Annotated in this window: 45 protein-coding genes and 5 pseudogenes (2 of these 50 cut by a window edge); 20 read left to right on the top strand and 30 right to left on the bottom strand. The window is 41.1% G+C overall.

Features of this window, described 5'->3' with window-relative positions; genetic code table 11:
• The 4 genes from aepY to V7K89_RS15445 all read right to left on the bottom strand — a co-directional run.
• Positions 1–1141, bottom strand: the 5' portion of a protein-coding gene (gene aepY, locus V7K89_RS15460) for a phosphonopyruvate decarboxylase (protein ID WP_335188501.1). It extends 260 nt beyond the left edge of the window; 1141 of the gene's 1401 nt are visible here — the first part of the coding sequence; it begins with the start codon at positions 1139–1141; its stop codon lies beyond the left edge, outside the window.
• A 47-nt stretch (positions 1142–1188) separates the two neighbouring features.
• Positions 1189–2844 carry a phosphoenolpyruvate mutase gene (gene aepX / locus V7K89_RS15455; protein WP_335188499.1) on the bottom strand — a complete coding sequence of 552 codons (1656 nt, stop codon included), beginning with the start codon at positions 2842–2844 and terminating at the stop codon, positions 1189–1191.
• A 258-nt stretch (positions 2845–3102) separates the two neighbouring features.
• Positions 3103–3858 carry a phosphocholine cytidylyltransferase family protein gene (locus tag V7K89_RS15450; protein WP_335188497.1) on the bottom strand — a complete coding sequence of 252 codons (756 nt, stop codon included), beginning with the start codon at positions 3856–3858 and terminating at the stop codon, positions 3103–3105.
• Between the two features lie 274 nt (positions 3859–4132).
• Entirely contained in the window at positions 4133–4846 is a 714-nt protein-coding gene (locus tag V7K89_RS15445) for a 2OG-Fe(II) oxygenase (protein WP_335188495.1), read from the bottom strand.
• A gap of 477 nt (positions 4847–5323) precedes the next feature.
• On the opposite strand from V7K89_RS15445, the gene V7K89_RS15440 reads away from it, so the two are divergent.
• On the top strand, positions 5324–6256 hold the full coding sequence (locus V7K89_RS15440; RefSeq protein ID WP_335188493.1) for a hypothetical protein: 933 nt from the start codon (positions 5324–5326) through the stop codon (positions 6254–6256).
• A gap of 65 nt (positions 6257–6321) precedes the next feature.
• Here the strand turns inward: V7K89_RS15440 and V7K89_RS15435 are convergent, their stop codons facing one another.
• From V7K89_RS15435 to V7K89_RS15405, 7 genes and pseudogenes are all read right to left on the bottom strand, one after another.
• A complete protein-coding gene (locus V7K89_RS15435; protein WP_335188491.1) occupies positions 6322–6927 on the bottom strand; it encodes a CDP-alcohol phosphatidyltransferase family protein in 606 nt (201 codons plus the stop codon).
• A gap of 95 nt (positions 6928–7022) precedes the next feature.
• Positions 7023–7505 carry a glycosyltransferase gene (locus V7K89_RS15430; protein WP_335188518.1) on the bottom strand — a complete coding sequence of 161 codons (483 nt, stop codon included), beginning with the start codon at positions 7503–7505 and terminating at the stop codon, positions 7023–7025.
• A pseudogene (locus V7K89_RS15425) lies at positions 7494–7715 on the bottom strand (hopanoid biosynthesis associated radical SAM protein HpnJ); the annotation flags it as partial. The pseudogene V7K89_RS15425 and the gene V7K89_RS15430, both read right to left, overlap by 12 nt.
• Positions 7716–7909: 194 nt before the next feature.
• Positions 7910–9082 carry a PepSY-associated TM helix domain-containing protein gene (locus V7K89_RS15420; protein ID WP_335188489.1) on the bottom strand — a complete coding sequence of 391 codons (1173 nt, stop codon included), beginning with the start codon at positions 9080–9082 and terminating at the stop codon, positions 7910–7912.
• Positions 9083–9257: 175 nt separating this feature from the next.
• Positions 9258–9464: an AMIN domain-containing protein gene (locus tag V7K89_RS15415; protein WP_335188487.1), complete on the bottom strand. Its 207-nt coding sequence runs from the start codon at positions 9462–9464 to the stop codon at positions 9258–9260.
• Positions 9465–9507: 43 nt separating this feature from the next.
• Complete coding sequence (locus tag V7K89_RS15410; protein ID WP_335188485.1) at positions 9508–12147, bottom strand: TonB-dependent siderophore receptor; 2640 nt, start codon at positions 12145–12147, stop codon at positions 9508–9510.
• A gap of 280 nt (positions 12148–12427) precedes the next feature.
• Complete coding sequence (locus V7K89_RS15405) at positions 12428–13453, bottom strand: helix-turn-helix transcriptional regulator (RefSeq protein ID WP_335188483.1); 1026 nt, start codon at positions 13451–13453, stop codon at positions 12428–12430.
• A gap of 205 nt (positions 13454–13658) precedes the next feature.
• Here V7K89_RS15405 and V7K89_RS15400 point away from each other — a divergent pair.
• Positions 13659–13805 (top strand): annotated as a pseudogene (locus tag V7K89_RS15400) (IS5/IS1182 family transposase); the annotation flags it as partial.
• A 134-nt stretch (positions 13806–13939) separates the two neighbouring features.
• Here V7K89_RS15400 and V7K89_RS15395 read toward each other — a convergent pair.
• On the bottom strand, positions 13940–15595 hold the full coding sequence (locus tag V7K89_RS15395; protein ID WP_335188482.1) for a B12-binding domain-containing radical SAM protein: 1656 nt from the start codon (positions 15593–15595) through the stop codon (positions 13940–13942).
• A 336-nt stretch (positions 15596–15931) separates the two neighbouring features.
• On the opposite strand from V7K89_RS15395, the gene V7K89_RS15390 reads away from it, so the two are divergent.
• The 3 genes from V7K89_RS15390 to V7K89_RS15380 all read left to right on the top strand — a co-directional run bounded on the left by V7K89_RS15390 (position 15932) and on the right by V7K89_RS15380 (position 19532).
• Positions 15932–17551 carry a cyclic peptide export ABC transporter gene (locus V7K89_RS15390; RefSeq protein WP_335188480.1) on the top strand — a complete coding sequence of 540 codons (1620 nt, stop codon included), beginning with the start codon at positions 15932–15934 and terminating at the stop codon, positions 17549–17551.
• A gap of 59 nt (positions 17552–17610) precedes the next feature.
• Positions 17611–17841, top strand: a complete 231-nt coding sequence (locus V7K89_RS15385; protein ID WP_335188479.1) for a DUF6737 family protein — start codon at positions 17611–17613, stop codon at positions 17839–17841.
• A 479-nt stretch (positions 17842–18320) separates the two neighbouring features.
• Positions 18321–19532, top strand: coding sequence for a sensor domain-containing diguanylate cyclase (locus V7K89_RS15380; protein ID WP_335188477.1), 1212 nt, complete (start codon positions 18321–18323; stop codon positions 19530–19532).
• 47 nt (positions 19533–19579) lie between these two features.
• Here the strand turns inward: V7K89_RS15380 and V7K89_RS15375 are convergent, their stop codons facing one another.
• A complete protein-coding gene (locus tag V7K89_RS15375) occupies positions 19580–19729 on the bottom strand; it encodes a hypothetical protein (protein WP_335188475.1) in 150 nt (49 codons plus the stop codon).
• A 59-nt stretch (positions 19730–19788) separates the two neighbouring features.
• Between V7K89_RS15375 and V7K89_RS15370 the strand changes: the two genes are divergently transcribed.
• Positions 19789–19944 carry a hypothetical protein gene (locus tag V7K89_RS15370; RefSeq protein ID WP_335188473.1) on the top strand — a complete coding sequence of 52 codons (156 nt, stop codon included), beginning with the start codon at positions 19789–19791 and terminating at the stop codon, positions 19942–19944.
• Positions 19945–20308: 364 nt separating this feature from the next.
• Here the strand turns inward: V7K89_RS15370 and V7K89_RS15365 are convergent, their stop codons facing one another.
• Together V7K89_RS15365 and V7K89_RS15360 are read right to left on the bottom strand one after the other, a co-directional pair.
• Complete coding sequence (locus tag V7K89_RS15365; protein ID WP_335188471.1) at positions 20309–21157, bottom strand: cyanophycinase; 849 nt, start codon at positions 21155–21157, stop codon at positions 20309–20311.
• 362 nt (positions 21158–21519) lie between these two features.
• Entirely contained in the window at positions 21520–21723 is a 204-nt protein-coding gene (locus V7K89_RS15360) for a hypothetical protein (protein ID WP_335188469.1), read from the bottom strand.
• A gap of 330 nt (positions 21724–22053) precedes the next feature.
• Between V7K89_RS15360 and V7K89_RS15355 the strand changes: the two genes are divergently transcribed.
• From V7K89_RS15355 to V7K89_RS15345, 3 genes and pseudogenes are all read left to right on the top strand, one after another.
• Positions 22054–23964 (top strand): ATP-binding protein, encoded by a 1911-nt coding sequence (locus V7K89_RS15355; protein ID WP_335188467.1) that lies wholly within the window; start codon positions 22054–22056, stop codon positions 23962–23964.
• Between the two features lie 228 nt (positions 23965–24192).
• Positions 24193–24783, top strand: coding sequence for a thioredoxin family protein (locus tag V7K89_RS15350; protein ID WP_335188465.1), 591 nt, complete (start codon positions 24193–24195; stop codon positions 24781–24783).
• Positions 24784–24893: 110 nt separating this feature from the next.
• Positions 24894–25201: pseudogene (locus V7K89_RS15345) on the top strand (IS1/IS1595 family N-terminal zinc-binding domain-containing protein); the annotation flags it as partial.
• Positions 25202–25210: 9 nt separating this feature from the next.
• Here V7K89_RS15345 and V7K89_RS15340 read toward each other — a convergent pair.
• Positions 25211–26125, bottom strand: coding sequence for a M23 family metallopeptidase (locus V7K89_RS15340; protein WP_335188463.1), 915 nt, complete (start codon positions 26123–26125; stop codon positions 25211–25213).
• A 353-nt stretch (positions 26126–26478) separates the two neighbouring features.
• Here V7K89_RS15340 and V7K89_RS15335 point away from each other — a divergent pair.
• Positions 26479–26559 (top strand): annotated as a pseudogene (locus tag V7K89_RS15335) (IS1 family transposase); the annotation flags it as partial.
• A gap of 289 nt (positions 26560–26848) precedes the next feature.
• Here the strand turns inward: V7K89_RS15335 and V7K89_RS15330 are convergent.
• The 8 genes from V7K89_RS15330 to V7K89_RS15295 all read right to left on the bottom strand — a co-directional run bounded on the left by V7K89_RS15330 (position 26849) and on the right by V7K89_RS15295 (position 33948).
• Positions 26849–27289: a hypothetical protein gene (locus V7K89_RS15330; protein ID WP_335188461.1), complete on the bottom strand. Its 441-nt coding sequence runs from the start codon at positions 27287–27289 to the stop codon at positions 26849–26851.
• A gap of 364 nt (positions 27290–27653) precedes the next feature.
• Positions 27654–28661, bottom strand: coding sequence for a phycobilisome rod-core linker polypeptide (locus tag V7K89_RS15325; protein WP_335188459.1), 1008 nt, complete (start codon positions 28659–28661; stop codon positions 27654–27656).
• 346 nt (positions 28662–29007) lie between these two features.
• Positions 29008–29346, bottom strand: coding sequence for a CpeR family transcriptional regulator (locus V7K89_RS15320; protein ID WP_335188457.1), 339 nt, complete (start codon positions 29344–29346; stop codon positions 29008–29010).
• Positions 29340–29969, bottom strand: a complete 630-nt coding sequence (locus V7K89_RS15315) for a chromophore lyase CpcT/CpeT (protein ID WP_335188455.1) — start codon at positions 29967–29969, stop codon at positions 29340–29342. The genes V7K89_RS15320 and V7K89_RS15315 overlap by 7 nt, the downstream gene beginning before the upstream one ends.
• Positions 29970–30067: 98 nt before the next feature.
• Positions 30068–30604 (bottom strand): phycobiliprotein lyase, encoded by a 537-nt coding sequence (locus tag V7K89_RS15310; protein WP_335188453.1) that lies wholly within the window; start codon positions 30602–30604, stop codon positions 30068–30070.
• Between the two features lie 220 nt (positions 30605–30824).
• On the bottom strand, positions 30825–31583 hold the full coding sequence (locus V7K89_RS15305; protein WP_335188451.1) for a phycobilisome rod-core linker polypeptide: 759 nt from the start codon (positions 31581–31583) through the stop codon (positions 30825–30827).
• Between the two features lie 476 nt (positions 31584–32059).
• The gene (locus V7K89_RS15300) at positions 32060–32923 is read right to left on the bottom strand and encodes a phycobilisome linker polypeptide (protein WP_335188449.1); all 864 of its coding nucleotides are present in this window, start codon (positions 32921–32923) and stop codon (positions 32060–32062) included.
• A 443-nt stretch (positions 32924–33366) separates the two neighbouring features.
• The gene (locus tag V7K89_RS15295) at positions 33367–33948 is read right to left on the bottom strand and encodes a phycobilisome protein (RefSeq protein WP_335188447.1); all 582 of its coding nucleotides are present in this window, start codon (positions 33946–33948) and stop codon (positions 33367–33369) included.
• A 189-nt stretch (positions 33949–34137) separates the two neighbouring features.
• Here V7K89_RS15295 and V7K89_RS15290 point away from each other — a divergent pair, with 189 nt between their 5' ends.
• Both V7K89_RS15290 and V7K89_RS15285 read left to right on the top strand, forming a co-directional pair.
• Positions 34138–34800 (top strand): HEAT repeat domain-containing protein, encoded by a 663-nt coding sequence (locus V7K89_RS15290; RefSeq protein WP_335188445.1) that lies wholly within the window; start codon positions 34138–34140, stop codon positions 34798–34800.
• A gap of 159 nt (positions 34801–34959) precedes the next feature.
• Entirely contained in the window at positions 34960–35160 is a 201-nt protein-coding gene (locus tag V7K89_RS15285; RefSeq protein ID WP_335188443.1) for a hypothetical protein, read from the top strand.
• A gap of 248 nt (positions 35161–35408) precedes the next feature.
• Here the strand turns inward: V7K89_RS15285 and V7K89_RS15280 are convergent, their stop codons facing one another.
• Positions 35409–36257, bottom strand: coding sequence for a pentapeptide repeat-containing protein (locus tag V7K89_RS15280; RefSeq protein WP_335188441.1), 849 nt, complete (start codon positions 36255–36257; stop codon positions 35409–35411).
• 114 nt (positions 36258–36371) lie between these two features.
• On the opposite strand from V7K89_RS15280, the gene V7K89_RS15275 reads away from it, so the two are divergent.
• The 5 genes from V7K89_RS15275 to V7K89_RS15255 all read left to right on the top strand — a co-directional run bounded on the left by V7K89_RS15275 (position 36372) and on the right by V7K89_RS15255 (position 42182).
• On the top strand, positions 36372–36947 hold the full coding sequence (locus V7K89_RS15275; protein ID WP_335188439.1) for a phycobiliprotein lyase: 576 nt from the start codon (positions 36372–36374) through the stop codon (positions 36945–36947).
• 160 nt (positions 36948–37107) lie between these two features.
• Positions 37108–37842: a 15,16-dihydrobiliverdin:ferredoxin oxidoreductase gene (locus V7K89_RS15270; protein ID WP_335188437.1), complete on the top strand. Its 735-nt coding sequence runs from the start codon at positions 37108–37110 to the stop codon at positions 37840–37842.
• A gap of 37 nt (positions 37843–37879) precedes the next feature.
• Positions 37880–38647, top strand: coding sequence for a phycoerythrobilin:ferredoxin oxidoreductase (locus V7K89_RS15265; RefSeq protein ID WP_335188435.1), 768 nt, complete (start codon positions 37880–37882; stop codon positions 38645–38647).
• A gap of 239 nt (positions 38648–38886) precedes the next feature.
• On the top strand, positions 38887–40110 hold the full coding sequence (locus tag V7K89_RS15260) for a M20 family metallopeptidase (protein WP_335188433.1): 1224 nt from the start codon (positions 38887–38889) through the stop codon (positions 40108–40110).
• A gap of 530 nt (positions 40111–40640) precedes the next feature.
• The gene (locus tag V7K89_RS15255; RefSeq protein ID WP_335188431.1) at positions 40641–42182 is read left to right on the top strand and encodes a hypothetical protein; all 1542 of its coding nucleotides are present in this window, start codon (positions 40641–40643) and stop codon (positions 42180–42182) included.
• A gap of 191 nt (positions 42183–42373) precedes the next feature.
• On the opposite strand, the gene V7K89_RS15250 is transcribed toward V7K89_RS15255, so the two are convergent.
• Both V7K89_RS15250 and V7K89_RS15245 read right to left on the bottom strand, forming a co-directional pair.
• Entirely contained in the window at positions 42374–43933 is a 1560-nt protein-coding gene (locus V7K89_RS15250) for a sensor histidine kinase (RefSeq protein WP_335188429.1), read from the bottom strand.
• A 197-nt stretch (positions 43934–44130) separates the two neighbouring features.
• Positions 44131–44343 carry a hypothetical protein gene (locus V7K89_RS15245; RefSeq protein ID WP_335188427.1) on the bottom strand — a complete coding sequence of 71 codons (213 nt, stop codon included), beginning with the start codon at positions 44341–44343 and terminating at the stop codon, positions 44131–44133.
• A 275-nt stretch (positions 44344–44618) separates the two neighbouring features.
• On the opposite strand from V7K89_RS15245, the gene V7K89_RS15240 reads away from it, so the two are divergent.
• The 3 genes from V7K89_RS15240 (at position 44619) to V7K89_RS15230 (ending at position 48702) form a co-directional block, all read left to right on the top strand.
• Positions 44619–45440 (top strand): SDR family oxidoreductase, encoded by an 822-nt coding sequence (locus tag V7K89_RS15240; protein WP_335188425.1) that lies wholly within the window; start codon positions 44619–44621, stop codon positions 45438–45440.
• A gap of 562 nt (positions 45441–46002) precedes the next feature.
• Positions 46003–47931, top strand: coding sequence for a molecular chaperone DnaK (dnaK, locus tag V7K89_RS15235; protein ID WP_335188423.1), 1929 nt, complete (start codon positions 46003–46005; stop codon positions 47929–47931).
• A 135-nt stretch (positions 47932–48066) separates the two neighbouring features.
• Complete coding sequence (locus tag V7K89_RS15230) at positions 48067–48702, top strand: acetoacetate decarboxylase family protein (protein WP_335188421.1); 636 nt, start codon at positions 48067–48069, stop codon at positions 48700–48702.
• 635 nt (positions 48703–49337) lie between these two features.
• Here the strand turns inward: V7K89_RS15230 and V7K89_RS15225 are convergent.
• The 3 genes and pseudogenes from V7K89_RS15225 to V7K89_RS15215 form a co-directional block, all read right to left on the bottom strand.
• Positions 49338–55349, bottom strand: coding sequence for an nSTAND1 domain-containing NTPase (locus V7K89_RS15225; protein WP_335188419.1), 6012 nt, complete (start codon positions 55347–55349; stop codon positions 49338–49340).
• Between the two features lie 215 nt (positions 55350–55564).
• Positions 55565–55858, bottom strand: a pseudogene (locus tag V7K89_RS15220) (ATP-binding protein); the annotation flags it as partial.
• A 110-nt stretch (positions 55859–55968) separates the two neighbouring features.
• On the bottom strand, positions 55969–57671 hold the 3' portion of the coding sequence (locus V7K89_RS15215) for an ABC transporter ATP-binding protein (protein ID WP_335188416.1). The gene runs 178 nt beyond the window's last position; the window shows 1703 of its 1881 coding nt (coding positions 179–1881); the start codon falls outside the window, past its right edge; the stop codon is at positions 55969–55971.

Raw genomic sequence — 57671 nt, 5'->3', positions numbered from 1 at the left:
CACCTGTGGAATCGTGGACTTCATTATCTAAAAGAATATGGGTTAAGTTAGCACCGCCATAAGTGCCGATGGTAGCAAAATTACCCATTCGCATCAAAGCTGCTCCATCCCCATCAATTACTACTACCTTCAGGTCTGGACGTGCTAAAGATAGTCCCAATGCCATTGAGGAAGCACAGCCCATCGAGCCGACCATGTAAAGATGATTGGCGCTGTCTTTACTAGCGAAGAGTTCGCGTCCCGTGTATCCGGTGGTGGCAATTACTACAGTGTTTTCTGGATCGATGAGTTCCACAATCCGAGCCAATGCTTCGCTGCGAGAAATGCGTTGTTCTTTGTGATCCCGAAAAAAGCTTTGCTGAATATGAGCGCTAACACTATTTTTTCGTTCGGGGATAGAAGAACGGGTGAGTGCATGGGGGGCAATCGCTCCTTTACGCATAATTAAAGCATAAGGACAGCGTTTTTGTTGCATATAGGCTGTGGCTCTTTGTAGAACGGGTTCTATTTCTGCTGCCTCTGTGGGAAAAAATTCCCAAGGTATAGTCATTGTTTGCAGCAACTTATCTGTGATTTGCCCCATTAATTGATGTTGCGGTTCATCTTGCAACAAGCGATCGCCTCGCAAGGTACAAATCAGCAGCAGTGGAATCCGAAAGATGTAAGTGAGGGAGGTTAGCGGGTTAACTGCATTACCCAAACCAGAGTTTTGCATCATCACCACGGCTGGTTTACCAGCAATTGCGGCTCCGGCGGCGATCGCTACAGCATCTCCCTCATTGGCTGCGGAGATATATTTAAGTTGAACGTCATTGATGACGTAGTTAATAAAAGGCGTGAGAAAAGAACAGGGTACGCCAGTGTACCACCCAAAGCCAAGATTACGCGCAGCTTCTACAAATTCTTCTGCCTGGATCATATTAAGAGATGGGGAGTAGGGAGTAGGGAGTGAGGAAGGGGAATTGGGGACTGGAAAGTTGAGAGGAAATATTATTACTTCGACTTCTGAACTCGGAACTTCGACTTCTGAACTCAAACCTTCGACTTCTGAACTTGGAACTTTGACTTTTGAACTCAAAACTTTAACTTCTGAACTCAAACCTTCGACTTCTGAACGCAAACCTTCGACCTCTGAACTCAAAACTTTAATCTCACAATTCCTTATGCCCAATGCCTAATACCCCACTCCTATTGTTTTAATTGAAAAGCAAGGTCAAGATCATCCAAAGAATTAACATCTAACCAGTTACCACGAATATAAAGCACCTTGATCGGTTTGCCTTGCTCGATTAAATAATTGCATAATTCTGGCAAACCCAGACTATTGAATTCCGGCCGTTTTTGCAACTCATTGAGTGCTTCACTCACCCACTCTCTACCTTGACTTCGTAAGCGCAACATCCCAATCCAGCGTCCGCTAGACTTTCCGAATTGTGTTTGTGTTGTTTTAGAAACGTTCAACAGGTTAACATCTTGTCCAAACAGAGAAAGATCGTCTGGAATTGAGCAATAAGCGTAGTCAGGTGAACCACTAACAGACTTGCTGTTGACCACAGAATCAACTACAGCCACAATTTCTCCGGGACATTCTAATAAATCTCGTAGGATATAGCTTCTAAATAGTAAATCCCCATAAAGTACCAGCATCTCATCGCCAAAACTAGTTTGAGCTACGGCTAAGGATACTAATTCTCCCGTTGTTTCATAATCTGGGTTGCGGATAACTTTAGTCCCCGCAACATTGATAGTTTCTGCTTTGTAACCGGCGACAACGGTAATATCATTGATGGCAAGTTTCTTGAATTTGTCCACCAACAACCTGAGTAGAGGTTTACCTCCAAGGGGTAACATTACTTTTGGTTTATCTTGCGTCAATCCTGCTAATTCTTGACCTCTGCTAGCAGCCAGAACGATCGCTTGGGTATTTTGTCGTCCGTTGTTAAAGTAGCGTTTTTCAGCTTCTTGGAGTTCATCCGCACCCTGTAGCCGGAAAATTTCTTTTACAGGAGCAATATCATCTTCAATGTTGATTAAAGTTTCGCTGGCTTTCACTTCACGGGCGATGGCTTGCATACTAGCAACAGCAGCTCGAATCAGATGGTTTGCCCAGATGACCAAATTAACTTCAGCTTTGCGAAAAACATCAGTAGGCGTGCTGTAATATTTGGTCGGTATAATCACTAACGGAGAACGACCCGCCCATTCTTTAGCAAAGGCTAGCACTTGGTCAGGACGCGATGATTTACTGTGAATCAGAATGGCGTTTGCTCCGGCAGCGTGGTAAGCTTCAGCTCGGCGCATTGCTTCAGAGAGATCCCACCCGGCTATCAAAGCTTCGAGTCGGGCGACAATGCAAAAATCTGGGTCTGTCTGACTATCTTTACCTGCCTTAATTTTGCCGCAGAATTCATCAATATCAGCCAAGGCTTGGCGACTACCGTTGATGAAACTATTGGTTTTGGGAAAAAGCTTATCTTCAATACAGACTCCAGCAATACCTCGCTGTTCTAACTTTTTGACCAGGCGGCGCATATTATTAAAGTTGCCATAACCAGTATCCCCGTCTAACAAAATCGGGATGCTGGTAACATCAGACATGAACTCCAGCATTTCCACAACTTGAGTCCAACTGGCTTCATTATTATCCCGAACGCCATATTGAGCCGAAAGGGCTAATCCACTCGCCCAAATTCCTTTAAATCCAGCCTCTTCCACAATCCGGGCGCTAATCCCATTGTGAGCTTCCATGATGAAGTCGAGTTGAGGCGATTCTAGTAATAACCGTAATTGGGCACTTTTATTTAATTTTGCAGCGGTATCAATGGGTGCAAATATTTGATGCATTTATTCTGCTTTTCTCAACCTATATAATATGGCTAGCGATTTTCAATTGCATGGAATACAGACCTCACCCTAACCCTCTCCTAAGAGGAGCTACGATGTACACACAAGTCCTTCTGACCCCCTCTAACTCCCCCTTGGCAAGGGGGGTAAATCCAGGGTTTGGGCTTCATTACCAAGATGTGTGTACACTGTAGCCTTTTAGGAAAGAGGTCAAATTGTAATGCATCCAAACCAAAACTGCTATAAATGAAGATATTTTCAGACATTTTCTGCGACTTCTATCTGAGGTAAAATATCATTTTGGGCACGTTGAATATCCTGGGGAAAATCGATTTCGATCCAAGGTAAGCCAGTGATGTCTTCGTAGCCAAATGTTTCTGGAGTTTTTAAGAGCAGATCCCGAATGGCTTCTTCATAAGGTTCATGATCGCGTCTGTCTGCAACATACTGTTCTGTGCGAGTAGCAAGATGATGAGCAACAGCACTTCCAAAACGAAAGAATCCTACTGACTCACCCGCAAAATCATAAGCTAAACCAGGAGCTACTTGTTTGCGAAACTCCACTAGATAATTATTTCTAACACAAAGCTTCACGGGTTCATCTCCCGGTTCAAAATCCCGATCGAGTAAAAAGCTGTTGGGGATATTTGTCTTTACCAGTCGTTCAATGATGCGGTGATCGCACAACACATCTGCATCCATTAATAATATGTCATCGCCAGCAACTAAATGCTGACGTACAGTCCAGAGGCTGATTGTGCTGCCTTTGGTGTAGTCAGGATTATAAATTGTACTGACCCAATTTTCGGCTCTTAATGCTTTGATTTCATCCTGAATTCTTTGTGCTTGATAACCCACAGCAATCACTACTTCATCAATTTTGTAATGATGGAGATTGTTCAAATGGCGCTCTAATAAAGATTTGCCGTTAAATTTCAGTAAGCATTTGGGTTGGATTTGCCCGTCTTTACCTAAGCGTCGTCCAACGCCAGCAGCTAAGATAATTGCCTTCATCGTCAAGTCACCAACAGTAGCTTAGACACCAGGAAATCTGGAACTTTTCCCAGTATTTAATAATGACTGTTTTTTGCCCAAGACAATATTTGTTAATTAATTCTTAACATGGAGGAGGCAGGAGGCAGGAGGCAGGAGCTAGTAAGTCAAAAGCTAAAAGTAAAAAGAAAAGAATTAAGACTTCATCAGTTCTATGTTTGCCCTTTAACTTTTGACTTTTAACTTCATCTTGGGGGTAGAGGGCTGAAGGTAGGAGGGATGTAAGATGGTGGTGCTAAGAGCGAAACACTTGGCGAAAACCAAAATAGGCGATCGCATCTTTCATATTCGAGACAAAACGTTTTAGCATACCCATGCCGGTGTCAGTGACATACTCTAAAGTCAAGACAATGCGCTGTTCATTTTCACCCAAAGGAGTAACTCTGTGGTAAAGTTTGTCACCATTAAATAAGACTAGAGTACCAGGGGTTATAGAGAGCGATCGCGTTTGCGTTTCCCGTTCTGGAATATCTTTGTAGAGTTGATATTCTAACTTACTGGATGAATTATCAACCAAACCAAGCAACACTGTATAGCGTTTACCGTGATAGTAAGAAGTATCGTAATGATACTGGATATGATCTCCAGGCTCAGTATAATAGTACAGCGCGTAAGTATGGGGATCAGTATCAGGACAGGGAAGGAGTTTTTCTGCCGTAATTTGGTTGAGGAAGTCAAAAAAGGCACTGAGTTGATAAAACTCTCCAAAAATTGGAGCAAAGTTATCTAAGCTATAGCGGCTGATACTACCACCCTTTTTATGATTTGGAATATAGTTACGGTTGATAGCAGGTTCCAAAGACGGCAACAGCGCCAAGAACTGCTCGATGATGGAGTTAGGTACAAAGTTCTCCACTACCAAAAATTCATTTTGAGCTTGAAACTCAGCTTGAAGTTTCTGGTAATCAACAGCTGCTATAGCTTTATCAATTTCAGTTTGAAGCTCCATTGATAATTTGATACTAATAGAGGATTGCAAAAATAAACATACCATTCACTCTAGTAATTGTAGAACTTTAAAAAAAATCTTTCGCTTCCTGAAATTTTGCAACGTATAGCATGAGCCACAGTGTACGGACTTAGGATATCACTCATCTTCCTTGCAGTATTTTCCACAAACGCCGTGAGATGCAAGTTTTGCTGCCTTTGTATTGCTTTGATCCATTGGTCAAAATCTCCATTTCGTCATACTTACGCTACCAAGTATTGAGTTAAGTCAAGAGAGATAATACTCTCCCTCGACCTAACTCAACCTTTAAATCAGGGTTATAGAAATACTTGTAAAAATAATGATATGCTTGTTATTTATACTAGTGTTTCAAAAATGCTGAAATTAGGTATTCTGTCACTCGGATTGGGATTTGCATCTCATTGGTTTGCAGTTTGGTTTGGCATCAATGTCAGAAACATTCCCTATCTTGAAGAAATGATGAATACTGCGATCGCACTGAGCTTATACATCAATGTTTTAGCTATTGATAAAACTTTATTTAAAAGTAATCTCGGATTAATTGGTAGGGTTTTAGTTTTCGGAGTCCCAATAAAAATCATCCTACCTGGTTTTCTTTTAGCTCTTTTTTCACCTAGTATTGCTCCCATCGCTTACTTATGTGCAACAGTGATTGCTCAAATGGATCCAATTGCCGCAGCTAAATCTCTTGATAACAGCAAAATTAGCAGAAAATCGGAGACTATCTTGAGGGCTTGGACTAGTTTTGATGACCCAATTACTGTACTATTTGCTTTTTACATTTTTCTACCACTGCTAGTCTCAACTAATTTAAGTGTTAGTCAATATTTTGTGCGGATTGCTGCTGATATTGTTGGCTGTCTTACAGTTTATTACTTGAGTAAGTGGTTAAATACAATACATACAGATACTAAAAAGTATTTAGAAATAATCTTTATAGTAATAATTATTATTTACAGTGTTTTATCTGATTCATTTGTTTTGCCAGCATTTTCAGGTATATTCCTAAGACCGATTGCATCGGAAAAATTAGAAGTAATCATTACTCCTATTTTTTATTTGAGTGTGATTGTTATTGGTTTATTGTCTACCAATCTCAGCTTAGATTGGTTATCTGGCGGAATTTTGGCGTTTTCCACATTCTTCTTAGGACAAGTTATTGTCACTTTATTGTTTATAAAGGAGTCAATAGCAAACAAGGCAAGAGTTATGTTTGGTCATCAGAATGGGATGACTGCAATTCTGCTAACTGTTGCTATTGAAGTATCTGGTTCAGAAAAAACAAGAAATATGTTATCGGTAACATTACCAGCAATCATCTTAATTGCTTTGTTTTACTTTAGTACTAATTATCTTTTAGACCGAACTTTACCACGCCCCCAAACTTAAGTGGAGGGATGGGTAAAGCTGAAAAGCCTATTTTATATTAGCTTTCTACCCAATGCCCCGTTATATTAGTTTGATTCAAGCTGCGGGAGTGCCCGAAATTGCCAAATTACCCATACTGCAAAAGTTGGCGCACCAATTGTCGCTGCCATTAGCAACGGTTCTAGTCCATTCAGTAAGGGAACTATGGGAAACAAATACAGCACGTCTTCAATGTCAAACCCGGCAAAATTTGGTTGACGGCTGGCGTCTTTACCTAAACGCTGTTCCATTTGGTTTCGCAAATGAAAGATGCAAGCAACAGACACCCCAGATACTATCCCCATCAGCAACGCCCACCAACCAAATTTTCCCTCCCTAAGACCATATCCAATACACACAAATAAAAGAATGTGGATGATAGCGTCACTAGCAAGGTCATATTGATGTCCCCATTTGCTGCTTTTCCCACTCAAACGAGCTAATTCACCGTCTGTATGATCGAGAAAGTTAGATAAAGCAAATAGCCATGCACCAATGTTAACCCAAATGGTATCACCAACTGCAAGTGCGACAGCCGCCGCCAACCCTGTCAAAAGTCGCACTGTAGTAAGATGATTAGGGTTTATCCAACTATCTTTTAGAGGTTTAATTAGCCAGTAAGCAAGTTGAGCATCCCAAGGCTTTGTGGTCATAGATGAACTTAAATTTGATGTGGTCTTGGAATATATATATAGCGGTTCTCATTTGGATGCAACACGCGCTAGGTGCTGTTATGCGCCCCTATCAGTCAAAACCTTAATTGATAATTCATAACTTTTGTCTTCCCTTGAGTTAAGGATCGATACATACAGGTAACTACACCCATGTTTCCGTCTTGCAACGGCTGGATAACTCTTTGCAAATAGTCTGTTCCAACTCGGATGTCACTATCAGCAAGGACTAGAATTTCGTATTTAGCTTTGGCTGCGGTATTGGCCAAATTGCTAACTTTGAGGTTTGTACCGATGACGCGATCGCTTACAATCAGCAAAATATCCAAATCTGAAAAATTGTGGATGATTTTCTCTACAACCTCTATGCAAGGGTCTTGAGAATTTCGCACAGCAAAAATGATTTGATATTTTGGATAGTCCTGCTGACAAAATGAGGCTAGGTTTTCATAAGCATTACTATCAAGCCCACAAATGGGTTTGAGGATACTAACAGGTGGATGAAACTCTCGATTAATTGCCTGGGAAGCAGCAAAAAAAGTTATTTGACAATTTTCCATAAACTTCCACGCTACTTTTAGCCTGATGCCTTCCTTAATCCCATCCAAAATCTGTTGATTGCCAGATTCAAATCCCACTAATAGTAGGCACAAGCCATTATCGCATAGTTGTTTGAGGGTGTCATAGTCCAAATTGGCACGGGCGTTGCAACTCCAAGTCAGTTTGAATCGCCACAGATGTTTACTAATTGCGATCGCTTGCTGTTCATTCTGTAAGACTCTTCAGAGCTGATTCGTAAATAAAATCTGGCGTTGCTGAATTTGAATATGAAATTCAAAAATCAACTCTTCTCAACTCTTACTCTCTGCGACTCTGCGCCTCTGCGTGAAGTAAATTCATATTTGGAATCAGCAACGCCCAATAATATTTATCAGTTAATTACGGCGTGACTGTGATATTTCTATTAGGCGTTCCTGCTTCTCCTGTCGGAGACGCTACACGAACGGGTTGCCGTAGGCATCGCTATTGGTAGTTTTGCCCGATAACGATATCGCCACATCACAAAGCCAGTGATCAACAAAATTAATGGTGCAAGTCCAACAAATACGTAGAAAATTCGGGATGGCAGTCCCCAGAAAGTACCATAGTGCAGAGGGACAAAGGAATTGATGATGCGATCGCCTAACGACACCTTCAAAGAACTATCCACTCGCAAAACTTTACCACTATATTGGTCGAGGTAAACACTGCTTTGACCATAGTCCTCAGTTTCTTGGGGAAGTTTAAAGCTAACCGTTAAGACTTCTTCTGGTTTACTTGGAAAATAAATACTCCTGAGCGCTGCATCCGGTAAAGCAGCAATAGCCGTTTTTAATTGTTCTTTTAGTCCGAGCGCAGACTTACCAGCAATCGGAACAGATACCGGAGTCGGTTGCTGTTTGGAAAAAGTCACAGCATAGATCATCGGGTTGATGAACTCACCGAAGCTCCAGCAAAATCCTGTAAAGAATGCAAATATCAGAAATACTGCTGTCACAACGCCAGCAACTTTATGAACATCAAAGTTAACCCGTTTGGGATGAGCATTCCACTTAATTTTGAAGCCAGAAATCAACCTGCGCCAACCGGGCCAAAGGATAATGCCTGTAATGCTCATGAAGGACATCAGTAAACCAATAATGCCTACAAACTTATAGCCAATATCACCTCCTAAAAGAGCATAGTGAAGTGGGTAGGCGATTTCATAAAACTTATTCACAAAACTTGGCTTTAAGTTATTGCCGAGAATCGCTCCTGTGTATGGGTTAACGTAGTTTTCTGTCCAGTCCTTTTCCTTGGTTTTCAGGACAACATTCATCGGCTCATTTGGCTTCGAGGGCAGGTAAATCGCCTGGAGAGTTGCATCTGGTTGATTGCTATATATCTTTTTCACAGTGTTCAGGACAACCTCAATTGGCAGTTGTTCACCTTGAGGAGTAATGGTGCCAATTTGGTGCTGCTGATCGAAGCTGCTAATTTCTGAGTGGAAAATCAATAGACTACCAGTCAAGCCGACGATAATTGCAATCATTCCTACTGCTAAACCAATGTAGCGGTGTAGGGTAAATACTAGGTCGCGGATTTTTTTAGAGTTCATGGCGGACGATCCTTGGTTTAGTTTTGTTACCGCCCTTAAAAGACTTGTGTATACACAGTAGCCTTTTCAGGGGGCTAGGGAAGATCAGAACTCCTACGATTTCGTGGCTTGCACGGTGAACGGCTCACCCGGAAAAACACGCAGGTCGTTAAAGGCAGTGTCAAAGTAGTCCACATCAAATAGTTTTTTGAAATTGACCTGCGTGCGTATGGCTAAATTTGTTACCTGATAGCAGAAACAATTGAGCATTTTTAATATCAGCAATAAAGTTATTACCTTGACTTTTGATATCTATTTGCAATTTGTCGGATGCAGTTGTTTCTAAAATCATGTCAATTCCTTTATTTGTGGTGTTCACCTTGACTTGAGTGATTTTAACCACTAAATTATTCTCTATATTTTGAGATAATAAGTCTAAGGTAGGATCATAGCTCCCACGAAATTGTACCTTGCACAGTAAACGGATCGCCTAGTAGACCCCCAGACTCAAAATAGTACAAGTCAAACAAGTTTTTGAAATTTAGTGCGGCACGGAACCTGTCTCGTTTGTAAAAAATCGCGGCATCAGTGGTGACATAGCTGGGTAATATATATTGCGAATCATTAGGCAATAATGCTTGTCTTTCACCAACATAAAATACTCCGACCCCGAAGCTTAATCCTTGCAAACTACCAGATTGAATTTCGTATTTTGTCCATAAGCTAGCAGAATGTTTTGGTACGTTACGAAGCTCGTCACCAATAGGATAGTCGTTGTCTTTTGTGATTCTTGAATCTGTAAAAGCATAGTTAGCAATAATGTTCCATCCCGGTAAAATTTCACCGGACACGTCAAATTCAATACCCCGGCTGCGCTGTTCGCCAATTTGAACTTGAAATCCTAAATTGCGACGGGCTTCATCGGGATCGCTGGTAAGGATATTGGAACGGGTCAAATCATACAAAGCCAGGGTTGCAGACAGCTTGTCATTCAAATCTACTTTCACACCCACTTCATACTGTGTGCCACGTTCAGGTTGAAACAAGTTACCATCAAAATCTTGTCCACCCTGTGGGGTAAATGAGCGACTGTAGCTAGCGTAGAGCGAAACTGGCTCTATTGGTTGATAGACGATCCCAACTCTTGGGCTAAAGGCTTCCTGTTGTGGGGATTCGGTCAAGTCCTCACCAATATTCCCTCCTTTTGAATTTGCAATATCGTAGCGTCCCCCCAAAACCAGTTTTAAATTTTCCGCTAGGGTCAGTCGATCCTGGATATAAAAGCCATATGAGTTTGATTTAGATAAAGTGGCATATGCATATGTATCATTTAGTCCAAGCTTGGCTGGCTCACTATATACGGGGTTGTACAGATCGAGCTGGTCAAAAGGTCCACCACCACCACCAACGTCTGAGGATGATCCCCATTGGTAATTAAAGCCAGTTAACAGTTGATGCTCAATACTGCCTGTCTGAAATTTGCCAACTGTATAAGTGTCAAAATTATAGGTATCACTATGGTTTACATTGTATGCATAGTATCTATCCACAGTCCGTAAATCTGGTAAAAATTCACCAATATCAACTGTAGCTCTATCATTTACCTCCTGAGAAAATAGGAAACTACTGTGTAGCTCCCAGTCTTTGCTGAAACGATGCTCAAGTTCGTAGCTAGCTTGATATACACTTATTTCTGTTCTTTTAGAATCTGGCCAGGCCGGATTAAGATTGCGAGGGAGTCTGCCATTCGGACTAGGTAATAGAGTACCCTCAAAGGGGAGACCAAAATTACCATTATTTTTGCTTCGTTCTTTATATTCGCTTGCTAGGGTGAGTTTGGTGCGATCGCTGATTTGCCAGCTAAGAGTAGGGGCGACAATGTATTGTTGCTCGTCGTAGAAATCAACAAAACTCTTTGTAGTCAAAGCAGCAACGTTGAGACGGTACAGTACAGATTTATTGTCATTGAGGGGACCTGAAAGGTCTATTGCACCGCTATAAAAATTGTAGCTGCCAGCAGAGGTTTCGATGAAATAGTAAGGTTCTGCCAGAGGTTTTTTGGTCACAAGATTGACAACACCACCCAGCGAACCTTGACCGTACAGAACAGAGGCAGGTCCTTTAAGAACCTCAATCCGCTCGATATTAGCAAAATTAAAACCACCATCTATATTGTTGGTGTTTTTCGACCCATTTGTAATGATATTGTCTTGCGAACTAAAACCTCGAATCTGAGGGAGTGCATTATTCCCACGGGCTGAAGAATTATCTGATTGCCTCGCACCGGGTACGTTTCTTAGTGCTTCACCCAAATTCGTTATCCGCTGATCCTCTATCAACTGCCGGGGAACTACCTGAATCGACTGGGGAGTATCCCGCAAGGGTGTATCGGTTTTGGTTCCCACTGAGGTATTTGACACGCGATAGCCATCTTGCTCTCCCGTTACCACCAACTCAATCGGTTCATCATTCCCTGCCGATGGTTGTTCTGGCTGAGTTTCGCTTGTTGGCTTTTGTTGAGCTTCCGGCTGTTGTAAAGGTGGTTGTTGCCCAAGTTGCCCAGAAGTAGTCGCACTGGCAACAGCAAAAACTAAACCCTCCCTCGGACTATCATACAACTCTACAGCTGGCAAACCCACTTCACCCGTTACTGTCAGCCTGATAGTATTGGCATCAAAGTTAGTAGCAGTTACAGTCGTGATTCCTTGTGCTGGTTGCTGTTGGCTAAATTTGTTACCTGATGGTAGAAACAATTGAGCATTTTTAATATCAGCAATAAAGTTATTACCTTGACTTTTGACATCTATTTGCAATTTCTCCGATGCAGTTGTTTCTAAAATTACGTCAATTCCTTTATTTGTGGTGTTCACCTTGACTTGAGTGATTTTAATCACTAAATCATTCTCTATATTTTGAGATAACAAGTCTTTGGCATCAGTTGAGAGAGGTCGTGAATTAGTGACTGTGGGTATTTCAGTAATGACTTGACTTTGTTGAGACTCAGCCAAAGCTCCTTGAGTCAGGAATAGATGGACAAAAATCCCAATCCCTAGATGAAAAATAAAAAATTGCCAAAGTTGTTGCAAGATTTTGCTCCTCACACATTTAGTCTAAATTTTTATTAAAAAAAATTTGCAACTATTGTAAGGAGCTTACGTATTTATAGGACAACAAATCTAGGCCATGGAGGACAAAAATTAGGCCATAAAGGACAAGTTTTAACTGGTCGCGATGATGGTGTAGTATTAACTTTTACTCTCTTATTCCCATATCTAATCTGGTAGGGTGCGTAAGAGAACGGCATAATACACGCCACAAAACTTATTCCCAATCCCAATCCCTTTTACTCCATAGAAGAAAAAATCATTATTCCATAACAATCTTTTTCCCTGCTCGACAAGCACCAGGGGTAATGCCAAACTTGCGCTTAAAAGCGTTTCTAAAATGACCTAGATGTGAGTAACCAACCATATTTGCCACTTCTTCCACAGTCATTGTGCCCTCTTGTAAAAACTGCTTTGCTTCCTCTAAACGGTAAGAGCGCAAACAACCAAATGCAGTTGTTCCAAAAATCTCGCGAAAGCCAAGTTTTAGCTTCATATGATGCAGCCCGACTTGCTGTGCTAAATCAATCAGTGAAGGTGGCTGGATGTGATTTTGAATTAAAATTTCTTTAGCCTGGTAAACCCTTTCCACATCAACAGGTTTGAGACTAGTAAATGGATACTGTCCCTGTTGAGTTTCGACAAACTGAGTCAATTGCCACGATAGAAGTTCGATGACTTTGCTTTCTAAATACATCCGCTTCATCATCCCCTGATGAGGAGAATGCAAAATTTGCTGCAAAGCAAGATTCATTTGTTGAGTAATGTGACCAACTTGATGATGAAATAGAGGCAGAGTCTCAGACTCTAGCAGTACTTTTAATGGTTCGGGCAGAACTTCTGAACCTGTAGAAAATGACCTGAAGAAATCGAAGCTGAAAAGAATTAAAATTGTCAGTTCTGTACCTACTGTCACTTCGTCAATTTGTTTAATATCTGACAAATAAAATAAATAGTTTTTACCTGGTTGGTGTATATAATCAGCTTTGAAGGATTTATTTTGATTTCCAGAAATCAATATTTTACTACTTCCAGCCAGATGAAACCGGGCTACAATCCATTGATGACTGTCAAACAAGGTTTCTACACTTAAGTCTTTGAGCCATGTGCCATCATATAGCAGCAGACGGACTCCGTGTCGCAGTTCAACTTCTCGATAACTGCCTGTAACATAGCGATCGCTATATTTGACAATGCGATCGTAACCTTTAGTATTATAGGCAACTTCATAACCCTTGCGGCTTTCTATATGCTGTTGATGGTATTGTGCTGATGTAATTGTCTCCATAGTCTTTGATTGCTCAACCACAAGTATCTTTAGTATCTTGCAGAATGGTGACTTTGTTTTTAGTCAAAGCAGCGATCGCTTAGAAGGATATAAAGGAATTCATAAGCTTCATGTTCGTAGTTGGATACCAAAAAAACTCAGGAGAGGTGAGTTGAGTTATTAAGATAAAAAGAGTAATCAGGAGTTAGCCAAAGTGCTAATTTTAGGTGAGCATATCAATTGAAAACTTAAGATATTTAAAATTTTGTCTGAGCGATATCGCAATCAAAAAAAAAGATTTGGTTTAAGATTAAATCTAATAGCTGGTTTGTACAACTACGAGCTTCATCTTCCTAAAACCGAATCTGTCTAACTAACTTTTGCAAGAAGTCTAATGCAGAAAGTTGCATTTAGATCAATACACTAGGAATAAGTTTTTCTCTCCTACCGCTCCCCCATCTTCCTCATCTCCCGCTGCCCCTGCTTCTTCTACCTCTTCTCTAACAGTTAGCTACGAACTTTGGTAAGGATTTTTTGGGAATAAAACGAAGCTGATTCTTCATTTTTGGCGCAATCTTGGGCGAACTTAATTAAATGGTGTCCGACAAGTCCAACGTGAACCAAGTTTTCAATATCACCTGCTTTCAGTGCTGGCTTGGCCATTTTCCAGAAAGTCTGACGATAGTTACTAAATACGCCTATCCGCAGCAAAATATTGGTTAAATAAGTTAAACCTTTGCGAATATTTGCCCCAGAAACCCGAGCTGGACTGTTAGGAACTTCGATCCGGTTTGGATAGGTGTGTTCCATGTTGTAGGCAAACCGCTGATATAAAAATTCTGGCTCATAAGCAGTTGTGATGCACCGCCGCCACATCTCAACAACTTGCTCGTAGGGCATCAAAAACTCAACATTTGATTCGCGGGTTTCATCAAAGACAAGTCGCCCTTCTGCTTCTAATCTCCGCCATAATGGAGTTCTCGGTAGTGCATGAAGTAGGTTAATTGTCAACATGGGAATTTGCGATGCCCGAATAAATTCGAGAATTCGGTCTGCTGTTTCTGGTGTATCTGTATCTAACCCGATGATGATTCCTGATACTACTTCCATACCATAGCTATTTAAAACCTGAATCGCTTTTAAGATTGGCATACTCAGATTTTGGTCTTTGGAAATCGCATGGAGAGCATTTGGTTCTGGTGTTTCGATTCCGCAAAAGATTGTGCAAAAATAGGCTTCGCGCATCATTTGCAGCAATTTTGGACTTTGAGCTAAGTTGAGCGTTGCTTCACAGGCAAACTGAATAGGGTAGCCATTGCGTTTTTGCCAGTCAATCAGGTGAGGAAGCAACTTCATGGCGGCGCGGCGATCGCCAACAAAGTTATCATCGACAAAATACACTGCCCCCAAATTGCCAGATTGTCGCATTGCATCTAACTCAGCGACTACTTGCTCTGGTGTTTTCATCCGGGGATTGTTGCCATAGAGTTCGGGAATATCACAAAACTCGCAGCGATAAGGGCAACCACTAGAAAACTGGACATTTGCCAGGAAATAATCATTGATATTCAGCAAATGATAAGCTGGGGTGGGAAACTCTGTTAAAGGGAGACGTTCCTTGGTTTCAAAGCGAATTTGTTGTTGGGGACGTTGAGAGTTTTGGTCTAGATATTCGATCATGCGATCGGTAGCATCTCCCAATTCGCCTAAATTTAAAATATCAAATTCAGGATAATATTCTGGACACCCAGATACCGAGGGGCCACCGACAACGGTAATTTTTCCGGCTCGATGGGCAAGTTCGTTAATTTGATTAATCTGGGGTTTCTGGATATGCATTCCACTGACAATCACCACATCAGCCCATTGATAATCAGCTCTCGTTGCTGATTTGACATTCTCATCAATAAACCGGACTTCCCATTCTTTAGGTAAATAGGCAGCCACAATTAAAATACCTTGGGGTGGCATAAAAGCCCGGACATTACCCATGAGTGGGTAAGCGTGATGAAAAGTACCAAAGGAACGGCTGTATTTAGGAAAAATACACAAAATGCGTCGATGGTGCGAAGGAACGTAGCGGGTTTTTTGAGTCACAGCAGCGGTTTTAGAATCGTCCGCTAGATTAATTTGGTTCTCTAAAGACTTTAAATTTACAGTCATCGCAAATTTCACCCTGGAAAACTGAGCAGGTAATTTGACAGTTTATTGACATAATTAGCTGTAATTGCAACTAGCTTACCAAAGAAAGGCAGAAGGCAGAAGGAATTATAAATGTATTTTTGCTCAAAACAAAATCCTAAAGATTATAAATCGTCCAATGTTGCCTTCTGCCTGATTCATCGTCATAGAAGGGGTGTTTAACTGGTAAAATATAAAATCTACCCTAGCAATGCAAATTTAATTGGTTGGCAAACAACTATTATGGAAATCGTGCATGGGACATAAAAAGAGAGATTTTCATTTTTTGTTGTATCCAACTGGGTATAGGCATTTGTCATGAATTTGATTTACTTTCTTTTGCGTTCTTCATGGGGGATGGTAGCGATCGCGATCGCTACTGGATTTTTGAGTGGCGGTAGTAGTGCTAGCTTGATTGCCTTAATTAGTCATGCTGCAAGTAGCGGTACTGCTTCTCGCCTGACATCGATAATTTGGGGTTTTGCAGGACTGGCAATAGTTGCATTAATTACCAGTATCATTTCTCAAGTGATGCTGATTCGTCTTTCTCAGAATGCAGTCTTACAATTACGGATGCATTTGAGTCGCCAGATTCTCGCTTCTGAATTGAGTCATCTGGAACGCTTAGGAAATCCTCGATTATTAGCAACTTTAACAGAAGACATTCAGGCGGTGGCTAATGCTGTTTATCAAATGCCTTTCATTTTTATTAATTTAGCGATCGTCCTGGGTTGTATAACGTATATAACCTGGCTTTCTTGGTTAGTACTGCTGATGGTTTGTGGGATTACAGTAGTAGCGATCGCTAGTTGTCAGTGGCTACTCAACAGAGGCAGGCAATTACTGACCCTAGCTCGTGAAGATGAAGATCATCTATTTAAACATTTTCGCACCATTACCGAAGGAGTCAAGGAACTCAAACTAAACTACAGGCGGCGTGAAGATTTTTTAGAAGAAAAGCTGCAATCAACTGCTAACGAGTTTCGTCATCATAACGTTAACGGTCTAACCCTTTTTGCCATAACTTCAAGTTGGGGTCAACTCATATTCTTTTTTGCCCTCGGTTTTGTTCTGTTTATACTGCCTAATCTGCTTACCATCAATCCCGAAACTCTCTCTGGCTACATTTTGACCTTCGCTTACTTGATGTTACCAATGGATAACATCATCAGTAAACTTCCTCTGTTAAGCAAAGCTAGCATTGCTTTACAAAAAATTGAGTCACTGGGTTTATTTCTAGCTAGTCGAACTGAAATATCAACTATTCCACCTGCTCTGAAATCTGACTGGCACAGCTTAAATTTTAAAAGTGTCACCCATACTTACTACACAGAGCAAGAAGACAATAGCTTTATTTTTGGCCCCATCGATTTGACACTCTATCCTCAAGAATTAGTCTTCATTGTCGGCGGTAATGGTAGCGGTAAATCTACATTAGCTAAACTAATTACTGGGCTTTATATCCCAGAAAACGGCGAAGTTTGGTTTGATGACGAGTTTATTAGCGAAGATAATCGAGAATGGTATCGCCAGCATTTTTCCGTGGTGTTTTCCGACTTTTATTTATTTGAAGAACTTTTAGGTTTAAAAAATTATAACTTGGATTCTCAAGCGAGAAAATATTTACAACAACTGCAACTAGACCATAAAGTGAAAATTGAAAATGGACAAATTTCTACAACTGCTCTTTCCCAAGGACAACGAAAACGGCTAGCTTTACTCACAGCTTACTTGGAAGATCGACCAATTTATCTATTTGATGAGTGGGCAGCCGATCAAGATCCAGTATTCAAGAAAATATTCTACACTCAACTTCTCCCAGAACTGCGATCGCTAGGAAAAACAGTGCTGGTGATTAGCCATGACGATCGCTATTTTCATTTAGCAGACCGAATTATCAAACTTGACTATGGAAAAATAGAGTACGATAAAACTTAATCTGTCAAAACAATTCATAATTGTTAAAAGAATATTTGGAGTTTGATTAAATAAAACTAATGTCTGAACAAAAGCCCATAAGTCCTTGGAACTACAAACCTTGGTGGTGTCAACCCTGGTCTATAATTCTCACAGGTGTGACATTGATTGGTGGTAGCTGGTTACTATTTAAAACTATCTGGCTAACAGTTCTTGTTTCCATCCCTATAGGAACGTGGATGGCATTTTTTGTGTTGTTTTGGCCACAACTAATGATTCGCAGTGGAATTTTGGAGTCGTATAAAGAGTAGTTTGAGCTTAATGTAATGCTGGAAATTAGCCCAGATAGAGAAAATTATTTTACCGTGTTCAGAGATTTAGTATCTCAGATCGTATCCAGCTAATTAGTATAATTCCCGAATCTATGCAAAAATCTCAAAACCCCTTCTATCTAACCCTCTGCGGTCTTAATGGATAAGTCTTTAACCGGACATCAGATCATCTCTGCGTAGATGTGCAGAGATGAGCAAGACTGTGCTGCAAAGTTAAGCGATCGCTCAAGCAAATTGTGAAGAAGAAGTTCCCCGAATCGGTTTCTAACCCTCGGAACTTATATACATATAAACAAATTAGTGGTATCAAAAACATTAATACATGATGAAGAACTCTAAACATATAATAAGTTTTGATAACTTTTAGCTAATATTAATATTTTTCAAGTCGGTTTTGGGCAAAAGACCTTGTAAGTATCTAGAGACTTAGGGAATTTGACAGGGAAAGCTGGGGTGACATGAACAACAGAGCAAACCAAACCTATGAAGAACATTATGTAATAAAATATTTATGTATATTCAACCGAATGTTGATTTTCGTTGCACAGATATTTATGTCACGCAGCCTTGTTGCTAGAAAGGTAATGCTGCGGTTGTTCCGAAATTTCCAGCATCTCAAACTTACCTGGCTAAGGCTTAGACACTCATCTGTGAAAATCCAAGCTGTTCCTCTACCTGACAATGAAGCAGAAAGGCTCAAAACGCTGGCAGACTACAATATTCTAGATACCCTACCCGAACAAGTATTTGATGACCTAACTGCTATTGCTGCCTACATTTGTAAGACTCCAATTGCTTTAATTAGCTTAGTTGATAGCGATCGCCAATGGTTTAAATCTAAGGTTGGACTAAAAAGTAACGAAACACCTAGAGATTGGTCTTTTTGCTCTCATGCCATTCTTCAACCAGAGGATATATTAGTGGTTCCTAACGCCATTAAAGACGATCGCTTTAAGAACAATCCCTTAGTCAAAGGTAATCCCAAAATTCGTTTTTATGCTGGTGTCCCTCTAATTACACCTGATGGTTTTCCAATTGGGACGTTGTGTGTTCTCGATACCATTCCTCATCACCTAAGTTATCAGCAGTTAGATGCACTGCGCCGCCTAAGTCGTCAAGCGATCGCTCAAATGGAACTCATTCAGGAAGTTCGCAACCGCAAACAAGCAGAGATCGAAGGAAGACAGTTATTGCTGACTGATGAACTAACAGGTTTGTATAACCGACGTGGTTTCTTCCTAATGGCTGCACAGCAGTTGAAAATTGCTCACCGCATGAAAGTGTTTTGCTGGGTTATGTTCATTGATTTAGATGGGCTAAAACAGATTAACGACACCCTTGGTCATGACATGGGAGATGCCTTAATTATTGATGCTGGTCGATTACTTAAGCAAAGTTTTCGGAACTCAGATATTGTTGCACGCTTGGGTGGTGATGAGTTCATTGTTTTCATCTATAGCTACTTTAAGGACGCTGATAGTATCCAAGGGCGTCTACAAGCAAATGTCGCCAACTTTAATCAACAGCAAAACCGTAGCTATAAACTTTCGATGAGTATCGGGATAGAGCGTTACTCACCGGAGAGCGATATGTCACTAGAACAACTAATCGCCAAGTCTGACGAATTAATGTATGCTCACAAGCGTCTCAAGCGGCAATCTCTTACATGAAGCGGTATCCTGTCTTTGTTTTTCACATCCTGTGTCAAAGCCAACGCTCATTGCCTTGGGATATCCGTAGACTTAGGAACTACGAGTAAGTCACGGGTGCGATCGCACCCATATTTAGCATGATGCAACTGCTCTAAGGGATGAACGAGGCAAACACAGCACAAGCCCTTGGCAGATTGTAAGTAGCTGGTTGCCATTAATTATTAAAATAGAGATAGCGCAATTCTGGCAACAGGAGCGCAGACAGGAGCTAAATATGATTACCCAGATGCGCCATTTAGAGATTCTGGAACGATTATGTCGTATAGAAGCTGTGTGCGATCACTACCAGATGATGCAGTTGGAGATTTATTCACTGGATTTTCATCTGTCTTCAATTGCCACTGTTGGTAATTGCTGTGGACAGATTTAATCTAACTGAGATGCTCAAAGAAGCTCTTTTACTCAAAACGGAAAGAAATCAAGTTTTAGTTGCACAAGTTGGTGTCATAACAAGTTCGGGCGTTGCATAAATCCAGGATGATTCAGGCAAATACAGGTATTTCTCTATACTTTGCACAGTAGAACACCTCAATTCATCCTTTTATTATGCAACGCCAAATATCACTCTTTCCTATACCAGATTGTTAAAAACTTAGCTACTACGCAAACTTGATTTCGCTTACACTCAAGTTTTGAACCGCTTGATATCCCCTGCCTACAAAAGGTTGAGGCAGGGGGTATTACAGCGATTAGATAAAACTTTCAGTTTAAATACACTTGCTAAAAGTTAAGTATTAATTAGACGCAACTGCTACAGAGCCATTTGGTACAGAGCCATTATTTAGGATAGGCTGACGAGTTTTCAGGTCAAATTTGAAGCCATGTGGCAAAATATGAAGTTTTGCTCCACAAATCGCCAAAGACTCATCCTTCAAAATTTCGCCCATATTGTTATATGTAGCTTCTGATTCATCAACAATCGTAACCGCACCTGCACCGATTACTTCAATTTGGTTATCTATCACTACCATAGCGGTATTTTCGTCAATACCAAATCCCAAGACAGCAGGCTGTAGTATCAAAGCTGATATTAAACGTCCCAAGCGTCCCCGTTGGGAAAAATGCTGGTCAATTACTACCCCTGGTAAAAATCCCATACCTGGGCCCATTTCGACAGTTTCAATCCGAGGATGTGTTTCTGAATCGCCTTCCACAATCATAACGTCTGGCATCACAGCAGCTCCGGCGCTTGTACCTGCGATCACTACACCTTCGGAGAACCGTTTGTGAATCGCCACATCGATTTCGGTGTCCTTAAGGATGTTGGTAATACGCGCTTGATCTCCCCCTGTAAAAAATACCCCAGTTGCTTTACTAATAGCTTCCAATGCGGTAGATGAAGATGCATCTTCACGGGTTTCTGTATCAATGATGCGAACAGTTTCGGCTCCCAGGCGCTCAAACACTCTGATGTAATTTTCTCCCACTTCTCTTGGTAGTTCTGTGGCTGCTGTCAGAATTACAATGTATGCCTTTGTACCCCCAGCGCGTCGTACAAAGTCCCGCAAAATTACGGAATCCCCCTCTTTATCTTCAGCTCCCCCAATAATTACTAACTGTTTTTTGATATTACTTTCCACCATGATGCTCCCCTAGATTTAAGTTAATAAATATCACTAAAACATGACAATTCAATGTATCAAATCATCCCTTTGATAGATTACTTGCTAAAAGTAGGGTTAACATTTGCGTAAACGCATTATCCGCGGAGCGTCTCGTATAGAAGCGGCTTGTCGTTAGACATCGCAATTAGACCAAAATACTTTTCTGAAAAATTAGATAATTTCCCAACTAATAAATAAAATTCACAACTTCAATTGCCTCTAGAAGTATTTTCTAGAAGCATTGTTGGCTATATTGCTAATTGTTGATTGGAGATTTATCGAGCGATGTGAGTAATTAGTATTGACCCTAGCTAAATGCAATAGATATCTGATGGCAAGCCCTAATCAACCCGACTTTTGTAAAGCAAGTTAGTTAAGAAAAAACGTGCTTGTTCTAATGGGAGATGTCTGGGTTTGCCTTGGTAGACAATTTGATACTCATTCATATCTTCCCCATCTCCATGTCCAGAGATCAGCTTTCGGTGAAAAGCTTCGTCAGCAAGTTCTCGAATCTCATCTCTTAGAGCAGCTTGTGTGCTATTCATAACTTTGCTGTTTTTTTATACTGTCTTTTTAATGCCTCATATATATTTATACAATTTTTGGATAAGTGTTGCACCATTCAAAGGTTATATCTTTAAATTATTCATGAGGATGAATTGACTGTTCTTGATTCCTGGCAGAAGAATAGGGATTAAATTATGCCTTAAGATAGTTAAAAATGCTTAGTAATAGAGTTAACGTGGGTTCTGATTAACTCAGTGGCAAAGCCATCACTCTCCACAATTAACGTGAGTCAATCTACAATTAGTAAGTCTGAGTAACTACAACTCAGCATTAGAATTTCAGGGTGTTTAGCTGAAGGTTTGTAATCAATGGTTCTACAAAAAAGCAGTGAATTAGTCCGCATTAATGCTAGAAGAACAGATGTATTCGATATTTTCAATTTCAAGCATTACCTTGGCCCCAACCCTTATTTAGATGTAGGGGCGCTAGTATTTGATTTTACTCTAATTGACTCTAGAGAGCCTTTGCCCATTGAAGATTATATTGCCAGCATTGGCGATCGTTATCCAAATCTTCGCGATCAAACCTACGAATCTTATGCTCATCTCTTTGCCCAAGTTGTGTCCGAAGTCGGAAAACTGGACATGGATTTACACTTTAACCACTGGAGCGTTAAGCCATATCCAAATCTGACGCGGATTGGCGTCCAATCACTACATGAGCGCACAATTAGAGAGGTAGTCTACTTTGTTTGGGATTGGTTTGAAGCCATTACCCAAGACGAAGACTTTGCCTTTGATGAGCAACTGGTAAGGTTGCAAGATAGATTTCGCGCATCTGTCTATGGTGGTCCCACAGTTTACGCTCTATTGCGAACAGCCTACCAGAAAGGTATTCCCGCCTTTTATTTGTGGGAAGAAGGATTAATGCAATACGGCTTGGGAAGAAAACACGTCCGGGGGGTAGCAACAACATTTAACTGTGATAGCCATCTAGATTCGGAATTCACTACCCGCAAAGATGACTGTAAAGCATTTTTAAAAACCTTGGGTTTTCCAGTACCTGAAGGTAATATTGTTTTTTCCGAGAAAGAAGCCTTGGCAGCAGCAAGAGAAATTGGCTACCCAGTGGCAGTTAAGCCAGTGGTAGGTCACAAAGGAATTGGCGTCACGGCTGATGTACAAGACTCAAAAGAACTGGTATCTGCTTATAATCGGTCAGTAGCAGCGATTCCCGAAAATCAGCAAACCCGAATAATTGTTGAGAAAAGCATCACAGGATCAGATTTTCGTATGCTGTGTGTCAACGGTCGATTCGTCGCCGCCACAGAACGCCGTCCTGCATCAGTTGTGGGTGATGGGGATTTAACGCTTGCAGAGTTAATTCGCCAAGAGAACCGCAAACCTGCACGTTTAGACACGCCAACTTCGCCGATGAGTAAAATTCAGATCGATGAAGCGATGGAACTCTACCTAGAGGAACAGCGCTTATCATTAGACAGTGTGATTGAGAAAGGACGCACTGTTTTCCTGCGTAAAGTTGCCAATCTTTCAGCCGGAGGTATGAGCATTGATGCAACCTCGACAGTTCATGATGACAATATTATCTTGGCGCAAGATATTGCCCAACATTTTCAGCTAACTTGCCTGGGGATTGATGTGATCACCAAAAGTCTTGCAGAATCTTGGAAGTCTAGTAACTTTGCCATCTTGGAAATCAATGCTGCACCAGGCGTTTTAATGCATCTTAAACCTTCTGTTGGTGAAAGTGTTGATGTGCCTTCTCATATTTTAGAAACCTTTTTTGAATCGGGTACAGATGCCAAGATACCAATTATTACCTTTAACAAAATTTCAGTTGAAGAACTACAAATGACGATTGACCATATCCTTTTGCAAAATTCTAACTTGACAATAGGTGCTGTTTGTCGTGATGCCGTTTTTGTGAATCGCTCGAAAAAAGTATTAAGCAAAGATTACAACAGTAATGTCCAAACTTTACTGCGTCATCCTAAAGTTGATTTGCTAATTGCCGAGTACCCTGAAGAAATCCTCGAAGAACAGGGCGTATTTTACCAGAATAGTAATATCGTAGTTTTGGATAATCCCACCGAAACTGAGATGATTTTGGCGCGAGATGTTTTCGATGGTTCGACTGTGATAATTAGAAAAGGCAACGATATTTCTATTCGTCGCAAAGGATTGATTGAAGATTATACCTTGGGTGAAGATGAACCATTCACGCGGGTTTATTTGAAGGAAACTGGAGCAATTTTGTAAGTGAAGTAAATAGGCGCTTTGGGATTGGGTATTAGGGACTGGGTAGCAGAGGAGGAGGGGAGAAGTTGCAGTAAGTCTTTCCCGTCTGCCCCTTTGCCCCTCTTCCTCTTGTGCCCATGCCCCATGCCCAATCCCCAGTTCAAGCTTCCAAAGCTGAAGAAATTATAGAGTACCTAGAGTCAGCTAAACTAAAGAAGAAATTGCTTAATAAGTTTTTATAATTTTGTTATGAGTACTGATTCACCTGTTAATTCTCCCGAAAAACTTGAATCCACATTCGGGAAGCGTCTGAGAAACTTCTTAATTGTAATGGTAGCGATCGCTCTTAGCGTTTCCCTCGTTTTAGGATTGCGAACTGAAACAACCTCCGCAACTCTAGCCAAGTTAAGCGAAACTTCCACACCCTTAGAAGTAGCCGTCAGCAATGGCAAACCATCTCTAGTAGAGTTTTATGCTGATTGGTGTACTGTCTGCCAAAAAATGGCACCAGATATCACTCAACTAGAAACAGAGTATGCTGACAAGATGAATTTTGTCATGCTGAATGTAGATAATACCAAGTGGCTGCCGGAAATGCTGAGATATCGGGTAGATGGGATTCCCCATTTTGTATTTTTGAATCAGCAAGGGGAAACCATCGCTCAAGCGATCGGCGATCAACCCCGGACGATTATGGCTAGTAACTTAGAAGCTTTGGTTACTGGTTCCTTTCTCCCTTACGCTCAAGCTAGCGGCAAAGTTTCCAAATTTTCAGCCCCAGTGGCACCAACGGCGAATCAAGATGACCCCCGCAGTCATGGTAGCCAGGTAGTAAATTAGACGTTGCTGGGGAAGCAGTGGCAGCAAGGGAAGCACAGATGTGGGAATCATATATTAATCAAGCGAACTTGGGCGTTGCATAATAAAGGGATAAATTGAGGTATTCTACTGTGCAGTGTCCATACTGTGAGTCTACGGAGATAAGAAAAAACGGAAAGCGGCGAGGTAAACACAATCAGATATGTGTTAAGTGTGGTCGTCAATTTATTGATGTTTATAGTCACACCAAGAGGCTACTCAAATCAGGTAAAACAAGCATGCCTAAAAGCCGACGTTAATGGTATAGGCTGCGAGCCATTGAGGTGACAAAGGTGTTGATCATACAACTGTAATTTACTGGCTAAAACAAATCGGTGAGCAACTTTCAGATACACCACTAACACCCGAGATACTAACGGTTGGCGAGTTGGATGAAGTAGGAAGAATATCAAGGCGATTTCGTTAAACTATAAAAACTGTCAGAACGAATCTGACTGCCATTTCGCCAAACTTCCACTTTTTCTGGAGTGACTAAATAATAAAAACTCCCATTATCTGCTCGATATCTGCTTTTACCAATATTCAAAGCTGTTATTTTTATAGGCTTGGTTGGGTCTTGCTTCAATTGCCCAATATAAAATAACTGACCATTTTCTTCACAGACTTTTACACGAATGCTTGCTGTCTCACCTTCAATGATGGTAACTCCATTGCATTTAGTATCAGCACTTACAGGTGCAAAACCTATTGGAATTGGCTGTGAAGGTGAAACTTGATTTGCTACTGGGGGTGGCAAGACTGGGCGGTTTGGGTTATCCACTTGCTGAACTTTAGAACCAGAGCCAACACTTGCAGTTACAGATGTCAACAAATGAAGGGGGTCAACTGCTACTCGACCATTTGGATGAACTTCAAAGTGCAGATGAGGTGCTGTACTATTGCCTGTAGATCCCATCTCGGCAATAATTTGACCTTGACTGACCTGTTGACCCTTGCTCACCAACAAACGGCGATTGTGGCCATAAACAGTAATGCTGCCATCGAGATGTTTAATAGTTATGGCATTTCCTAATCCCCAATTATCCCAACCTGCTTTAACAACTGTACCGGATGCCGCAGCAACAACAGGAGTTCCAGACGCCCCTGCAATATCAATTCCTTCATGTTGATATTTGCGGAAGCCTTGAGAAATAAATCCTTTAGTTGGCCAGATTAAGTTAGAAGTAGGGATAGGAGTTTGCCCAATTGGGGAATCGCCTGCCAATTGTGTTAAAGCAGATGTAGCTGTACTTAATACAGCGGTTAAGGATATTAACCCAACTAGTCCATAAGTACGGTATCGATAAATTATAGCTTTTTTCATAAGTTGCAAGTTTATTAGAACAATAGTTCAGACACTTTCTAATTATTTGTTGTTTCAAGCTTACTCGGAAAATATCAGGAAATCTTTAGTGAGTTTGTAGCTTTCTAGCTTTTCAGATTTTGAATTCATCAACGAGGTCTTATACTAATTCGCAATTCGCAATTCGCAATTCGTAATTAAGAAATTTAACGTCAGTTCGGGTTAAGGACTCAAATTTGATCGCTTGGACGAAAGAATAAGGGTTTCACACTGTCAAATCTAACAACTAAATCAAGGTTTCAGCTTATCCCAAACTCAGGTAAATTTAGATGCAGCAAGGCTTTCCCAGCTTACATCTGTTGCCATATTTTAGTTATTTGGCTAGGCTACATCATCAAACTTTTTGTTACTCTAAGTCAGAGGAAATGCTTAAACTATCTATTCGATTAGTAATACAACAACCAGGTACGGTTCCGTGGCGCTGCGGGCGCGTAGCGCCCACAACCTTGAGGCGAGCGCATGATTTATACCTGAATTCAGCAACGCCCAATTTTTTCATTTCATTATCTAGATATACCAGTTTCGCCTTTTCATCAAAAATTTGCTGTTCTAAATGAAACTTTTTAGCTACATCAGTTTCAGCTACTAAAACGTGACGCAACTTAGATAATTTTTGATTGCACAGATCCCATTCTGCCTGAAGTGTTTCTAGTTTATGCTGCGATCGCCTTTGTGTCCAATTGATTATGTAGAATATAGAGTCATCAATACCTCAGCCAACTCACCTGGTTTAAATATCCTACCGTTTACTTCCGGTTTACGACCTGGATCGGGGTTATTGTTGGTAGGTAGTTTTGTGTAGATGTAATCGCACTCTACCCCTACTAATTTTGTTTTTGGTATCAGTTCACAGTTGTGAATCAAAGCACCAGTAAGTTGAGCGATCACTAAAATGATAGCTATTAGCCAAGGAAATCTTAACCATATAAAGTTAATACCTAAAATACTCAGCTTCTTACCATTATCTCTAGTTTCTCGCTGACTTATTAACAAGTGATTTTGATAGAAATAAGCAAAGGCAAAACCTAAACTAATCGCAATTCCTACCCCTACTAAAGATAACCCATTTTGTATTTTTTGTACTGAACTTCCAGCAAAATAAATACCAAAGCCGACCCCACACAAGCCAAAGCAGCGGCAACCCTAGCTTTACCTACACCCTTGTTAATAGTCTAAAAACTGCGGGGTTTAACCCATGCAAACCTGCTTATGCATCTCTCTCCGGTAGACCTACGATGTCATAAAATACTTATATAATAAGAAACAAGCCCTATAAGTAGGGTTTGAAATTGAGTCTGCTTATTATCAAGAGTGTCAGGTTATTGATATAGATTTCAAGTCAAATCAAGGATTTTCAAAATAATTGTCCGTATATTCAATCCTGGGAAATAGTTTCAAATTTTACTAAAGTAGTTTATTTGTTGGCATTGAGAGGGCTGGGTGAGTTAAACTTGCCTAACCCACCCGATAAAACTAAACAGTAGAGAAATTAGCCATTAAAAACGCGACTGCGCCACTTATTCAACCGGGCTTCCCCAATTGTCGCAGACCGTCGAGCATCAGCAATTTGCTCTTGCAAAGCTGCAATCTGTTTTTCTTGGGCATCAGCTTGCTGTTGCAAAGATGTATATTCCTTAGTGCTGGTTGGGGAACTGGAAGACTCCCAACTACTAGTAAATTTTGTTGTCCCTATGCTCGCAAAGGGTCTTAAGTCTGCTAATTGTTGTTGCAAAGTTGCAATCTGGCTTTCTTGCTCTTGAATTTTTTGCCGCAAACTTTGCTCAGCTGCTGTGGAAGCTGCAATAAATGGATTAACTGGAGCAGCAGTTTCTGGCTTGGGCTTGAATACTTCAGCCAGCAATGCACTAATATCCGTGAGTTTCTGTCTACCATAAGGAGTGTTGTTAATTAGCGATCGCACTAGCTGAGGTTCATTATTCGATGCTAGGTTCTTGTCACTGCTAGAATTGCTCCGCAGCAGTTGCAGCATATTGGTAAATTCCAATATCTTTTTGCCCCTTTGGGTTTTGTAACCCCGGTAATACGGCACTATGTTATCCCCAAAGGCATCTAAATACTCGTCGCTATCAAGATAAGAATCAATATCCGCCTCAAAACCCTTCTCATCTAGTATGTTGCTGTGATGTTTCGTCTCGGAGTAGTCATCGGGAGCGCGACCCAGCAGGTGTTTAAAGTTCAGTTCAATTGCACGGTAGCGGTAAACTTTATCAAAAAACCTAGAGCGATACAACTCTGATTTGGCAACTTGACGCACAAACTCACGCACATCGATTATGCCTTGCTTGAGTTGGGATTCTGGAACTATGAGCCGCTCACTTTCCATGATGTAGGCATTACCCAACACCTGCCGATAAACTGCCCGAATTACAATTTCAATGTCATCAACTGAAGCAGTAGTCCACAGTTCGATGGGTTCTGTTTGGGGAAATGCTTGATATTGGCGTCGTCTGGTTTCTTCGTCTAAGAAGGTTTGCATACTTAGGTGAGTGTGGGTAGAAGTGGGTAATTTGTCAAGGAAAAATAAAATTTCTATAGTAGGGTGGCAATACTAAATAGCAAAGCCATAACATATCCTACTTAAGATTTACTAATTACTGGTTATTGATATTAATTTATCAACTTTTGGTGAGTTTTTTAGTTACATTTTCTTACAAACTTAGACGGCTAACTATTAATAACTAACAGCTAATCACGATCAGAAATTAGCAATTAGACATTAACAATTAGCCGTCAATCCCCTGGGGGAGTATTTAAAATTCAAAACTTAATATTGAATTGGAGTATAAACGCCTGTCAGAAAAATTTCTACAGGATAGTAACTCTCAAACACGCTCATCAAATCTAGTGTAGAAACCACCGTATTTTATCCAGTATTGTTTCAAATTATGATGAGGTGTATGTAAACTAGCTTTTGCCTGATATAAAATAACTTGGCGATGATCGCCCATCCAGATTTTATTAATGGGGTCAACGGATATTACTGTTCCTCCTAAAGAAGCGACGCATTCAGAAAATCTCTCAATCGTTGTATATTCCAATGTCTCGAATATAAAGAAGTTACCCGAACAAATCAAGTGGCGGCTGCGAATCCAGCAGCGCATCTTTTTTTCAGCCAGTGGAGGCAACATTTTGGTTTTAATAGATTCAAGCTGAATCAACATAATGTGCTCACCGCACGTAATTCATCAGCAAAACTTTCCCGTTTTTCAAATTGTAATGGGCCAGCAGTAGATCCCCATATTTGCTCATGGGTTGCAATGTCCATACCCTTATCTAGACTTATCCAAGTACGCTCGGTTATTTCTACTTCGCTAACAAGATATGTCTGGCATCCATTACGTTTAATCAAACATTGATTACCTGGTTCTACACTACCTCGAAACATTTCACCTTCTCGTTGGAAAATCATTGAACAGTTATAACGCCGTTCGATGCTTTCTGGGGTGATGGTTTTGAGGATATCTAATTCACGAGCTGCACCTGCATAAAGCATCTGGTCTTTCAAGCTGTAATTTTCGATATAAATGCGATCGCCCCAATCGACTAGTCTATGTACTCCCTGACGATAGGGTGTCCATAAATCGTGGTCATAAGCTTGTTCAGAATAGAAACCGATGCCAGAAAAAAATTCAATCGGTAAAGGACGAAAAAAAATGTGAATGTGGGCGTAAAGTTGCGGATTTGCAAAAGATTGCTTATAGTTGCTAAAATCTCCTGCCATCCAACAGGCTAAGGTGAGCAAATCACTAGCGTTGGTGCTAAATTCACTGGGCGCTATCGTCACGTCGCTTCGCTCCGAATTCAAAATTCAAAATTCACGCATTACAACCCCCATAAATAAATTTAGGAGCTTGTATCCTTTTATGTTTTAACCTGATATTACTAATTTATTGAACTTGACAAAGAGCGAATCTCTGAAGAAAAAGAAGCTGTTGTCACACCTTTACCATCACTGGTTTTAATCATCGCTACCCGAAATCGGAGATTTGGGTTAGCAAACCAAATTCGCTCCTCAGCAGCAGCGAGTTCATACTCTGTTAGCAGAGTAAAAATACCATCGTCACTTAGATGATATTTAGCCACTGCTGGAATTGTTTCAGCGTACCCTTTGTCCCGCAAGAGTTTGCCTCTAGAAGGATTTTCGACATCCGGAATTGGTACTAGCACAGTACTGCCAGAGATTGGTTTATCGTCCCAGTCTGACTCACCTTCCCAAGTCATCCGAAAGGGGTGAGTAATACTGGCGGGTTCAGTGTCATACAATTGACAAATTGCTAGCACTGCCGGATCTTTGGTAGATAAAGACTCAATTTCAATGTTAGACAATACTTCTTCAAAGTGGGCGAATGCTAAATGATGAGCGCTACGCTGCGATCGCCATCGTCCAATTGAAAGTTCAAAAAATTCAGTAATTTCCATTAGAAAAGTGATTTTAAAAAAGTAGCTTAAAATCCAAGAGATATCTTGGCAAAAAAGAAAGTTATTCTCTTAGTTTATATCTTAGCCTCCTTGACCACAACAGCATTGGGGAGTGCTGAGTGGGGAGAGACGCGATTAATCGCGTCTGTACAAGAGTTAGGAGTTTAGAGTTATTATTCTCCCTTCAGTCTCCAGTCCTCAGCCTCCTACTTAGACAAATCTAAGCAACTTCAGTGATACTGATAATTTTGCCGCCTGTCCGATGAATATTTTGCACTTGTCCAGACAGTTGGTTGTAGTTAACTACATATTCCAGGTTGCCCAGACGAGTACGGCGATTACCTGCACCTTTGACAACCTTAATCAAAAAGCGTTTGTCGGTGCTGCTGACACTAGAACCAGCGGCGGGAGCCTTGATAGATGTGGGTAAATTGGAACCGATATCACCGATCAGTTTGGCTTTGCGATCGCTATCACTGCTAGCGAATCCTCTCACTAAGCTAAAGGTACGGTTAAAGGTAACATTCTTAATTCCGATTTGGGAACTTGTGCTGCGAACATAGGGAACAATATTCTCCCCAAAATTCTGCTGATATTCGTTGCTATCGATATAGGATTCGATCTCAGCATCATAGCCCTGTTCGTTGTAGATGCGGACGTGTTCGGAAATCTCTGCTTGATCGGCAGGAGGACGCCCTAGTAAATGTTTGAAGTTCAGTTCAATGAACCGATACTGAGAAGAAGAGTTGAAAAACAGGGATTGATAGAGTTCTGATTTGGCAACGGCGTTGACGAATTCGCGGACGCTGATTATACGATCGCGCAATTGCGATTCAGCAGTGGCTAATCGTTCACTTGACAACAAGTAAGCATTACCCAAAACCTGTTTGTAAACGGCCCGAATTAGTGTTTGTAATTCACTTTCGCTGGTGTTCGGACGCAGCTCAACAGTAGGTGAATCAATAGCCCAAAGTGACATTGAAGTATCTCCTGAAAAACGCTAATTAAATTAAATTTCCGAGTATTCTACCCCTTGTAAAAGTAGAATTTCTTATCAGTTGTCAGTTATTTTTGCTACTGACTAGCTTTTGTAAAACTTTAAGTTTGTGAAAGTGTGTTACATGTCTTCGGATATCACATCTAACGGCAAAATTAGTCAAACTCTAGATTAGCGATCGCTTTGACTAACTTTTGATTGATCGGGATTTACGCAAACTACAGCTGAAAAGAATGATTTTCAGGTAAAGGCAATTTATGTAAACCCATACCCCTACAAAGAAGCAAGCTATGCAAAGAGTCTTGTAGAGAAGCGGCTTACCATAAGGTATTGCCTCTAAGCACGTGTAGTTTTGCGTAAATCCTAGAACGATCAGCACTGGGGATTAAAAGACTAGAGACTGAGTATAGCGGAATTATTTCCCAATCCCTAATCTCTAAATCCCCAATTTCTATTCTTTAGTTGACAGGGGTAATACTGGCGATCGTACCGCCCTGTTGGTGAATCCGCTGATACTCTTGTGAAAGCTTATTATATGGTACGAAAAAGACTTGGTTACTACGGCGATATTTGGAAATGTTTTTTACCACATTTGCCTTGTAGCCAGTAACTTCAATCCGGTAGACCTTACCATCATCACCAGATCCCACACCCTGACGAGTGCGAGGAGTAGATGTTGGGTTGCGGAATGTAGCGCCCTTGCTGCCTGGTGAAACCACAGGAGTAGGCGTGTTTTGAATTAGCAAACTGTTTAATTTTGGTTGTTTGCCAGCTAAGTCACCTTTGAGGCTGCTGCTAGAGGAACCACGTACCAGTTGGAATAAGTGGGTAAACTGAACCAAACTCTCGATAGCTTCGGTTTTGTAGCCTCGAATATAAGGCACAATGTTTTCCCCAAAAGTTTCTTGGTATTCGTCGCTGTCTAGATAAGAATCAATCTCACCTTCAAAGCCCTTTGTATCCAGAATAGTGCTGTGTGTACGCGTTTCTTCTAAATCCAATGGCGCACGACCAAGGAAATGTCTAAAATTTAATTCAATCGCCCGATAGCGAGGAGTGCTATCAAAAAACCGCGAACGGTAAAGTTCCGACTTCCCGACTTGACGCACAAACCCGCGAACACTAATTTCACCCCGTTTTAGTTGGGATTCAGCAACAGAAAGCCGCTCACTTTCCATTACATAAGCGTTGCCTAGAACTTGCTTGTAGACAGTTCTAATTACGGTTTCAACATCCTCATTGGAGCGATTTGGCCACAGATCAATAGGATCGGTGTCTTCAAACAGAGCGACCCCTAATCGTGATGCTGGTCCAAAAGCCATTCAAACTATCTCCCACTTAACAACTAAATTTTATGAGAAGAATATTCAGCAAATGTTAAAAAACTTTACATCATGGTGACGAAGTAGGGGACATTGAGACTTTAAATCCTTATTAGTCGTGATGATTTCAAGTTTTTGCATCGTTTGCCTTTACATATTGTGATACAATGCCGAAACCATATTTATTAAAATTTATTAAGTTAAATAATACTTTAGAGAAAATTAAGCTTTTTTTTAGTATTTGATTTGCAATTGGGATGCAAGTGATGGTATTGTGCTATTTCCTTGAGCCAGAGTATTAATTGTGCCGAGTCACTCAAGTTTATCAAGGTAAGTGGGCAAGAATAAATTCAACTATATTATGCAATGTGAAATTAATTAAGATTGTCTGTTAGTCAAGGCTGAATGACTACAAAACCTTTAATTATTCATGCCCACTTAACTTATCGAATTTGGAAAGTAGCCAATTGACTGATTAAATGGTCAAAATAGGGAGCAAGTATTTGCTGGCGATCAGCTTGGCAGCGTTTCAAACTAGCAGCCTTGATGCTTTTTAACCCTAAAACCATTGCATCCAATGGAACTTGTAATTCCTGATAGAGCAAATTCATATAGTGCAATCCTGTGGGATTTGTATATTCAGTGTGGCCACCTGCTATGCCATAGGTAATACAACGGAGAAAATGCCAAAAATCTCGCCAGCAAGCTTGGGCACGTTCAGGTGGATAAAGACCACCTCCCGGCTGGATAATTTCGGGATAAGTTGCCAAAACTTGTTCCCTAGATTCATCAACGATTTCGGCTGCGCGATCGCGTAATAAGACAGCAACAGGAATCAAGGCTGAATTATCCGGTGACAAGGTTATAATCTGCAATAAATCTTCATCACTCAGGTAGCGAAAAGCATCATCCGCAGCTTGAAATATAGCGATCGCTGCTTTTGGATGGGACTGTTCCCACTCAGCAAAGCTGACTATTCTAGCTTTGGCGATTAATTCTTTAACGGTTTCGCTTAATTGAGTCATTGGTTTAGGGGATAGGGCATGGGGGATTGGGCATTGGGGGGAAGCAGGGGACAAGGGAGACAAGGGAGACAGGGAGGATAAGAAGAATAACCCATACTCAATGCCCTTAAATTCAATCTTCTTAGAATGCGATCGCCATTTGGTTACATCTGTAAAATAAAGTAAAGAATAGTTGTACCAAATGCACTTATGGAAATCCATAGAATCCAAGCTGAACTAAAGAACCCAGATTTTCACTATCGTTTGAAGGCGATCGCTGCTCTCAATGATTATGAATCAGAAGTTGCAGTTCCTCTGCTTGCGAGTAAACTTCATGACTCAGAATTTTTAGTGCGTTCTTTTGTGGCTAGAGGTTTGGGTAATCAACAATCAGCGGAATCTTTTGCAGCTTTGATGCAAATTATGAAATTTGATGATACTCCCAACGTGCGGGCTGAGGCAGCAAATTCTTTATCGCTATTTGGCAGAGTAGCAGCTTCTCATCTAGTTTTGGCATATTATCAGGATAACCACTGGTTAGTTAGGCGGAGCATTTTGGCTGCGATCGCTGAAATGGATTGCCCTGAAGAACTATTTGATATCTGCGTTCAGGGTTTAAAAGATGAAGATTTTACAGTTCAGGAATCCTCTGTTGATGGACTCGGCTTACTAGCTAACTCTAGCCAACATACTGCGGCATTATCCCAGATACTAACGTTGGTAAATGATCAATCTTGGCGGATGCGCGTGCGAGTTAGCTATGCCCTCAAGCGATTTGATGATCCACAAGCGAAAGCAGCCCTCAACCAACTCAGACAGGATGAGAATCACCGAGTTGTTGGAGCTGCTTTAGAAGACCTATTGCCACAATAGCGGCTTGGGTTTGTCCGCAACGCAATTATTGTGAGCAAACTTATCAGATAAATAGTTAAATAATAAATATTTGATTTTACCTTAAATTTGACTAAAATATCCGGTTAAGCTGCCAAAATCTGGAAGAAAAGAGCAACTTTTTTAGATGAGGAGGCATTTGTGACTGATATACAAACTGGTCAAATGACTTGGCGACTACCAGGTTCTTCAGAATCTGCTTTATATTTGCGGCATAATGCTTCGGAACCTTGGCGATCGTATAAAGAATTTCCACAATATTTTCTACCCGATCCGCCCGGTTTTTCCGAAGGATACGCGACATTTTTAGCACTCCTGAAAAAGAACTGGCAGCCGTTGTAAACTCACTACAGAACAACTAATCAAACAATTTTCGATTTTGGGTCGCACCTTTACAACGCTGTCAGCGCAACATCGAATTTTGGATTTATTTCGCTCACAAGGAGCGCGGCTTGCATCTATAGCAGGGGATAGGGGACAGGGGACTGGGAACAGGGTCGAAAGTCGCTTGGTGTCAGAGTTTTATATTATGTTTATGTCCTAAACGACTTGGCGACAGCTATAAAATCTAAAATCTAAAATCGGTACGGTCAAGTACTCAAACTTTCACGAGTTGTTGTGCGGGTATAGGCGTTCCAAACGTCGAGTTCTGAATGTGGACGGCTGGAAAGCATAGCTTTAGCTGTTTCTGTGAGTCCTTGAGCAAGAGTAAAATCTGCCCCAGCGATACTTAGAAGATTCTCTATCTGTGCATCTGTGAGATCGGTTGCTCGCAAGTCTGTATCCCGTAAATCGGCTCCAGTCAATCGAGCATTTCGCAAGCAAGCCCCTGTCAGATAAGCTTTTGTTAGATCGGCACCACTCAAATAAGCACCTTGTAAATTGGCTCCTGTTAAGTCAGCACCGCTTAGGTAAGCTCCACGCAGATTAGCATCTTGTAAATCTGCATTTCGTAAAGAAGCTGTATTGAGAAAAGCACCATTAAGATTAGCACCCGGCCCTACCGCTCCAGAAGTTTTGTAATTATATTCTTCGGGCCATTTCGTTTGTGAATCATAACGCGCTACTTGGAGTTTGGCTCCCTGCAAATTTGCGCCACTTAGATTTGCTTGTTGGAGGTCAGCACGGTTTAAATAAGCTCCCTGTAAATTAGCCCCACTCAAATCGGCTCCTCGCAGATTTGCGCCTCGTAAATCTGCTCCACTCAAATCGACATCACTTAATATCACCTCACTGAGGTCGGCTCCTAATAGCTTGGCTTTACTCAAGTTAGCTTGTCGTAAATCGACTTCCTTTAGATTGAATTGGTACAAATCTATCGAATCCACAGGGGTTCCGGCTTTGAGGGCTATTAAGATTTCTGGAGTTGGACTGGGGCGTTCGGCAAAGCCGTTGCCGTAGGCATCGCTTGTAATAAGTTGAATTTCACTATTTGTCATCAGCTGATTAAAATATCACTTTTGGAGTTATTCTACACTTTAGCTAAATCGGGACTTCATCTTATCACTGAGTATTAATAAAGCCAAAATTTGATCAAACGAGGTTTCAAACAGATGCATATAATACCGCCTTTGACAATGATCGACTTCTTCCGTAAAAGTGAAGGTACATGGTTTACGGAACGCTCCGTTCATCATTTTGACTCGGCGGCGGATGAGTCGGGGGAGTCGAATTTGATTATAAAAGTTATGGAAAAGGACGATCCGAAAATCCAAGAAGTTTGTAAAGCCCAAGGTATAGATCCGAGTAAAGCAACAAGCGGTGCTAGCTTTGCATGGCAGGCTAACCTAGATACCAGGCTACTGAATACCGATAATGCTGCGATTTTGGTTGATGTTCCCGACGAAACGAGGCGTTCTGGAAAACTGATTCGCAATCAAGGCTATGTTGAGAGCATTCCAGTTGTGAGCCGATATCGGTTTGCTGATGATGGAGTGCTGACGATTGATACTGACTATGACAACAATCAAGGTCAGGAACGTTGTTGGTTTGTTACGGATGATTTTCGTGTCAGGGTCAGTACAGTACGAATGATGAACGGAATCAACTTGATGACTTATTGTTCTGAGCGTCGCTGTGTTTCTCAAGAAGTCTTGGAGCAAATGATCGGTCGGAATCATGCTAGATAGGGAATAGGGAGTGGGGAGCAGGGGACGTAAGGAGAGAATAATTAATAACCAATGCCCAATCCCCAATGCCCCATTAAGGAATGTTGCTTTGTTTCTCATAAATGAGACGTGCATGATTGCCATCACTTATTTTCATGCAAGGGTTAATAAATCATGCTCTATGTATAAGCCTTTCCTGGAATTTTTAGAAAAAGAGCTATTTCAGCGGTTTGATTTACAAAGTAGGGTCATTCCCCCTGGTTTGGAATTCAAAGTTAGCGATCGCGGCAGAAACCCAGCAACTATCCGCAGTTGGTGTTACCGATGTCAAGAGTTGCGGAAAATTCGCTATACCTACATTGATGCTGGGGAAAGCGCTCAAATTTTTAACAGTGTAATTTATCCCAGTCATCACTACGATTTACCTTTATTAGGGATTGATTTTTTATCTTTTGGGAAAGTTAAAAATCTGATTGTACTTGATTTTCAGCCTTTATTTCAGGATGAAGATTATCAAAAAAAATATATAGTTCCGCTGAAGTCTCTCCACGATCAATACCCGGATTTGGCGCAAAACTTAGAAATGAAGTTTTATGATGCCAACCAGTATTTTTCTAAATACCTATTGTTTGCCAAAACAGATCCTCAAACAGTGGCAACACGAGTCTTTGAAGCTTTTCAGGATTATTTAAACTTGTATTGGCAAATGTTAGCAGATGCCGAACCGCTGCAAGACCCTGAAGATATCCAGCGAATTGTCAAAGCCCAAAAAGACTATGACCAATATAGTGCAGACCGCGATCCAGCATCTGGTTTGTTTAGCAGTTATTTCGGTCATGAATGGGCAGAGCGCTTTCTCCATGAATTCTTATTTGAAGATGCTGTTCCCCTGGCAGTTAGTGGTAGCAAAAGATAAGTATCATTGGGGATTATTAATTCTGAATGCGTGAATTTTGAATTCGGAGCAAAGCGACGTGACACTCTATCAGCCATTTCTCGATTATGCGATCGCCTATATGCGATCGCGCTTGGATTTACAGCCCTATCCTATCCCCACTGGGTTTGAGTCCAAGAGTGCTGTTGTCGGCAAGGGAAAGAATCAAGAAGAGGTTGTCACTACCAGTTATGCCTTTCAAACTGCAAAATTGCGGCAAATTCGGGCAGCTCACGTCCAGGGTGGCAATTCCCTGCAAGTGCTGAATTTTGTGATTTTTCCGCGCCTCAACTACGATTTACCCTTTTTTGGGGCAGATTTGGTGACATTGCCAGGAGGACATCTAATTGCTTTGGATATGCAGCCCCTATTTCGGGACGATCCAGCATATCAGGCAAAATATACTGAACCAATTTTGTCCATTTTCCACGCCCACCAACAACATCTGTCTTGGGGAGGGAATTTCCCCGAAGAAGCACAGCCATTTTTCTCTCCCGCTTTTCTGTGGACTCGTCCCCAAGAAACGGCTGTAGTAGAAACTCAGGTATTTGCTGCTTTCAAAGACTATTTGAAAGCTTATCTAGATTTTGTAGAGCAGGCAGAACTAATAACAGATTCCCAAAGTTTAGTAGCCATTGAGCAAGCTCAACTGCGATACCTGCGATATCGGGCTGAAAAAGACCCAGCGCGAGGGATGTTTAAACGCTTCTATGGTGCAGAATGGACTGAGGAGTATATCCACGGATTTTTATTTGACCTAGAGAGAAAATTAACAGCTATTAACTAGAGGCTCTTTGACTGCACTCAGTGCTGAGTACCTCGTTACTAAAGACTCATTCAAGTCACGTTAAACTAGGAAAATAATCTAAGTTATACCAATTCAAAAAATGTTTGCGACATGATACGCCGACGTGTAATTTCCCCGATGCCTTGGGAAGGGTTGGGGAGGGGTCTTATCTATATGTTATGTGTTGCATTCTTTTTTCAAATTGGTGTTAACTGTACTTAAACTAGTTTGTCTTCATAATGGTTTCCACCTTTCCCAATCCCTCTTCTGTCGATCTATCTCGCATTCGACTTTCGATCCGCTCATTGCAACCGCAATTAGTAGAGTGGCGGCGGCGATTGCATCAACAACCAGAGTTAGGTTTTCAAGAAAAACTGACTGCTGAATTTGTATCACAAAAGCTGCAAGAATGGGGAATTGAGCATCAAACTGGCATTGCCCACACTGGTATTGTTGCCACTATCAAAGGCAACAAACTCAAGACTCCCCAAGTTTTAGCGATTCGCGCGGATATGGATGCTTTGCCAATCCAAGAACTCAACGAAGTGCCGTACAAATCGCAGCATGACGGAGTGATGCACGCTTGTGGACATGATGGACATACAGCGATCGCTTTAGGTACAGCTTATTATCTCCAGCAGCATCGCCAAGACTTCTCCGGTATTGTGAAAATTATCTTTCAACCAGCGGAAGAATCACCAGGAGGCGCAAAGCCGATGATTGAAGCTGGAGTTCTGAAAAATCCAGATGTTGACGCGATTATTGGTTTGCACTTGTGGAATAATTTGCCTTTGGGAACAGTGGGTGTGCGTGCTGGGGCTTTGATGGCAGCTGTGGAGTGCTTTAACTGCACAATTTTGGGCAAAGGTGGACACGGTGCACTACCTCATCAAACTGTTGATTCCGTTGTTGTTGCTGCTCAAATCGTCAATGCTTTGCAAACCATTGTCGCTCGGAATGTTAATCCCATTGATTCAGCAGTAGTGACAGTGGGAGAACTTCACGCTGGAACCAAACGTAATGTGATTGCTGATACAGCGAGAATGAGTGCCACTGTTAGGTATTTTAATCCTAGTTTGAAAGACTTTTTTAACCAGCGTGTCGAGCAAATTATTGCTGGAATTTGTCAGAGTCATGGTGCAAATTATGACTTAGAATATTGGTCACTTTATCCACCAGTAATTAATAATATTAAAATAGCAGAACTAGTGCGATCTGTAGCAGAAGAAGTGGTAGAAACTCCTCTAGGTATTGTGCCAGAATGCCAAACTATGGCTGCTGAAGATATGTCATTTTTCTTAGAAGAGATTCCTGGTTGTTATTTCTTTCTAGGTTCTGCTAACCCCACGAAAGACTTAGCATATCCCCATCATCATCCCCGGTTTGATTTTGACGAAACCGCTTTGGCAATGGGTGTGGAAATATTTGTTAGATGCGTGGAAAAGTACTTTGTTTCAACTTGAAGAATAGGGTAATTATTCCTGACGACGGGATTTAATAGGGTTTTTAAACCTATCCAAAACCTCAAAACCTCTTCTTAGCAAGAGTTTGGGGTAGGTTTATTAATGAAAGTGAGGGTTGGTGATTTTTTAAAAAAATTCGCTAATCGAGTGCTGATAGCTTTTTCTTAGTCCCTTTTTTTTGAGGGGGATGTCGTTTAATTCTTCTAAAGCCAAAAAACGACTTTTTTCGGGATGTCGTTTCACCAATGTAATACGCTCTTAATTCTTAACTCTGCGTCTATTTTACCCCGATGTCGTCATAAATTGATTTTCCCACCTAAAGAGCGATCGCACTTGCGCGTTAAAAAAGAGGCAGAATGCTTTGCAGGGGTCGATTTTAGCGCTATGTCCTCAAAACTTGATTTAGCTACATCTGTATCCGGTAGTTTTTTAATACATTCTTATGTCAAGCAGATTGCTTGACTTTTTGTCACACGACTTGTAATACTAAGGCTAAGGAGAAAAATTTACTTTACTTAGATACTAACTGTATGCCCACAAATGACATCGTTTTTCTACAAGACTTGACTGGATCGTATTATGATGACTTACCCAAACTGAAGGTTTTACTTCCTGCGGTAGTAAACCGAATAACCAGCCCTTACTTAACTCAGATTTTTGGTACTGATCTTGAATTTGGTCTTGCCTCTTTCAAGGATAAACCAGTATCACCTTTAGGTAGTCCTGGTGATTATGTTTATCAAAAAGAAATTTCTTTAACCACTAATGCAGGACAAGTCAAGACAGCAGTCGGTAACTTTACTGCTAGTGGCGGTGCTGACGGCCCCGAATCACAATTAGAAGCACTTTTACACGTTGCCTTAGATAGTAGTATCGGTTACAGAGTAGGCTCAAAGCGTTTAGTTTTTCTAGCTACCGATGCGGAATATCACGTTGCAGGGGATTTGAAGAAAGCTATTCTGACTCCTACCGATGTGGAATATTACGTTGCAGGAGATTTGAGGAAAGCTAGTCCGACTTCTACCACTGTGGTGGCTAATAACGGAGATGGTGTGATCGATGCAGGAGATTTGAGGAAACCTAGTCCGACTCCTACCACTGTGGTGGCTAATAACGGAGATGGTGTGATCGATCCTAATGAAGATTATCCAGATATTTCACAAGTAAAGGCGGCTTTAATCGCAAATGATATTATTCCTGTTTTTCTCATTACCAATAGTCCTCTCGCTTCTGGTACCGGTTTCATAGATGTTAAAGATGCTTACGACAAGCTGGTTAGCAGTTTAGGTCGGGGTATTGTAATAACTCTTGATAGTAACAGTGAGAATGTAGCTGATGTCATAAAATTTGCGATCGCTAGAGAAAATGGCGTAATAACTTATGAGGGAACCGACAGTGATGATTCTATTAATAGCTCTACTTTAACTACGTCTGGTAATCAGGTTATTTTTGTAGGAGCCGGTGATGACACTGTTGAACTCTTTGATGTTAAAGGCAATCATTTTATTGATGGAGGTGCAGGTTACGATTTACTTTATGGTGGAATAGGTCAAGACAAAATTGATGGAGGCAGCAATGCGGATAACCTCTACGGAGGTAGCGGTAATGATACTCTACTAGGTAGTAGTGGTGACGATTTTCTATCGGGACAAGGCGGCAACGATGTTCTCCAAGGAGATAGTGGTAACGACACTTTAGTTGGGGGAGCAGGAAACGATACATTTGTATTTGACACTGGTTCACCATTTACGGCTGCTGACCTCGGAATAGATAGTATCAACGACTTCCGACGACTTCCAGGTACTACAAGTAATGTGGACAAAATCGAATTATCGAGAGATACTTTTACCGTTTTAGGTTCTTCTGGTTTTATCTTTGCTACTGTCAGTACTAACGCAGATGCTGAAACAAGCACTGCTAACATTGTTTATAGTACGGGGACTCGTAGCCTGTTTTATAACCCAAATGGTGTAACATCTGGATTTAGTTCTACTCTCGAAGGAGGTCAATTCGCAACATTTGCACTGGGTACTCCGACTTTAGTGGCCAGTGATTTTAGTATTGTTGATTAATTACAATAGTTGGGACAGAATCAGGCTGCAATAACGCCATAAGAGGATGTTTGACATCTGTGCATTGGTATTAACTTAAGGTGAAAACCAGTCAGGTAAGTGCATTTAAAATAAACATCTGGTGAAATCAATTATGCGTTACCTGAAAACTTGTAGAGACTAGCAGTGCTACGTCTCTACATTACTTTTCTCTAATTTATGATTGCCGGTTTCTGTTTATTACTAACTTCTAAAGGCAGGAAAATTGTCATAACTTCCCCATAGTGTGGACGTTGGCGGACAATCAGTTTGCCACCGATCGCCTGAAACAAATGCTTGGTTGCAGCGATATTCAGACTAATCGTACCTGTTTCTGGTTGGAACATCAGCAGTTGACCTAGAGCTTTGCGAATTGGTGGCGTTGCAGGTATGGTGGCTTTATTTGAATCTTTGCACCGGAATTGCGGCGATAATTGTAACTTCAGTTGATCACCAGCGGGGATAACTTGTACTTGAATATGGCTGCCAGCGGGTAAGCTGCGAGTAAAATTTTCCATCAAACCAGTAAGAATCTGATCCAGCATGGTGGGATTGCTTACCACAGTCGGTAGTTGCTGGGGTAAAACAACATTTAAAGTTAAGTTCCGCCGATGCGCTGCTTGTTCCCAACGAGGAATGCTCTGTTGTAACACTTGATCTAAAGACATCGGCGTGAGTTGAGTTTTTGACGATTTTGCTGAGGCAGTAGTTTCTAGTTCTGCGGCCTTAAACAGCAATTCCATGCGGTCAATTTGCTCGGTACACTCGTGATCGATAATTTTTAAGCGATTGATCACGCTAGCATCTAAATCTCGCCGCTTCAACAGCAGACGAGTCATGGTGCGAATAGTTGTTAAAGGTGTGCGGACTTCGTGAGCGAAGGCTTGGAGCAATTCTACATCAGGATTTGGGGATTGGGGACTTGTACTGAGCGTTCGCGTAGCGTCTCGTAGATAAGTATTGGGTATTGGATATTGGGCATTGGGGAAAACTCTTCTCCCTTGCTCTCCTGCTCCTCTGCCCCCCTGCTCTGCTTCTTCCCCAGTTCCTAGTAAAGAGTCTTTAGTCTCTTCTGGTTCTGTTAATTCCTGAAGCAACAACTGGCTAAACTGAATCATCATCCGGTAGTCAGGAGCTACCGGAGAATACTGTTCTACTAATGCGTCCAAGCGGGCAAAAATTTCTGGATTAGCCAGCATTACCCGTGCCCCTAGCGATCGCCAAGCCTGCTGCACTATCTCTGGCTCAAAAGAAAATGAAAAGGTTTTTTTACCGTTTTTGTGGGTTGCTAAAACCAGCACTAATCTAAATTTATCTGTAAAAACTAAGCAAAACTGTTCTGTGCCTAGAGGATCGGCAGGTAGTAAAGAAAGTACCGAATCATGGGGAGCAATGTCTTCATTTACAGATGCGTTGGCATAGTCTGCCGCAGATATCGTACCTGGCATCTGAAATGGCATCAGCGCCAAAGGGTTAAATGGTTTTGCTGTAAAAGTTACTGTTTGTAAACTTTGAGTCAATTTTGGTTGACTAAACAAGGGTGCTGGTGCAGCTAAAACTAATCCTTGGGTTGTGTCAACTGAAGGGTCTGCTAAAGTATTTAATAGCAAATGTTCTGTCGCTGCGAGGCTGACACGCCACTGCTGCTCTGCTTTAGCAGGTGAACATTCTGCCACACTTGATTGATTTTCAGCCAAGATTTCGCTCAGGCTTGGCAATATCCATTGGTACACAGGCTTTCACCCCTTAATTCAAGAGCGACTAACAGCGTTTAGGTTAGACATTTCACTACTATCTAAGAGGTTATAGCTATTTGTATACTGGTGACAGTGGTAGAACCGAACAATTCAGGGGCAATTCCCCTCTAACTGCGATGTCTACGACGGGCTACGCCTACGCACTTAGGGGCTGAAAACATTGGCACTGACTTTTATTGATAGGCGTAGTGATTGCAAATTGCGTGAATAGTTTTACCAACTTCATTATTGCGATCGCGATCTAATCGCGTACCCATATCTTCCGTAACTACATCTGCCATAATGATTTTATTCCGGTCTACAATCTCCAAATCGCGCTGACGTTGCTTGTGTAGCGATTGAACATGCTCTTGCAGATGGGCTAGCATCTGATCTTGCGATCGCATTTTGTGGTTTTTAAGCTCATGACTTACGAAATATCCCAGTAGTCTAGCAACTTCTTCGGCCTCTTATTGAGCAAGATTGACCACTGTGCTAATTCAGTTTTAGAGAATTTGCCCTTTTCCTAAAATTCCCACTTCTTAGCCTGAAAGCTATAGAGTCAACAACCATTAGCAAAATCTTTAATATCGGTCTATTTTGGCGATGTGGTTAGGCGTAGCTTGTCGTAGACATCGCATTTTTTTAGTAGATTAACAATAGACTATCTCAGAGGCACTTTATGACTTCTTTTGAAACTTCGGTTGAAGATTTGGTACTAGTTGCTGGTGCCACTGGTGGAGTAGGGCAACTGGTGGTAGGCAAGTTGCTGGAGAAGGGCTTGAAAGTTCGTGTCTTGACACGCAATGCCGCAAAAGCTGAAGAGATGTTTAACCAAAGAGTGGAGATTGCCGTTGGCGATATCCGCCAGCCAGCTACACTGCCAGCTGCAATGCCAGGTGTTACCCACATCATAAATTGTACTGGAACTACAGCCTTTCCCTCTGCGCGATGGGAGTTTGACCAATCTCCGAACTTGATTGAATGGGGAATTATTTTTCTTAATCCCAAATCTAGTGAAGCAAAAGCAAAGAATAGTCCAGCAAAGATTGATGCTCTAGGTGTCAGCAATCTAGTAGCAGCAGCACCCCAGAATTTGAAGCGATTCGTTTTCGTCTCTTCTTGTGGAATTCTCCGCAAAAATCAGTTTCCTTTTAGTATTCTTAATGGTTTTGGCGTGTTGGATGCCAAACAAAAAGGCGAAGAGTCCATTATTAATTCAGGATTACCCTACACCATTCTCCGCCCAGGACGCCTCATTGACGGCCCCTATACCTCATACGACCTCAACACCCTCCTTAAGGCAAAAACTGGGGGTAAATACGGTGTGATCATAGGCACTAGGGATACACTTTCGGGTGACGCCAGCCGGATTGATGTCGCAAACGCTTGTGTAGAATGCCTTTTTCAGCCAAGTAGCTCTAGGAAAATTTTTGAAATAGTTAACCAAGGACAAAGACCACCTGTAATTGACTGGGAAACTCTTTTTTCTGGGATTAAGTAACTTCTAAGTACTGAGTCATATTTATATCCAATGATGCCACTTGCTCCACTTGGGGAGACCCCAAGACCCTTTGGGTTCGGCAGTCCCCCAGACGCTCGAGGACTCGCTAACACTGCGCTATCGACGGGAATCGCCAAGACGGCGGGGGCTGCCTCACCGCAGTGGCTCCCCCATGCCCCATCCCCAATCCCTAGTACTCTTCTGTAGTTTATTGCCTCTAAAGACGGCAAACACCACTCAGACTTTACGGTTCACCCTAATTACTGAAAGTATTAATTCTTCTACATTAGACAGAGTGAAGACAAATTAATCCATGAACCAACTAAAAACACAATTTAGTTAGTCTAACCGTCCCAAGTAAGGTTCGGGAAACCACCCTTCATGGACTGGCTACCACTAAGCTTCAGTATATATATCAGCATAATCTGGAGTTAAAACTCCAGGAAAGCCAAACTAAAGGTATTCATGCTGAACTGGCTGATTTCTTGACCCTGTTGGTTCAAAATTTAGTGCTTTATATTCTCATTCATTCATTTGTAGTTATACGGAGCCAACATCTAAAATGGCAAAAGTAGTTGGAATTGACTTAGGAACAACGAACTCCTGCGTGGCAGTGATGGAAGGTGGTAAACCCACAGTAATTGCTAATGCTGAAGGTTTTCGGACAACGCCATCAGTAGTTGCATTTGCGAAAAATGGCGACAACTTGGTTGGTCAAATCGCCAAACGCCAGGCGGTGATGAACCCCGAAAATACGTTTTACTCAGTCAAACGCTTTATCGGTCGCCGCTACGATGAAGTGGGTAACGAAGCTACGGAAGTTTCTTACAAAGTTCTCAGCAGCAATGGCAATGTCAAATTAGATTGTCCGATAGCTGGTAAACCGTTTGCTCCTGAAGAAATTTCTGCAAAAGTTCTTCGCAAACTAGTTGAAGACGCCAGCAAATATTTGGGTGAAACTGTAACCCAAGCTGTAATTACTGTTCCTGCATACTTCAACGACTCGCAACGGCAAGCGACAAAAGACGCTGGTAAAATTGCCGGGATTGAAGTTCTGCGGATTATCAACGAGCCGACAGCTGCTTCTCTGGCTTATGGATTTGACAAGAAGAGTAACGAAACCATCCTCGTATTTGACCTTGGTGGTGGTACCTTCGACGTATCCGTGCTGGAAGTAGGAGATGGAGTTTTTGAAGTACTAGCCACATCTGGTGATACCCACCTTGGTGGTGATGACTTCGATAAAAAAATAGTTGACTTCTTAGCTGAGAAATTCAAGAAAGCTGAAGGTATTGACCTACGGAAAGACAAGCAAGCTTTACAACGTCTGACTGAAGCCGCAGAAAAAGCCAAAATTGAGCTTTCTAGCGTCAGCCAAGCAGAAATCAACCTACCATTTATCACTGCAACCCAGGATGGGCCCAAGCACCTGGATACAACCTTGACTCGCGCCCAGTTTGAAGAACTTTGCTCTGACTTAATCGACCGTTGCCGTGTTCCTGTAGAAAACGCCCTTCGGGATGCTAAGTTAAACAAAGGCGATATTGATGAAGTGGTATTAGTTGGTGGTTCTACGCGGATTCCCGCAGTCCAACAGATTGTGAAGCAGGTATTGGGTAAAGACCCCAATCAAAGCGTTAACCCTGATGAAGTCGTAGCAATTGGTGCAGCTATTCAAGCTGGGGTACTGGCTGGTGATGTAACTGGCATCTTGCTGTTAGACGTGACACCTCTATCTTTGGGTGTGGAGACATTGGGCGGCGTAATGACTAAAATTATCCCCCGCAACACCACAATTCCCACCAAAAAATCGGAAGTCTTCTCCACTGCTGTGGATGGACAAACCAACGTAGAAATTCACGTCCTTCAAGGTGAACGCGAATTTTCTAACGATAACAAGAGCTTGGGAACCTTCCGCCTCGATGGTATTCCTCCTGCACCACGTGGCGTCCCTCAAATTGAAGTAGTGTTCGACATTGACGCTAACGGCATCCTGAATGTCACTGCTAAGGACAAAGGCACTGGTAAAGAACAGTCCATTAGCATAACTGGTGCTTCTACTTTGGATAAAAATGACGTTGACCGGATGGTAAGAGAAGCTGAACAGAATGCTTCATCTGACAAAGAGCGACGTGAGAAGATTGAACGCAAGAACCAAGCTGATTCTTTGGCATACCAAGCTGAAAAGCAGTTACAAGAATTGGGCGATAAAGTTCCCGATGCTGACAAGACTAAAGTCGAAGGTTTGGTAAAAGAACTGCGGGAAGCAGTTGCTAAAGAAGACGATGAGCAAATCAAGAAGCTCACCCCAGAATTACAACAAGCGTTATTCGCTGTTGGTAGCAACATCTATCAACAAGCTGGTGCTAGTACCAGTTCCGGTGCCGGTGCGGGTGCTACATCTGGTGGTGAACCTCAAGATAGTAGCAGTTCCTCTAGTTCTAGTAACGGCGACGATGTGATTGACGCTGATTTTACAGAGAGCAAATAATTCCCTTACTTCTTTTAGGAAGATTATCTTGTCCCACCTTGTAATTACCCACTCAGACAAATGCCTGAGTGGGGATTTTTTTTAATGAGTTAGGAGTTAGGAATTAAGATTTATATAAAGTCCGGTTAATCCCTTATGCCATATCCACAAGCACCTTGGACACTCCAAGGTTATGCTATCCAAACTCTGCATTTGCTAAATATTGACCAAGTGCGCCCTTTGATTCCCTTAGAGTTAGAAATTGTTTCTGTATGGCCTGGTAAAACCCTCGGTAGCGTGTATCTCTCTAATTATGGGTCAGGCTCAGTACTGGAGTATAGTGAGTTAATTATTGTCCCAGCTTTGATTAATTACCAGAGGAAAATCGGCGCTTGGATTTCTCACATTTATGTAGATAATGCTGATTCAGTGGCTGGTGGTCGAGAAATTTGGGGACTACCAAAAAAATTAGCTAAGTTTACCTGGGAACAAGGAAAGTATGTTACTGTGCATCAGGAAAACCGGAAGTTGTGTAGTCTTAAGTATAATCAACAAAGCTTGGCATGGAGACAGCGATTAAGTGCCTCTACTTTCAGCGCTAAGGGTACTGATTTACTGATATTCCCTGCTAAATTTGAGTCTGTGTTGGGTTTGATTGGTTCTAAGTTAGAAATCCCCGCCGAAAGTCCTTTTTCTGGAATAGGTTTAGGTCAGCCTTGGTTAACTGTGCGTTGTGAGCAGATGAGTTTGCGGGTTGATGCGCCAAAAGTGGTAGGTCAGATGGGTATCTAGTACGTTATGGCATAAGTTTGCTTATCTTTAACCAGTTGTTTGAGCAAGTTGTCTGGTTAATTGAGATGTTAGCTGGATTTACGCCAAGCTGTACTAGGCATTTCCAGATTGAGAACAATAGCAAGGCAATGTCTGACGTCAAGTTACTTTTAATATATTGGGTGCATAATCTGGAATGTTGTACTTTACTTTTGTAGTTTTATATATACCTAAAAATTCAACAGAATCTGGCTACTTGAAAGTATGAGGGATAGATTAAATGGTCTATCTCGCAATTATTAACTGTATGTAATATTTAGTAATTTTTTCAATTGAAATATTTATTTATAGCAGAATTCAGAAGCAAAACAGGCTTCATGCCTAGCATTGAGACTTAGCTTGTGTACTTCACTTTCCTTTAAATCTGCTGTAATTAGCAGGCTTGAGAAAACGACACAATTAATAAACTTGCCCTACTGTTAACCAACAGTAGGTTTTTTTTGCCGAGCGGTTGAGTGAAGTACAAAAACCCATCTCCAACGCCCTGAATAGCGATCGCACTCCATAAACAGATAATACTCGATATTTCAATCAGGTTATCAATAACAGTCTTTTAAAGGTGTTTGATTTTACTCAAAATCAAACACCTTGAGCTTTCACTTTTTTTTGTAGATATCGTCACAGAGATAGCGATCGCTCTCTGCTTTTGGGTTATTCTTCAGATAATCATGCGCCTCATCACAACCGCGCTTGAGAAGTTGATTTAAGTCAAAATCCCAAACCAAAACACCATCATAATCACTAGATGCAATACTCTTACCATCTGGGCTAAAACTGACATCACTGCGACCAAAGCGCTCATAAGTTGTTAGTAAAGTACCATTAATACTCCAGAGTTTAACTTTTGTTACACCAGCCGAGGCAATTATCTTACCATCTGGGCTGAAACTGACTTTGCTAACAGGCTCATCACCATTTAAAGTGGCTGAACTTTTACTATTCTTGTTATCTAGACTCCAAAGTTTTATGGTGTTGTCTTGACTGGCAGAGGCAATAGTTTTGCCATCGGGGCTGAAACTCACACTTGTTACCTTGTTACCATGCTCTTCAAAAGATTTAATTACTTTGCCATCTGGTTGCCAGACTTTAACGGTTTTGTCATCACTTGCTGAGGCAATTAGCTTACCATCTGGGCTAAAACTGACACTGTTGACCTTGTTTTTATGTCCAGTGAAAGTGTAGACAAGAGTACCATCACCCCGCCAAAGTTTTACTGTGTTGTCGTCACTTGCTGAAGCAATCATCCCACTCTTGGGGCTGATACTCAAACTATTTATCCAATTTTTATGCCCTAGTAAAGTCTTTAATAGTTGAGCTTCCTTGCCTGATTGTTCAGGAAACTGCCAGAGTTTTACTACGTCATCACTCCCAAAAATTGCTATTTTATTGCTATTAGGGATAGGCTCTATGCTTTCAACCCGATTACTTTTTCCCTTAATAGTCTTTAACAGTTTTATTTTTGTCTTAGCATTGCCATTAATTCCCCAGAATTGCACTTCATTCTTATTAGTGCGGATAGCTAGGGTTTGACTATTTGAACTAAAACTCAGTGGCAGTTGGTCGTTGCAGAAATTATCATCACCAAACTGCTCAATATTTTTATCTGAAAGACAATCGAAACTTTTGAGGAAAGTACCGTCAATCCGCCACAGTTCTACACTTCCAAAATTTGTTGGGATCACTAAAATTTGACCGTCTGGGCTGAACTTGAAATCTGATGAATAACTATCGCTTAAATTTGTCTTTTGACTTTTTACTTGAATAGTTCTAATTGGTATGCCATCACGCTTCCAAAGCTTTACCTTGTCCTTGTCTTCAACAGTAACCAAAGTTTGGTAATCAGGACTAAAAATCCTTACATTTTTTTCAAAAGTTGAGAGAAGAGATCCATCACGCTTCCAAAAATATATTTTATTATTATCATTGGAACCAATAATTATTTGACTATCAGGCGTAAAATCTGAGGCTCCAATATAGAGGCTTTTGTCCTTATTCTGAAGCTTTGCCAGAAAAGTTCCATTCATGCGCCATAATTCTGGTGTCTTTTCAATCTCATTTTGCGCTAGATTATTAATAGCTATTATCTCACCATCAGAGCTAAAATTTACTGACATTTTTTGATCAGATTTCAGGCTTTTAATTAATTTACCGTCTCTCGTCAAAAATTTTACAGTGTTATCGCTGTCCAAAATGGCCAACGTTTTGCTATTACGACTGAAACCGATATTTTGGATATCACCATTAAGGCTGGTAACAAGTGTTCCATCCCGTCGCCAGAGTTTTATAGTTTTATCTTTACTAGCTGTGGCAAGAGTTTCTCCATTTGGACTGAAGCCAATCTGGTATACTTTATCTTTGTGACCTTGAAGAATTTTAATTAGCTTGCCATCAGTTGAGGATAGTTCTACAGTATTATCATTTCTTACTAGAGCAATTGTTCGGTTATCAGGGCTGAAACTGCCATAAATAAATTGACCTTGGGAACTTTTGATAAAAGTACCATTCTGCTGCCAAAGTTGCAATGTGTTAACCTGACTGGCAGAAACTAATTTATGGGTATCGGTACTAAAAATTATTTGTGAATTACTTTCTGGCAAGGTTGTTTTTAGAATGCCATCACGTTGCCACAGTTTTACTTCTTTATTATTAATAGAGGCAACTATCTGACCATTGGGACTGAAACCGACTTTATTCACTTTTTTCACTTCACGCGAATCAGTTATATTAAAAGTTTGAAAATTTCTGCTTTCCAAACTCCAGAGTTTTACAATTTTGTTTTCGCTTCCAGAAGCGAGCATCTTACCATCAGGGCTGAAGCTAACACTAGTGACTGTATTTCTATGTCCTGTGAAATAAAAGTTAACTATGTTTTTAGTATCAATTTTTAAAATTGATGCGCTTATAGTTTCTCCGGATAAGTCAGTCCTGTAAATAGTCTGACCATCACGACTAAAAACTAGACTTTCGCTACTAACAGGAAAGGGAAAAACAAACGACTTAAGAAAAAAGCCGTCAAGACGCCTTAGTATAATATCACCGCTATTTTGTATAACAATAGTTTGACCATCAGGGCTAAAATTCACTCTATCACCTGCACGATTCAATGTTTTGAATGCTTTACCATCCATACTCCATAATTTGATCATCTTATCTTCCTCGCTAGCAGAAGCAATTATCTTGCCATCAGGGCTGAAGCTGACACTGTTAATGCTCTGCTTATGTCCTCTGAAAATTTTGGTTTCTTGGCCATCCAAATTCCAAAGTCTTAAAGTTTTGTCCTTACTTCCAGAAATCACTTTCTGACCATCGGGGCTAAAGCTAAAACTAGTAATATCGTCTTCATGTCCTTTGAAGGTGGTAATTTCTTTATTTTCTATACTCCACAGTTTAAAAGTTTTATCTTCACTCGCAGTAAGTATATTTTGACTGTTGGGACTGAAGCAAAGCCTAGTAATTTTCTTTTCATGGGCTTTAAAATCTTTGATTTTTCTACCATCATGATTCCAAATTATCACCATGCCATCTGCACTACCAGAGGCTATCATCTTACCGTCAGGGCTAAAACTAACACTCGTGACAGTATCACTATGTCCTTCTAAGCTGTTACGCTCTTTTATAGTATAAACTGCATCTTGTAATGCAGTCTTTACTTGCATTTCAGTTTCAGGTTTTACTCCAACTGACCACCACTGTTGCAGTCGTTTACCTGCTTTTATACTTTTGACCAGTGCCTCTAAATCTTGATTCGATTTTAGTAGCCCTTTCGCTTCTGTACTTGTAGATAAGAGTTGGATATTGTTCTGACTTATCAACACCACAGGTAAGAATATTGTTAATGCTCCAGTTATCGTTCCTAGTGATACTTTCCAAAGCAATCCGCGACGTGTTTCTCGTAGTTGCTGCTTCAGAACTTCATTCAGCTTTTCTTCTGTTAGCTTTCGTTGTTCTCTCTCTTTTTCCAACTCAGCAATTAATCTAGCTGATTGTTGCTGGCGCACAAATGGCACTAAATAATCATGTACTAGTTGATAGCGGTCAGCAGGTGATGCTGGCACCCTTAGCACTAACCCCGATTTCACTAATATTTCTAAAACTAAGTCGAGTTTTTCTGTTTTTACATCTAACTCTAATTCCAAATCAGCACGAGTTTTTAAAGGGCGGGTATTCTTTTCATCTGTGAGTAAATATAAAACTAGTTTGGCTATTTGTTCATTATCAGAACCGCAGTCTTGGACGATTTCTTCTAAAAATCGCCCAACAAAGTTTTCTTTAGGGCCATGTTGCTGATACTGTTCTAGCTTTGTTATTTTTTCTGTTTGTAATTGCGCTCCTACTACTTGCAATTCAATGGGGCGTACTTCGCCTAAGTCTCTAGCTAAATCCTTCACCAATTCATCAATTAATGGTGCTTCTAAAACTGACTGGCTTTTTTGAGTTAAGTTTTGAATAATTAATTTAGCATCTTCTAATGAAAAGTTATCCAAATGATAAAGAATATCTTTATCTAAAATATTATTACTAATAACATCAAAGTTTGCCAGCCGATTATTGCATTCTAATAAATAATGCAGATAATCTTCGCGCAAAGACAAGATAACCTTTATATAAGGTATATCTAGACAGTCATGTAAAAATTCGTAAAATTTCCGTCTATTGCTTGAATCATTATAAATGAAGAAAAATTCTTCAAACTGATCGAAGATTAAAACTGTCAGCAGGTTATAATCATCATGCTTTTCTAATTGGTTGAGAATAGACTTTTCCCCTGCTGTGTCTTCTCTTAAGGGAGGAGAGTATTCATAGCTTCTGCCTTCATAAGGAATGCGCGGTAAATCAGAAATAGCATCTCGTAAACGGTTGCCTAATTCTATAATCCAATCAGGATAAACTTGCTGTAAAACAGGCAAAACATCACGAACCCCAATGGATCTCTGTTTCAATGCAGGGATTAATCCAGCCTGTAAAATTGAACTTTTACCAACACCTGATTGCCCATGAATAATTGTTAGTTTGCGGTCATGTTGACCCATGCGCTCAATCAGGCGATTAATATCTTGCTGTCTTCCAGAAGCAGCGATTTCTGTGGCCACTGTTTCTTGTTCTTCAACGGATGCTAAAGCAGGGTTATTTACTGTTTGTTGTGCTTGTAACCTACCTGCACCAATGAAAGCACGGAAACCATATTGCTGTTCAAGCGATCGCTGTTCTTGTTTAAGATGAAATGCAGTTCCATATTCACCTTTTTTAAAGTAGTTTGCTCGTAACTCTGCCAAAATCTGAATGTAAAGTTCTGGATCGTATTGAGCTTTGGTTTCTGCTTTGGCAGTTTCTAAAGTTTGCAGTGCTGCTTCTGGTTGATTGAGTGCAGATTGCGATCGCGCTAACGCAAATAAATACCAACCCTGATGATATGACCTTTCCCAATCTAAATCTGCTTTCAACTCTTCTGAGACTGGTGCAGATATATCTATTTGCACGCTATCCAGCAGAGAAAGCGCTTGTTCGGCTGTTTGCTTTGCCTCATTCCAAGCGAATTTAGCAATTAGCACCTCAGCCAGAAAGCTATAAGCTCTGGCTAGTTTAAACTGATTAGGATAGGTTTGATGCAACGCAATTGCTTTGTTAGCAACAGTCTCCAACTCTTCCCACTGTTGCAAATCTTGCAGTACAGAACCTAAAGCGTTGATAAATTTTGCTACCAAATCTTGGCGATTAGCTTGCTCAAATACCTGAATACATTCCTGAAAATAATTTTTAGCTAAACCAATAGCACGATCGCGTTCGGGATGATGTAACACAGCATAGGTACGCCACCAAAGTCCTAAAGAGTAAAGTAAACAGGCGCGTCGTTCTAGGAAGCGGGGTGATGGAGAATCGTTGACAAAAAGTGCTAAACTACGCTCGTAATATTGCCTTGACAATTCCAGTGAACTAGAATTCGCCCGACCTAGCATAAATTCTAAACTCGCTTCCAGTTCTGGATTTAAACTCAAACGACGATTTTGTAAATCATGCCATGCTGACTCCAACTCAACTCGGCGTGGAGAGCCAACTTGTAAATTCAGCGCCGTACTATCGAGATATCTGCCTGCACCAGCCGTTAAAACTTTTTCAAAGACCTCATCAGCAGTTTGCTGGATAAAATCAATTAAATCATCAGTGGCGATCGCAAATTCAACGATAGTACTCCAGCTATGTAAATCTGGTGCTAATCGCATGAGTTTGTGTAGCACGTCATCCGTTACCCACAACACTAATGGGAAGTGAAAGTTTTTTCTAAACTCCTCCCTGACTTGATTAGCACCACTCAGCACTTGTTCTAGCTTGCTGACCGATTCTAAACCAGATACTACCAGCGCCTGAGGATGCTCAGAACCGAGTAAATTTTGGATAGTCTGGAAAAATGTCTTAATCGACTTATCTAAAACTATCTCCCAAATTTTCAAATCGCTCGACGCTTGCAGACTTTGCACCAAACGCCTTCGCAAACTAGCTCCATTACAGAGTGCCAAAATCAAGGAAAATTCTTCTTGAGAAGTAGCGATCGCCCATGCTAATTCTTGTAAAGAATTTTCGTTGTTAATTGCGAGTGGCTGTGGATCGCTCATGACTAGACCTTGCTTATAGATGGGGAGAGTGGGAGCAGGAGGAGAATAATAACTCTTAACTCTTAACTCCTCACTCCTAACTCTTAACTTAAAGCTGCAACCCTGGTGCTTCTGCCAAAATCGGATTTATTTCAAACCAAGACCCCTGAGTGTCTCGGTACTCATAGACGAACCGACTGTGTACCAAAACTCGGTATCCATCATCGCCGCTTACCCATTTCCATGTCTTGACTGGACTCAAAATATACCACATGGAAGTCTGATTGCTCTAACTCTGCTTTCAGCCTGAGCAATTCTGTAGATTTGCCGCAGCCGATATGACCTGTAAATAATTCGCAGGTAGGGCCTTCAGGTGAGAAAAATGTAATATTCTCCCTCAACTCCTCAATAATCCTGCCACCGTGCACTGAGGAAAAATCAATATAGTACTTTCGATCCTCAGCATTTTCTACAGCCAAAGTCTTGCTAGGGTTGCAAGCCTGATAAAACTTCTGTAAATCCAGTTTCATTAACTACGTCACAACAAGGCTTTTCTTTAATTGTCAACACAAACTCTGTTACATATTCCGCAAAATTAAGTTATTTTTGGAGAAAATGTGAGTTTTTGACTATCTATCCTCTAACTTCCCAACATCTGCAAGTTATGTAGAGTGGCATAAAGCCCTCCCTGTTGCAGTAGTTGCTCATGACTTCCCTGTTCGATTAATTCGCCACGCTTGAGAACAAAAATCCGGTCTACATTGCGAATCGTAGACAAGCGGTGAGCGATAATAATCGCGGTACGTCTGATTAAAAGCTGGTTTAATGCTTCTTGGACTAAAGCTTCTGTGCCAACATCCAAACTAGCGGTAGCCTCATCTAGTACCAAAATTTGCGGATTGCGAATCGCAGCCCGCGCAAAGGCTAAAAGTTGCTTTTGACCGCTAGAAATATTTGTACCCCGTTCTCGAAGTTGAGTATCATAACCTTGGGGTAGTTCTTCTATAAACTGGGCAATGTTGGTTTGCTCTGCTGCTTGTTGAATCTGTTCAGTAGTATAGCCATCTCCTAAAGAAATGTTGCTTTTAACATCGCCAGCAAACAAAAAGCCTTCTTGTAAAATTACTGCCATGTAACGCCGCAGTTCTGCTTGTGGTACTTCTCGAATGTCTACACCATCTATAAGAATGCGTCCTTGGGTAGGTTCGTAGAGGCGGCACAAAAGACGGATAATTGAAGTTTTACCTGCACCAGTGGGGCCAACTAATGCAATTTTTTCACCTGGATGAATGGTGAAATCTAAGTCTTTAATTACGTAATCATCATTTTTGTAAGCAAACCAGACGCGATCAAAACGAATCTCTCCCAGTTCTGGAGGAGAAGTGAGGTCTGACGATTCTAGATTTGCCAGGATTTCGTCGATGTAGCCAAATTTCGCATCAAATATTGAGAAGCGGACATTGGCGCGATCGCGAATTTCTATCGGTTCATCTAATACATCGCCTACGCGTTCAATGGCAGTGAAACCAGCTTGAATTACTGTAAATTTTTCCGCAAAAGCCCTTAAAGGGTCAAATAATCGCTGGGCATACAATACAAATGTAGATAAAGTCCCGAAAGTCAAGCTTTTTCCCAACAGCAACCAACCACCCACGCACAAAACACCTGCGATCGCAATCAGTCCAATCCATTCTAAGGTTGCTGAAACAAATGAATCATAAAAGATGGTTTTATCCATTTGTTGAATGTAGTTGTTGTTCGTAGTACGAAACAATTCGGCATTAAATTTTTCTCTACGGAACAACTGCACTACGTTAATACCAAGCACATTTTCTTGTAGCTGTGAATTCAGGATCGAAAGTTCTTCTCGCCCTTTGTAATTGGCTTTGCGGTACTGTTTTTGAATGTAAACAATTACCCAGCTAGTTGGTAACAGCATCAATAACAGCAAGCAAGAAAGTTGCCACTGGATGGAAAACATTAAACCCAAAGTCACCAGCATTAAAAACAAATCGGATATAATGCCAATTGCCCCAGTAGAAAAGACATCGCCTAACGCTTCCACATCACTGGTGATTCTGGTAATTAATTTACCTACGGGTGTGCTGTCAAAAAAGCGCACTGCTAAAGATGTTACATGCTGAAATAAGTCTTGGCGAATTGCTGCGGTGATTTGTTGCCCTAGCTTTTGGACTATATAACCTTGGAAACCTGTCAACAGCAGTTGGATGGCGATCACAATTACCAGTAATCCCTCTAGGATATTTAGCCCTTGTGAGAAGGGACGATTCCTGAAAAATTCGTAAGTGCTTGGTTCGTTACGAATTAGGGAGATTACTTGGC

Origin of the sequence: Nostoc sp. (genome assembly GCF_036917515.1) — a bacterium.
Classification (GTDB): domain Bacteria; phylum Cyanobacteriota; class Cyanobacteriia; order Cyanobacteriales; family Nostocaceae; genus Nostoc.
This window is presented reverse-complemented; position numbering and strand designations above follow the sequence as displayed.

Coding starts and splice junctions, on each gene's coding strand:
- V7K89_RS15255 (WP_335188431.1), top strand. CDS start 40,641: ATGCCCACAAATGACATCGTTTTTCTACAAGACTTGACTGGATCGTAT.
- V7K89_RS15405 (WP_335188483.1), bottom strand. CDS start 13,453: ATGGAGACAATTACATCAGCACAATACCATCAACAGCATATAGAAAGC.
- V7K89_RS15240 (WP_335188425.1), top strand. CDS start 44,619: ATGACTTCTTTTGAAACTTCGGTTGAAGATTTGGTACTAGTTGCTGGT.
- V7K89_RS15225 (WP_335188419.1), bottom strand. CDS start 55,349: ATGAGCGATCCACAGCCACTCGCAATTAACAACGAAAATTCTTTACAA.
- V7K89_RS15320 (WP_335188457.1), bottom strand. CDS start 29,346: ATGTTGATTCAGCTTGAATCTATTAAAACCAAAATGTTGCCTCCACTG.
- V7K89_RS15245 (WP_335188427.1), bottom strand. CDS start 44,343: ATGCGATCGCAAGATCAGATGCTAGCCCATCTGCAAGAGCATGTTCAA.
- V7K89_RS15260 (WP_335188433.1), top strand. CDS start 38,887: ATGGTTTCCACCTTTCCCAATCCCTCTTCTGTCGATCTATCTCGCATT.
- V7K89_RS15375 (WP_335188475.1), bottom strand. CDS start 19,729: ATGGCAACCAGCTACTTACAATCTGCCAAGGGCTTGTGCTGTGTTTGC.
- V7K89_RS15290 (WP_335188445.1), top strand. CDS start 34,138: ATGGAAATCCATAGAATCCAAGCTGAACTAAAGAACCCAGATTTTCAC.
- aepX (WP_335188499.1), bottom strand. CDS start 2,844: ATGCATCAAATATTTGCACCCATTGATACCGCTGCAAAATTAAATAAA.
- V7K89_RS15230 (WP_335188421.1), top strand. CDS start 48,067: ATGCCATATCCACAAGCACCTTGGACACTCCAAGGTTATGCTATCCAA.
- V7K89_RS15370 (WP_335188473.1), top strand. CDS start 19,789: ATGATTACCCAGATGCGCCATTTAGAGATTCTGGAACGATTATGTCGT.
- V7K89_RS15280 (WP_335188441.1), bottom strand. CDS start 36,257: ATGACAAATAGTGAAATTCAACTTATTACAAGCGATGCCTACGGCAAC.
- V7K89_RS15385 (WP_335188479.1), top strand. CDS start 17,611: ATGTCTGAACAAAAGCCCATAAGTCCTTGGAACTACAAACCTTGGTGG.
- V7K89_RS15435 (WP_335188491.1), bottom strand. CDS start 6,927: ATGACCACAAAGCCTTGGGATGCTCAACTTGCTTACTGGCTAATTAAA.
- V7K89_RS15300 (WP_335188449.1), bottom strand. CDS start 32,923: ATGGCTTTTGGACCAGCATCACGATTAGGGGTCGCTCTGTTTGAAGAC.
- V7K89_RS15360 (WP_335188469.1), bottom strand. CDS start 21,723: ATGAATAGCACACAAGCTGCTCTAAGAGATGAGATTCGAGAACTTGCT.
- V7K89_RS15340 (WP_335188463.1), bottom strand. CDS start 26,125: ATGAAAAAAGCTATAATTTATCGATACCGTACTTATGGACTAGTTGGG.
- V7K89_RS15440 (WP_335188493.1), top strand. CDS start 5,324: ATGATGAATACTGCGATCGCACTGAGCTTATACATCAATGTTTTAGCT.
- V7K89_RS15275 (WP_335188439.1), top strand. CDS start 36,372: ATGCATATAATACCGCCTTTGACAATGATCGACTTCTTCCGTAAAAGT.
- V7K89_RS15390 (WP_335188480.1), top strand. CDS start 15,932: ATGAATTTGATTTACTTTCTTTTGCGTTCTTCATGGGGGATGGTAGCG.
- V7K89_RS15270 (WP_335188437.1), top strand. CDS start 37,108: ATGTATAAGCCTTTCCTGGAATTTTTAGAAAAAGAGCTATTTCAGCGG.
- V7K89_RS15310 (WP_335188453.1), bottom strand. CDS start 30,604: ATGGAAATTACTGAATTTTTTGAACTTTCAATTGGACGATGGCGATCG.
- V7K89_RS15395 (WP_335188482.1), bottom strand. CDS start 15,595: ATGACTGTAAATTTAAAGTCTTTAGAGAACCAAATTAATCTAGCGGAC.
- V7K89_RS15350 (WP_335188465.1), top strand. CDS start 24,193: ATGAGTACTGATTCACCTGTTAATTCTCCCGAAAAACTTGAATCCACA.
- V7K89_RS15305 (WP_335188451.1), bottom strand. CDS start 31,583: ATGTCACTTTGGGCTATTGATTCACCTACTGTTGAGCTGCGTCCGAAC.
- V7K89_RS15325 (WP_335188459.1), bottom strand. CDS start 28,661: ATGCAAACCTTCTTAGACGAAGAAACCAGACGACGCCAATATCAAGCA.
- dnaK (WP_335188423.1), top strand. CDS start 46,003: ATGGCAAAAGTAGTTGGAATTGACTTAGGAACAACGAACTCCTGCGTG.
- V7K89_RS15355 (WP_335188467.1), top strand. CDS start 22,054: ATGGTTCTACAAAAAAGCAGTGAATTAGTCCGCATTAATGCTAGAAGA.
- V7K89_RS15430 (WP_335188518.1), bottom strand. CDS start 7,505: ATGGAAAATTGTCAAATAACTTTTTTTGCTGCTTCCCAGGCAATTAAT.
- V7K89_RS15450 (WP_335188497.1), bottom strand. CDS start 3,858: ATGAAGGCAATTATCTTAGCTGCTGGCGTTGGACGACGCTTAGGTAAA.
- V7K89_RS15420 (WP_335188489.1), bottom strand. CDS start 9,082: ATGAACTCTAAAAAAATCCGCGACCTAGTATTTACCCTACACCGCTAC.
- V7K89_RS15445 (WP_335188495.1), bottom strand. CDS start 4,846: ATGGAGCTTCAAACTGAAATTGATAAAGCTATAGCAGCTGTTGATTAC.
- V7K89_RS15295 (WP_335188447.1), bottom strand. CDS start 33,948: ATGACTCAATTAAGCGAAACCGTTAAAGAATTAATCGCCAAAGCTAGA.
- V7K89_RS15365 (WP_335188471.1), bottom strand. CDS start 21,157: ATGGTGGAAAGTAATATCAAAAAACAGTTAGTAATTATTGGGGGAGCT.
- V7K89_RS15380 (WP_335188477.1), top strand. CDS start 18,321: ATGAACAACAGAGCAAACCAAACCTATGAAGAACATTATGTAATAAAA.